Genomic DNA, 57671 nt, shown 5'->3' with positions numbered 1-57671 from the left:
CGATTAGCGTACTCAGGCATGAAGAGGTACCGCTCGGGATCCACGCCCGAGCGCTTCAGAACCCGCAGGTAAGCCCGAACGGCACCTGGCATCGTGACCGCCACCCTCTTACCCGTCTTCCCGCCCGGCACCGTGATCTTCAAATGCGGGTTCTCGCAATTGCCCACGACCTCGATGTGCTTCTGCTTCAGATCTGCCCATTCGCTCGGTCGAAGGAACGAATTCACCATGAAGACGATGTGGTCGCGAAGCTCCTGCATCCGACGAAGCTGCTCGTGATCAGCCGCCCGGGCGAAGTGTCTTTCGAAGGACCAGCAAACGAGATTCAGCTTACGATACTCGTCCGCCGTGAAAGCTGGTCGAGCACGATCCTTGATCGAAATGGTAGGGAGGCGGGGAATCCGATCGAGGCGTCCGCAATCGACTGCCGAGTTGAGTAATCCCGACAGCGTCGAAAGATGGTTCTTCTTCGTCGTCGGCCTGAACGCCCCCGCTTTGCTGTTGGCTTCGGCAAAATCGAGATAGTCACGGATCATCTTCGATGTGATCGTTCGGATATCCCGCCTCTTGAAGAAGGACTGGAGACCGTTCGGGGCTCTCAAGATTTTCCGGTGATCGTGGAAGCGACGCAGTTTCCGCTCATCGTTGCCTGCTGAAGTAAGAAGGCCGTCTAACCAAGCATCAGCGACCACATCGAACCGATACGCTCTATCGCTGAGCTTCCCCTCGGGCAGAACGCCGCCCCGCCTCGCCACCAGCATGTCGCCATAGAAATCCTGCGCCTGCTGCTTGGCTCGGTTTAGATCGGACGTTCCGGTGCTCTTCGTGTGCACCCTCCGACTGCCCACCGGCATCGTAACCCTGGCGTACCAATTGGGGCTGCCACGTCCGGGCCGCTTCGGCTGCTTATAGAGAATCAGCCCATCGCCCAAGCGTATCGGCTCTGTTTTCAGTGACTGGATATTCCCATCCTGCATGCCCAAAAGGTGGTGATTGAGCAGTCGTTCCACAAGTGTTACGGAACTGCTCTTATACCGGTTACTTAGGCTTCCACGGGTAACTCGAAGTATAGAAGCTCCCGTGGACTACCGCGTCGGAACGGGAAACCTTCGGGAAAGGCTATTATGGAATCGTCCGTCTTGCGGGAATCATTCTTATAGACAACTTTATAATGTCCGGAATTGGCCCGGTTCCGGGTGCTGTCTTATGTAAGTCTGGCATCCCTTGCCCGAGCCGACCTGAACGCCGAAAGGTGTAATTCCCGAGGGGCGGCAGGTTGAAGGATCGGAAACCGGACCTTATAGCCCCAGGCGATCGCCGCATCCGGAGACGTGGGTGAGTGGCTGAAACCAGCGGTTTGCTAAACCGCCGTACGGGGGATTCCCGTACCGAGGGTTCGAATCCCTCCGTCTCCGCCAGCTTTCTCGTTCGCCTTTCCGAAGCGCAGGGGATTGTCCTGATTTGCGGCGGTCCAGCGCGACCCTATGCCCCCACCACGGAGGGGACCATGGACGCCTCTGAAGAATATGCAGCTTGGCTGGAGCGGCTCGAAGAGTTGCGGGCGCGATTGGCTGAGAATGCTGACGATCTGAGCAGGGATCAGTTCGAGGAACTTCGCGAAGAATTCGTACTGGTTCAGCGCCTCATCGATCAGCTCTCGCTGGGTAACGATGGCTCAATGGTGGATGGAGTGCCGACAGCGCCTGAACCCGTAAACGGCTCGACGCCCATATCTCCAGACGGCGGACCGGTACCTTCCAATGGTTGATTGAGCTATTGATCGAACTCAGTCGCGGCTTCAGGTCAGCTTCCGCCCCAAATGTCTTCGGGAACGAAGATGTTGCCGTCCGAATAAATCCGCTCCGCCAGCGGATCGTCGGCGAGGCCGTATGGGCCATCGAGATCTACGAAGTCGCATAGCTGACCGAGAATGAAGCCGGGCGCCATCGCGAGCGTCGACCCGCCCATATTGCCCACCATCACCTGCTTGCCGAACATACGGGCGGCGCGCGCCATTTTGAGCGCTTCAGTCAGTCCTCCACACTTGTCGAGCTTGATATTGATGACGTCGAAATAGGAAGCCCGCTCGCGGAGTTCGGTGAGGTCGAGAATGCTTTCGTCCGCCGCCACAGGAACGCCGGGTTTCCACCCCTCAAGGTCAGCTTCGGCGCCACGCTTAAGAGGCTGCTCGATTAAGGAGACGGAGTAGTCGTTGGCCGCGCGGGCGAGATCCTCAAGACTTTCGCGTACGAAGCCCTGATTGGCGTCGACTCCGATCCACGCGTCCGGGCGGGTTTCGCGCACGACCCTGATACGCTCGCGATCTGCGGCGGCGTCGCCGTCGAGCTTGAGCTTGATCGCCTTGGCGAATGACAGGCGGTGGATTTTCGCCGCTAGGACTGACGGGTCATCTGCCGGAAGCGTGAACACCGTCGTGAGCGGCTTCGGCTTGGAGATGGACGCGAGCTGCCAAACCGGGATCCTGGCGAGCTTGGCCTCGAGGTCCCAGAGGGCGCAGTCGAGGGCGTTTCGAGCGCCGCAGGGCGGAAGGAGCACCTGCAGGTCTTCGCGGGACAGGCCGATCTCGACCGTAGCGCGGACCTTCTCGAGCGCGGCGACCATATTGTCCTGGTCGTCGCCAAGATAATAGACGCCCGCTGCCTCACCGCGGCCGACGCTATCGCCATCGGAGATGGTCGCGACCACGGACGGCATCGCGTTGAAAAGATATCCAGCGATTCGAAACGGTTCAGCGAAGCGGATCGCGGCCTTTTCGACGTTGAGCGTGCGAGTGGTGGTCGTTGCCATGACCTTGGCATAGCAACACGAAACAAAGTTTCAAATACTGAAACACACTATTGTTCGGGTGCGTGGTCGTCCGTGAGGCGCCAGCTCTTCCCGGCTGCCCCGGCGAGATGCTGAATGCCCTGGCCGGCGCAAACTGCGAGCACTTTGCAAGGTTCGTTGCTCGTTCGCACGTACCCGTGCGCCATGCCGCTATCGAAATAGATAGAGTCGCCCGGTCCTAGGGGGAGCGGCGCGTAGAGGTCAGAGTGCAACTCCATCGCTCCGCTCAAGATGTAGAGATATTCCTCGCCCGAATGACGGACCAGGCCGCCCAGCTCCTCGACGCTGCGGGCCTGCACGTCAATAATGATCGGAATCATCATTTTTCCGAGGAGATCGGCGGCCGGATAATGGTGGACGTGACGCTCCGATTCGGCGTCCAATTCCTCTCCGGCACGAGTGACGCTTCGACGCCCCACGGCGACAGGGGCAGGCGGCTCATCCGCATCTGTGACGATGTCTTTGAGGTCCACGTTGAGCGCCTGCGCAAGCCGGATAAGCTTGTCGTAGGTCAATCCCATCTTGCCGTTTTCGAGCTTCGACAGCGTCGAATAAGGCAAGCCCGCGCGAGCGGATAAGGCGCGAAGGCTTAGCCCCTGCGCAATCCGCGCCTGTCGTATCGCGCGGCTTGGCGCCGGCACGTCGTCATTGTTCCCAATCAGGCGATCGACCTCGCCGTTTTCCTTGCTGGATCCTACCATGGTCGCCCCACTTAGAAACCTGTTGCCATTCCTGAAACAGATCGGCAATGATGTTTGCACGACACTGCTTGGGGAGGCTAGTCCTATGATGAAACGCTCAGTCGCTGTTTGGCTGGCCAGTGCGTGCGCAACAGCCATGGCTTCGGGGGCGTCGGCGCAGAATGCACCGGCAGCGTCACCGCAGGATCAGCAGGCGCCGGCGCCGGCGCAATTAGGCAATCCGAACGATATCGTGATCACTGCGGAGAAGCGTCCGCAGCTTCTCATCGACGTTCCGCAGTCGGTTTCGGTAGTTTCAGGCAAAACGCTTGAGTCGCAGCATGCGACCAACTTCCAGGACTATCTAAAACTTATTCCAGGCCTCCAACTGAACCAGGCGACAACTGGTGAAGGGCGACTGATCGTTCGCGGCATCAATACTGGCGGCGTTGCGTCGGTGGTCAGCGTATATGTCGATGAAAGCCCATTCGGGTCGAGCACCGCACTTGTTAACGGCGGCGTCCTCGCAGGCGATTTTGATACATTCGATCTAAACCGCATCGAGGTTCTACGCGGGCCGCAGGGCACACTTTACGGCGCAAGTTCTCTCGGTGGTGTGTTGCGCTTCGTCACCAACGCACCATCGACTGACAGTGTGATCGTGCGTGGCCGCGTTGGGCTCGAGACAGTCGCTGGTGGTGACCTCGGCTATAACGCCAACTTGGCAGTGAACGTGCCCCTCGGCAAAAACGTAGCATTTCGAGGTTCGGGAAGTTTCCGCAAGGACGGCGGCTTCATCGATTCGATCGGCACCGTAGGCACAGATCTCTTCGGCCTCGGCTTTGGCCCTGGCCCGTCCGACATCGCTAAGAACATCAATAGCGACAAGGTCTACAGTGGTCGCGCGTCGCTCCTCTTTCAGCCAAGCAAGGCGGTCTCCATTCGGCTGTCCGCAATTGCTCAGAATATCGATGCGAATGCACCGACGCTCGTTGAGGCGGATCCGGTCACGCTCAAGCCTTTACACGGCATGTCGCAATCGCAGTTCGTGCCAACCTTTTCGAACCTGCATTATCGCTTGTACAATGCGACAGGTTCTTTCGATCTCGGCTTCGGGACACTGACAAGTTCGACGAGCTTCAGCAAGCAGAACCAAAATCGCCGCGAAGACTTCACGAACTATTATAGCGCGCTTCTACAAATCGCATTCGGATTCCCGCCCAACAACTTCTTCCAGCCACAGGACACCAATCTAACCAAATTTACTCAGGAACTCAGGCTCGCGGGTCAGACGAAGATCGTCGACTGGCTCGTGGGCGCTTTCTATACTCATGAGAAAGGTCTGATCGCGCAGGAGTTGGTGGCGGTTGAGCCGGGTACGATGACCCCACTTGATGTTGACCCGGGCAGCTTGCAGCTATCTTCCAAATATAAGGAACTAGCAGGCTTCGCCGACGCGACATTCCACATCACGCCCCAATTCGACCTTCAGCTGGGCGGTCGTTACAGCGGGAATGATCAGTCGGCTCATCAATCCTCCCCTCCGGGCGGGCTACTGGTTGGAGAATCAGACACCAGAAACCATTCAAGCGAGCACGTGTTCACTTATTCGCTCGCGCCAAAGTATAAGATCAACTCCAACATCAGCGTGTACGCGAGGGTAGCCAAGGGTTTCCGTCCCGGCGGTCCGAACGTCATTGCGCCCGATGCGCCTGCAGATCTTCAGACATTCAATTCCGATACCGTGACCAGTTGGGAAGCGGGAGTGAAGGCTCAGACGGCCGATCATCGGTTTAGTGTCGATGCCGCGGCTTTCCATATCAAGTGGAAGGACATTCAGCTCTTCGCAACCGTCTTTGGGTCGGATGGGCTTCCGTATAACATCAACACGAATGGTTCGACGGCCAAGAGTGATGGGCTCGAACTCACGGCAACAGCGCGCCCTCTGTCTGGCCTCGATCTCTCCATCAACGGGGCCTACACCAACGCGCGCTTGACTGCCGACACTCCTGCAACCGTCGGCGGGTTCGCCGGAGAGCAATTGCCGTTTACCCCCAAGTTCAGCGTGGGCCTGAATGGCGATTACCATTGGCAGTTGAAAGCAAACGCGCGAGCTCATGTCGGCGCATCACTCCGGCATTTGTCGAGCCAGACTGCAGATTATGACGCAGACTTCGTGGCTGCCTACGGGCATCAGCGCCACGTTGACCCTTACAGTGTCCTAGATCTCTTCGCCGGCGTCTCGTTTGGTCGTTTCGATGTCGAAGCCTACGTGAAGAATCTCAACAATAGCCATGGTGTGGTGTCGGTGGCAGGACCCGGGCAAGCGCCGCTTGAGCTCTATCCAGGCGGTGCCGTCGGCACGGGCATCATCCGTCCACGGGCTTTCGGCGTCACACTCGGCGTGAACTACTAGGGTCGGAGAGGAAAGATGCGACCGATGAAGTGGATTCTCGCGGCGCTTGCTGCAGCGGCCATCCCAGCCTCCGCCCAATCGCCTGCGCAACTGCAGCCGACCAAGTCCAATACGGCGGTACTTCCAGCGCCGCAAACGCCGGCGACTTCCGCAACCGGAACGACGGCTCGTGAGCTCACCAAGGCCGACGTGGACGCGTGGCTCGACGGCTTCATGCCGTATGCGCTCAAGGCGGGTGGCATCCCCGGCGCGGTCGTGGTCGTCGTCAAGGACGGTCAGCCGCTGACGGAGCGCGGCTTCGGTTATTCGAACGTGAAGGACCAGAAGCCGGTCGATCCCGCCACGACCATGTTCCGTCCCGGCTCTGTGTCTAAGCTGTTCACCTGGACGGCTGTCATGCAGCAGGTCCAGGCTGGCAAGCTCGACCTCGACAAGGACGTCAACACCTACCTCGACTTCAAAATTCCGGAGAAGTTCGGAAAGCCGATCACGCTTCGCAACCTGATGACGCACACTGCAGGCTTCGAGGAAACGGCGAAGTTCCTGATCGATTACGACAAGAAGCCCGTGTCGCTCGGCGACGCGCTCAAGCGCTGGGTCCCTGGCCGCATTTATCCGCCGGGAACGATGCCCGCTTATTCCAACTACGGTGCATCGCTGGCCGGCTATATCGTCGAGCGCGTCTCGGGCGAGCCGTTCAACCAATATGTCCAGCGGCACATTTTCGATCCGCTCGGAATGGCGCATTCGACCTTCGAGCAGCCGCTTCCAGCGAACTTCAAGCCGTTCATGTCGAACAGCTACGAATATGGGTCGGACAAACCCCAGCCATATGAGATCATCCCGCTGGCTCCGGCCGGCGCGCTGGCGGCGTCCGGTTCGGACATGGGCAAGTTCATGATTGCCCATCTCAACAACGGCGGACCTTTGCTCAATCCCGCGACGGCGCAGCTGATGCACGCGCCGGCGAACCACTTCTACACTTCGCTGCCGTCGATGGCGCTCGGCTTCTATCATGAGGACCGGAACGGCCTGAACATCGTCGGTCATGGCGGCGACACGATCTTCATGCATTCCGACCTGCACCTGTTCCTCGACAAGAATGTCGGGCTGTACGTATCGATGAACAGCGCGGGCAAGAATACGGCCGTGCATCCGCTTCGCGAGCAGCTGTTCGAGGATTTCACCGACCGTTACTTCCCGGCCCCCGAGAAGAAGCTGCCGACCACCAGCACCGCCAAGGCGCATGGTCAGGCCTTGTCCGGGCACTACGTCAGCAGCCGTGCAGGTGGCTTCAACTTCTTCCGCATGCTGGCGCTGCTCGGCGAGAGCAAGGTGTCGGTCGATCAGGATGGCATCCTGACCGTCTCCACGGTTACGGACCCGTCGGGCGCACCGCGCAAGTGGCGGGAAGTCGCGCCTTGGGTGTGGCAGGAGGTCAACGGCAGCGACAAGCTCGAAGCCGTCGTCGACAGCAATGGTCGCGTGAAGATGTTCTCGATCACGCCTTATGCGGCGATCATCGAGTTCCTTCCGGCGCCGGGCTCGCTCAACGCGGGCTGGATCTTGCCGGCCGCTGGGCTCGCGCTTTTCATCATGCTGGTCGCCGCCTTTGCATGGCCGATCTCTGCGCTTGTTCGGAGGAAGTACAAGGCTGCGGCGACCCTGAGCGGCCGACCGTTGCTGCTGCATCGGGCCACGCGCATTACGGCCTGGCTCTATCTCGCGGTGGTCATGGGCTGGGTGATCATCCTGTCGGTCATCGAGAAGGACCTGACGTTCCTGAACGGCGGAGCCGACATCTGGATGCGCTTGCTCCAGCTTGTCCTGATCCTTGCGATCATCGGCTCGTTCATCGCCGCGTGGAACGCCTGGATCGTGGCTCGCTCGCCAGGCAAGCATAAGGTCGCGACAATCTGGGCAATCCTTGTGGCTGTGGCAGCTCTGTTCCTTGCGTGGGTCTGCCTCGACGCAGGACTGCTCACCGCTTCGCTGAACTACTGACGACGTGACCCGGGCCGGCACGATCAGGAGAGGGGACGTGCCGGCCCGGACTTTGTTCGGGCATCCCCCCGGCCTGACGGTTCTGTTCACGACCCAGATGTGGGCGGAGTTCTCGTTCTTCGGACTGCAGGCCCTGCTCGTCTATTACATGACGAAGCATCTCGGCTTTTCGCAGGCCAAGTCGTCGCTGATCTACGGCGCTTATGGTGCGGCCGCGTTCTTCAGCCCCTTTTTCGGAGGGTTGATTGCCGACCGATGGCTGGGCCGTACGGTGAGTGTGATCATCGGTGGTGCGATGATGATGCTCGGCCATTTCGCCATGGCCTTCGAAGCATTGCTGTTTCCGGCGCTGGTGCTGGTCGCGCTGGGCAACGGCCTCTTCATCCCGCCACTCGCGATTCAGGTCGGTAGCCTTTACGCCGACGACGACCCGCGAAAGGCCTATGCCTACAGTGCCTACTACATGGGCATCAATTTGGGCGGCCTCCTTGCACCCTTGGTGTGCGGAACGCTGGGCGAGATCTACGGCTGGCACTGGGGCTTCACTGCCGCCGGCATTGGGATGGCTATCGGGCTGGTCATCTATTGCAGCTTCCTGAGGTTGCTCCCTCCCGAACCGAACCGCGCCGAGCTCGCCACTGAAGCGCGATCGACGCCGGTGATCCGGGAGCATGTCGTGACGCTGCTACTGATGATCGCGATGGTTGTGCTGTTCCGCGTCGGCTACGAGCAGAGCGGCAACGTGATTGCGCTCTGGGTGTCGGATTTCACCGACCGATCCCTGAACCTGTTCGGCCGGCAGGTCTCAATCCCCGCGACCTGGTTCCAGTCGATCAATCCGCTTCTGATCATTATCGGAACGCCGTTGCTCATCCGCTTCTGGCGGCGGCGCAAGGCGAAGGAAACAACCGCGCATCTGCTTCGGCGAATGGCGATCGGCTGCCTGATCGCCACAGCTGCAATGCTGGTGATGGTCTCGGCGGCAACAGCTAGTGGCGTTGAAGGCGCTCGCGTCAGCTCGCTCTGGGTATTCGTCTATTTCGTGCTCCTCACCTTGGGCGAGCTGTTCGTGATCCCGGTCGGCCTGACACTCGTCGAGTCATTGGCGCCGTTGCGCTTCGCCTCGATGGCGATGGGCGGATGGTACATCGCCAAATTTCTCGGCAGCCTCCTCGCCGGGATCATGGGCGCATATTGGCTGAAGATTCCGCCTGCCGCTTTCTTCGCGCTGGGCGCGGCGACGACACTTCTCGCAAGCTTCAGCTTGCTTGCAATGTCGCGGTGGACGGCCCGAACCGACCCCGCGGATCTTCAGCGCGCGTAGGGCACGAAGTCGCCAAGCACGCAGGCGTTGCCTTGGATGCGTGTGATCGGGTCGAACGACCGCACGAGATCGCCGCGACAATAAGATGATCCGATTGGCTGAACGACCAAGGTCGCGTCTGGGCGGATGCTGCAGTCGTTGAGGTGATTGGCCCAGGTCGTCCGGCCTCTACCATATAGCAGGACGCGCGGATCGCTTGGGGATACTCGAAGCGACTCAGACGGCACGATCAGCACGCATCGCTGCGGCGTTCCCGCAGTGCCGGAAGGTGTCGCTGATTGGCCTTGCGGAGCGGGTCCGGACGAGACCGCGCAAGCGCACAGCGTTGATCCAATAATGAGAGGCGTAATGCGCATGCCGCAACTTACGCCCAAATCTCACCCAATTAAACGCAACCTTGCGACGAACGCCCTGCGTTGGTGTAAGCGGCCGCGGACTCGGAGTGTGGGAGATTGAATGGCTCGGCCGGATCAACCCGTTCGCAGGGTAACGATCGTGGGTGGTGGCACCGCTGGATGGATGACAGCAGCCGTCCTCTCGCAGTGGCTCACGAAGGTCGAGATCAAGCTGATCGAGTCCGACGAGATCGGAACGATCGGCGTCGGCGAAGCGACGATCCCGCACATCCGCAACTACATGACGCTCGCGGGCATCGATCCGCTCAAGATGATCTCGGAAAGCAAGGCGAGCTTCAAGCTCGGCATCCAGTTCGTCGACTGGGGTGCTCCAGGTGAGATGTACATCCACGGCTTCGGCAAGATCGGCCGAGACATGCTCTGGCTGCACCCGCATCAGCTTTGGCTCGCGGCTCGGGCACGTGCAGCCGAGAAGGTGAAGCCGTTCGATGCGTATGCGATCAACTGCGTCGCCAGCCTCAAGAACCGGTTCGCGTTCCCGGATACGCGGACGCCCAATTCACCGCTGCGCGACATCGACTACGCTTACCATTTCGACGCGTCGCTGTTCGCGCGCTTCCTGCGGAGCGAGAGCGAGGCTCGAGGCGTACAGCGCGTCGAGGGTCGGATCGTCGAAGTCATTCAGGATCCGGAGAATGGCTTCGTCGAAAGGGTGAAGCTCACCGACGGGCGCGAGGTCGGCGGCGACCTGTTCGTGGATTGCTCCGGCATGCGCGCGTTGCTGATCGGCGATGCACTCGGAGTCGGCTACGAAAGCTGGAAGCAGTGGCTGCTTTGCGACCGTGCACAAGCCGTGCCTTGCGCTAGCGTCTCCCCGGTCACTCCCTACACGCGTTCGACGGCGCGGAAGGCCGGATGGCAATGGCGCATCCCGCTGCAGCACCGGATCGGCAACGGCTACGTCTATTCCTCGGACCTGGTGAGCGACGAGGAAGTTGCGGAATCGCTTCTCGCTAACCTCGACGGTGAAGCCATGGCGGATCCGCGCCCGGTTCGTTTCGCGCCGGGCCGGCGGCTCAAGGCGTGGGACAAGAATGTCGTTTCGCTCGGTCTCGCCTCCGGGTTTCTCGAGCCGCTGGAATCGACCAGCATTCACCTGATCCAGACGGGCATCCTGCGGCTGCTCGGCATCTTCCCGTCGCTCGGTTTTTCGGAAGCCGACATCAACGAGTACAACCGCCAATCGCGCTTCGAATATGAAGATGTGCGCGACTTCATCATCGCGCACTATAAGGTGACGCGGCGCACGGAAGATCCCTTCTGGGACTATGTGCGCGAGATGGATGTGCCTGACTCACTGAACGAACGTTTCGAGCTCTTCCGCTCGTCAGGCCGCTTCTTCAAGCGAGGCGCTGCCGAGCTCTTTGCGGAGGAAAGCTGGGTCCAGTGCCTGATCGGCCAAGGCTTCGACATGCATGCCGATCCCGTCACGGAATTTGTCGATGACGACACGCTCTTCGGTTTTCTGGACGACCTGCAGGAGACGATCGAGCAAGTCGCCGACAGCCTTCCCGATCACGGCGATTTCCTGAGGCGTTTGCCGCCGAACACGCCACCGCAACAGACGACCGCACCGGACGTCAATTTCAAGATCAGTTACGAACGGCCGCGTTGACTGAGGTTCGTGGCGTGAAAGTCACAATGGCCGGAAATGTGAGGGTCTTCACCCACACCTGTAATTGACACATCCCGATTCCGCGCGCTCTTTCGCGCCGAAAGAGCCAAATGGCCGATCTGTATATGTAACCGGTTACACGGGCATTCGCCTAGGGAGAGGGGTTAAGTGAGCACCATCATTCGCAAGCGTCAGCTTGCATCTGGCATTTCCGCTTTTGCGATCGCGGCCACGATCGGTCTCGCGACGCCTGCCTACGCACAGTCGGAGTTCGGCTCGATCGAAGGACATGTCGACGGCGCCAAGGCCGGCACGCAGGTTGTCGCGGTCGACACGCATACAGGCCAGCGCTTCACGGGTACGGTTGATGTCAAAGGCAATTACGTCATCCTCGGACTTCGGCCGTCGGATTATACGGTATCGATCGAGGGTAAGGCAGCGCAGAACACGACGCTGAACCTCGGTCAAACCGTCGCGGTCGACTTCGCTGAGGCCGCTGCCCCCGCTGCCCCCGGTGGCCGCTCCATTGTCGTCACCGGCCGCCGCACGGCTCAACCGGTGCAGGCTCAGACCGTCGCGACCAACATCACGCCCGCTCAGATTGAGAACCTGCCGCAGAACCAGCGCAACTTCCTGAGCTTCGCAGCCCTTGCGCCGGGCGTTCAACTAACAAACCCGAGCGGTGCCGTGCAGCTTCAGGCCGGCGCCCTCAGTCCCGCGAACTCGAACATTCTGCTCGACGGGATGACGTTCAAGAACCCGATCAATCACGGCGGTATGTTCGGTCAGAACTTCGGCTCTTTCGGCAATCCGTTCCCCCAGATCGCGATTCAGGAATATCAGCTCTCTACGCAGAACTTCGGTGCTGAAATCGGCCAGTCCGCGGCTGCCGTGTTGACTGCCATCACCAAGACCGGCGGCGATCACTTCCACGGTGACCTGTTCTTCGATTGGCAGCCGAAAGCATTCATCGGAAAGCGCGCCTACTCGAGCGGTGCGAAGCAGGATTATAACCGCAAGCAATTCGGCGGCGACATTGGCGGTCCGATCATCCCGGGTAAGCTCAGCTTCTACGCAGCCTTCGAAGGTACAGATCAGACGCTGCCACCGCTCAATCTGAGCATTACGGTTCCCGTGCCGGGCAATATTGCCTCTGAAATCAGCGGATCTGCTCCGCAAGACTTCAAGCAGCGCCTATACTTCGGAAAGCTGACATGGTTCGCCACCCCGAACGACACGGTGAACCTGATTGGCTACAAGCGTAAGCAGAGCAACGTCAGCGATTACGGTGGCAATGCGGCGCAAAGTCACGGTCACTATCTGACGACCGAGCAGACGCGCGGTCAGCTGCAGTGGCGGCACAGTTCCGGCAACTTCCTCAACCTGCTGAACATTGCTTACGACAAGGCAAACCAAGGCACGCCCAACATCACTCAGGGGCCCGAGTACCTTCTCGTGGGCTTCAATAATGACGGCACCGTCAATACCGGTAACGTGGTCGCACAACTCGGGGCGAACAGCTTCCAGCAGAATGACATCGAGAAGTCCTGGGTGGTCAAGGACGATGCAACGCTGCGCCACGGCGAGCATACGTTCAAGGCCGGCGGCCAGATCACTTTTTACAAGCTGTCGCGCGAGGAAAATTCGAGCTTCAACGGAACGTACTTCGTCGCGAATCCGTGCGACCCTCTCAACCCCGTCACCGGTGGCGTGTGTCCGAGCAACTTCGACATCACAACGGCCACGCCGGCTGCCGGTCGCATCAATGTTGCGCCCTCGCCCCTCGTTGCGGGCAAGGACACGCAGATCGGACTCTACATTCAGGACGAATGGAAGCCCGATGAGCATTGGACCGTCAATGCCGGCCTGCGCTGGGATTTCGAAAGCAATCCCAACAACAAAAATTATGTAACTCCGGCGGCAATCGCGGCGGCGCTGCGCTCGTATCCGGGCTGGGCTGCCCGCGGCATCAATCCTGAGGATTACATCTCCGACGGCAACAACCGTAAGCCGTTCTGGGGCGAATTCCAGCCGCGGCTTGGCGCGTCATATGACGTGCATGGTGACCGCGATATCGTGCTCTTCGCGGGCGCGGGTCGCTACTATGACCGGCCGCTGTTCATCCAGGGCGTTCTCGAGACGCTGCAGAACAGCAACGCAGTGCTAACAACCGGGGCACCATTCGCGGCCGCCTGCGCAAGCGGAACGCCGCCGACATATTGTAGCGATCCGGCGGCTCTGCGCACTTATCTGGCAAGCCTGGGCTACACGGGCGGCGCGGTTTGGGTGCTCCCGAACAAGGTGAAGATGCCCTATTCGGATCAGTTCGATCTGGGCATCCGCAAGCGGTTCGGGGATATCCAGTCGTCGCTTACTTACAGCCACGTGGAATCGCGCAATATCTCACTGTACACGCGCGCCAACTTCTACGCGAACGGCTACTATACCGTCTTCCCTAACTGCATGAATGGTGGCGACACGTGGATCATCGATAACACGCCTGACAGCGTTGCAGGATGTCCGGGCGCCACCAACGGCCAACTGACTGGCTTCAACGGCAAGCTGAATCGCTTGCAGAACAACGGCCAGGCGAAGCTGGACGCTTTCTATCTACAGATTGAAAAGCCGTTCAACGATAGGAGCGTCTGGGGTTTCACTCAGTCCTTCACCCTGCAGTGGGCTCGTCAGAACATTGGCCAGGACTTCTTCGGCGACGAGATGTTCAATGGTCCTAACCTCGACACCTATGGATGGAACTATGTTCCGGCAGTCGAGAAGTGGCGGTCTGTCACTTCGGTCAACTGGCGCGCTCCTTGGGGCATCACTGCCTCCGGCATTCTGACGCTCTCTGGCGGTCCTGCTTTCGGCCATCTGATCGCGCCTTGCTGTACGCCTGTAACCGGCCCCTTCCCGGTGCCGGTCGGTGCCACGGGTTATGCGAACCTCGCGGGCGTCTACTTCCCGCACAAGACGTTCGGATTTAAGCGCCTCGACCTTCGTCTCGCCAAGACCTTTAAGCTGCCATACGGGACAGAGGTCACGGCAGACTTCCAGGTCTTCAATGCATTCGACTGGATCAACCACACCTACTCGGCGTGGGGCGCCGGCGGCGGCGATCACCCGACGTTCGTCGACAACCGCAGCCAGATCTCCAACGACCAGCGTCAGTTCCAGGCTGGTCTGTCGTTCAAGTTCTAAGAGAGTGTATTTCGAAGGAGGGAGACGGAAACGTCTCCCTCCTTTTTCTTGAGGCCACGAGTTGAAGCCTGAGCTGCGCCGTTTCGGAAACAGCCAAAGTCCCGTCGTGGTCATCGACGAATTCACTGGCTCGCCCGAAGCGGTCGTACGGCTTGCTGAACAGCTCGCACCGTTTCCGCGCTTGCAGAACAATTACTATCCGGGCCTTCGCAGGATCATTTCGCGCAACGACACCGACGCCGACTCATACGTTGAACGTACCTGCCAAGAAGCCGCGCAGTTCATCGCGGGGGCGTTCGAAACGAATGGCTTCGACCTCATCGAGGCGAGCTTCTCGATGGTGACGTTGCAGCCGCACGAACTCAGTCCCGCACAGCGGGCACCACATTTCGATTCAACCGACCAGAAGTATCTCGCGCTACTGCATTTCCTGCAGGTGCCTTCGGGAACCGGCACTGCATTCTATCGACAGCGATCGACAGGCATCGAACGAGTTACTGAAGAAAATCTGGCTCGCTTTGTGGCTACGGCCAAAGCGGACGCGGCGAAGCTTTCGAAGGACTCAGGATACTTGAGAGGATCCGACGATTTCTTCGAAGAGATCGGTGCGGTCGAAGCCATTCCCGACCAGCTCATCATCTATCAAGGAAGCCTCCTTCATTCGGGCATCATTCCGGAGGGCATGAGCTTTAGCGCCGACCCTCGCGAGGGACGGCTCACCGCGAACCTCTTCATTCGCGCCCACTGAAAGGTTCAAGCATGCGTAATGGCAAGTTGATGTTGTTGGTTTCCGCAGCGCTTTCCGCGAGCGCGGCGACTGCGCAGCCGCGCACGTACATCAACCCGATCGATATCGATTACCGTTACAATTGGGAGCAGACGAACGAGGGTATCAGCTACCGCACCGGAGCCGACCCAGCCGTGGTCCGCCACAAGGGCGCCTATTACCTTTTCGAAACCTTGGCGGACGGCTATTGGCGCTCGACCGACCTCATCCACTGGACCTTCATCACGCCGAGCATGTGGCCGAACGGCGGGATCGTCGCTCCTGCGGTCATTTCCGACGGCGACCGGCTCATCATCTGGCCGTCGACCTCGTTCACGCGCCCAAGCTCCATCCTGGTTTCGACTGCGCCCGAGACGGGCAAGCTCGATTATCTGGTGCGGTCGATGCCGCCGCTGCCGGATGCGGTCGACGACAAAGACCTCGCGAAGATGAAGCCGAGCGACATCCCGCCCGGCCCGTGGGATCCGGGCCTTTTCAAGGACGATGACGGGCGCTGGTACCTCTATTGGGGGAGCTCCAACGTTTTCCCGATCTATGCGATCGAGATCGCGTTCAAGGATGGCAAGCTCATCTACAAGGGGCACGCCACCAAGCTCTTCACCCTCCATCCGGAGCAGCATGGCTGGGAGCGCTTCGGTCAGGACCACAGCGGCCTTCTGGCGAACGGACAGCCGACCAAGCCCTACCAGGAAGGCGCCTGGATGACCAAGCATGGCGGCCGCTACTACCTTCAGTACGGAGCGCCGGGCACCGAATTCAACGCATACGCGAACGGCACTTACGTTTCCGACAAGCCGCTCGGCCCGTTCAAGTACGCTGAGTACAATCCGATCGCCTATAAGCCTGGCGGCTTCGTTCATGGTGCTGGCCATGGCTCCACGTTTGAGGACAATTACGGGAACTTCTGGAACACGGGCACGCCGTGGATCGGTTACAATTGGACTTTCGAGCGTCGCATCAACCTGTTCCCGGCCAAGTTTGAGCCAGACGGGCAGTTCTGGTCGTCATCGCGCTTCGGCGACTTTCCTTATTATGTTCCCACCAAGAAGGTGAGCGATCCGAACAGCCTGTTCACGGGATGGATGCTGTTGTCGTACCGGAAGCCCGCGGTCGCTTCTTCCACCATCGGCGAGTTCACCGCTTCCAAGGTCACCGACGAAAATCCGCAGACATTCTGGGTGGCAGCGAAGAATGCGCCGGGGCAGACGCTGACCCTTGATCTCGGTGCGCCGAAGACGGTGCGCGCGGTGCAAGTCAATTTCGCCGACTACAAGTCCGGCCGCTTCGCAGACGCGCCGGACATCTACACCGAGTTCGAACTGCAGCAGTCGCTCGACGGTCGGAACTGGAAACCGCTCGCGCGCACCGAGCGCCCGCGCCGTGACCGGCCCAATGCCTATTTGGAATTGCCGCAGCCGGTGCGCACACGCTTCATCCGCTATGTACATGGGCATGTCGGCGCCGCGAACCTGGCGATCAGCGACATTCGCGTTTTCGGCAATGCAGATGGGTCTGCGCCTTCCCCACCATCGGACGTCGCTGCAAATCGCCATCAGGACCAGCGCGATGCTACGATTCGCTGGACGAAGGTGCCGGGCGCAGTGGGCTATAACATTCGCTTCGGTATCCGGCCTGATCGGCTGACGCTGACGCATCAGCTTTGGGCAGACGAGCTCGGCAATGGAGCTACGTTGAGCAAGGAGCTGCGCTCCTTGAACGCCGGCGTGCCTTATTACGCTGCGATCGAATCGTTCAACGAGAGCGGCGTTTCGAAGCTCAGCCGCGTCGTTCAGATCCGCTGATCAGCCGAGCCAGCCTCCGGTGAATCCGGCGCGTTTCAGGCCGCGCCGGATCGCCGGAACGTTGCGCATGCGGCGCCAAAGGAAGTCGTTGCGGTAGTTTGCCGCCTGCAGCAGGATTGGCCCCTGGTCGATGCCGAGATTATCGCGCGCGACCCAACCATTCTTCGCATCGATCGAACCACTTTCACTCTTCACGTTGGTGTAGGTGAAGCTCGGATTGAAGCTATCGCGGAAGCCATGGGCGTCGAACACCCCCGGCTGCTTCATCAGCGTCTCGGCGCAGGGGATGACGATTTCCGGTGCAAAGGGCAGTGACCCGAGCGCCGCTACTGGTGCGATTGTGCCGTCGTCCAGGCCGTCAGGCTCACCAACCGGCCCGCGTGCGGCATAGCCATGGAAGTCGCGGACCCCGCCCTTGTAAGGCAGCCGGAAGTCGCCGGGCCCGTCGCAAGCCGCCAGTCCCCACAACCGGTCGGAATAACCCAGCCAACGTCCGGGATTGAGGGTGCAATAGGCGCGCTGGGCGTAAGTCTCGCGGCGGCTATTTTCGAAATAATCGAAGCCGACTTGGCGCATCACCGCATCTCGAATGCCGCGGAAGTCGATGAAAATATGGCTGTACTGACCGGGGAACTGCGGGGCGAAAGCAATGCGGTGCGTCGGACCCACCCCACGCCAGAAGGTTTCGTAAGTCCCTGTCCACTGTTCCCAAAGATTTGGCGGCGCGGGATGCGTCGTGGACCCAAGCGCAAGCACGTTGACGAACATGCCCTCGTTGAAGCCGACCCAGTTCGCGTCGATCAGACCCTTCTCGGGATGCCAGCCCATGGAAATTGCCGCCCGTCCGTCGGAGCGGAAAAAATTCCAGTCCGCTCGATCGAAGAGCGCTTGCGCCAGGCGGCGGATCTCGGCCTCACGCGGGTCTGCGCGGTCGTAATATTGACCCGCGAACAGCACGCCCATCAGCAGGATGGTTGTGTCGACGCTCGACAGTTCGACATCCCGATACCGCGCCCCGGTCTCCATATCGATAAAGTGATAGTAGAAACCCTTGTGGCCGATCATGCCCGTGGCTTGCGGACCCTGCGGCGCGTTCCAGAAGAAGCGCAATGTGGTCAGCGTCAGGTCACGCGCTTCGGAGCGCTCGCACCAGCCGCGCTCCGCACCAATCGCATAGGCGGGAAGCGCGAATCCGACGGACGCGATGCTCGAGAACGATGGCGTCGGCCAGCGGTCGGGAACGAGCCCGTTCTTGCGGTTCACGGTGTCCCAGAACCAGCGGAAAGTGCGCTTCTCGATCTCTTCATAGAAAGCGGGAAGGGTGTGGCCCGCCGGCGCCAAGGCGGCAGCGGGCGAAGTCGACAGAGAAGCGCTCGCAAGCAGCAGCGAGCCCTGCAGGAATTGACGGCGTTCGATGATCATTAGGCTACAGTTTTGGTTCCGTTGTGGTTCGGACGACCAGCTCCGGTGCGTGGAGCTCGTCACCGCTCGAATTAGGCTCGGCGATGCCGGAGAGGAGCCGATCCAAGGCGCGCTGCCCAAGCTCGGCAATGCGGACCCGCACAGTGGTGAGGCCAATGTGCCTCGCCAGCGGAATGTCGTCGAAACCGGCCACTGCAACGTCCTGGGGAACGTGTAGGCCCGCTTCGCGGAGGGCCTGAATCGCGCCGATCGCCATATTGTCGTTTCCGCCAAAGACCGCATCGAACCGCCGACCCGAACGAAGCAAGTCGGCGATCGCCAACGCGCCTGACTCTTCTTCGAAATCGCCCTCCACGATTTCGCAGGCCACGCCGTGCGCTTCCGCCGCATCTTTGAACGCGTCGCGCCTTTCCTGTGCGTCGATGTTCTGCGCCGGGCCCGCAATGTGGAGGAGATTCTTGCGGCCGATCGCGACGAAATGATCCACCACCGCCTTCGCGCCCGCTCGATTGTCCAAATGGATCGAGGGCCGCCCGCTGGCATCGCGCGTATTGATCAGCATCGATGGAAGTGTCGGGGGAATTGCCACGGACAGTTCGTCGGCGCTGAGATGCGGCGCCATGACGACGAGCCCGTCCACGCGGCCGCGCATCGCCTGCAATGCGAGGGCGGCCTGCTGTCCACTGCCGTGGATGTTGGACAGCAGCAGCAAATAACCGCGGCTGCTGGCCTCCCGGTCCATGCCGCGCACGATCTCGGAGAAGAATTCGCCGTGCAGGTCCGGAAGCACGACGCCGATCGCGTTGGTCCGGGCCAGGCTCAGGCTGCGAGCGCCGGCGTGAGGGATATAACCTAGCTCACGCACGGCCTCGGACACGCGGTTGCGCGTGTCCTCGCTCACATTCTCGAATCGGTTCAGCGCACGCGACACGGTGGCCACGGAAACCTGTGCGAGGCGGGCGACGTCACGGATGGTAGCTTCGGCCATCAGCCTCCTTATCAACGGGAACAGCCGTAAGCGATTGCAAATGCCGTTGCGCAAGTCATGTAACCGGTTACACAGAGCGTCAAGCACAGCCGAAAAAATGTGCTACAGCGACAGGCGCTGCTCGGTTGAAGTTGAGTTTTGGAGGGGATGAGGATGTTGGATACGCGCATCTCGCGGCGGGCAGCGCTGATGGGAGCGGGCGCAATAGCGGCATGGCTTGCGAGCCCTGCACGGGCGCTCCTTCAGGTTGCGGGACGGCTCGATGTTCCCGCCTTTGTCGACCAACTCATCGCGCGCATGACGCTCGAAGAGAAAGCGGGCCAGCTCCAGCTGATGGCTTCTGCCTGGGGCGGAGGAGCCGCGCTGGCGCTCAATCCTCCGCAGGGCGATTCCAATTTCCCGAAGCAGGTTGAAGAGGCGCGCCAAGGTCAGCTGACCGGCGTGTTCAACGGCAACGGCGCACGCATGGCGCGCATCCTCCAAGGTGCGGCCGTCAAGGAATCGCGCCTCAAGATCCCGCTGATTTTCGGCGCCGACATCATCCACGGCCATCGCACCATCTTCCCCGTGCCGCTTGCGGAGGTGGCGAGCTTCGAGCCCGATCTGGCTCGCCGCACCGCCGAGGCGGCTGCATTCGAAGCGGCGGGCTCGGGAATCGACTGGACCTTCTCGCCAATGGTCGACGTGGCGCGCGACCAGCGCTGGGGCCGCGGCGTCGAAGGCGGCGGCGAGGACCCGTATCTCGGCGGCATCTTCGCTGTAGCTCGCGTCCACGGTTTTCAGGGAGCTGACCTGAAATCCAACGAACGCATGCTTGCCTGCATCAAGCATTTCGCAGCCTACGGCGGTGCGGAATCGGGCCTCGACTACAACGCGGTCGACATGTCCGAAGGCAGGCTGCGGGAAGTTTATCTGCCACCGTACAAGTCGGGGTTCGAAGCCGGGGCGCTTTCGGCGATGGCTTCGTTCAACGAAATCAACGGCGTGCCTTCGACGGGCAACCGCTGGCTGATCACCGAGCTGCTGCGCGGCGAATGGGGTTTCCAGGGCTTCGTCGTTTCCGACTACACCGGCGATGAGGAAATGATCGCTGCCGGCTTCGCCAAGGATGGGCGGGACGCCGCAAGGCTTGCGATCCTCGCCGGCGTCGACATGAGCATGCAGAGCGGACTTTACCGCAAATATCTGCCGGATCTCGTGCGCAGCGGAGCCGTGCCGCAGGCTGTGGTCGACCAATCGGTTCGCCGTGTGCTTGCTGCAAAGGCGATGCTGGGCCTGTTCGACGACCCCTTCCGGCGCATCGACGAGAAGCGTGAGACTGCCCGTTCGATGCTGCCAAGAACGCGTGCGCTGGCACGTGAGGCGGGCCGCAAATCGATCGTCCTTCTCAAGAACGAAGGCGACCTTTTGCCACTGCCGCGTTCGGGCAAGAAGATCGCGCTGATCGGCCCATTTGCGAGCGGCCAGCACGATCTCGTCGGGCCATGGGTGGTCTATGGTGACGACGCGAAGGCGGTTGATCTCGCGACCGGCGTTCGCGGTGCAATCGCCGATAAGAATTCACTGATCATCGCGCAGGGCTCGGGCGTCGAAGAACCGCTCGCGGGCGGCATCGAACAAGCGATCGCTGCTGCTCGCCAGGCGGACGTTGTCGTGCTCGCCATCGGCGAGAGCGCGAACATGTCCGGCGAAGCTCAGTCACGCACTGACATCGTCGTGCCCGAGCCGCAGCAGCGCCTCGCCGAATCCGTCGCAGCAACAGGAAAGCCTATCGTCGTCGTGCTCAAGCATGGCCGCGCGCTCGCGCTCGAAGGCGCGGTCAAGAACGCGCAGGCCATTCTCGCAACTTGGTTCCTCGGGACCGAAACCGGCAACTCTATCGCCGACGTTCTGTTCGGCGCGTACAGTCCATCCGCGCGCCTGCCAGCAAGCTTCCCGATCCGTTCGGGGCAAGAGCCTTATTATTACGCCCACAAGTCGAGCGGACGCCCGAACACCACCGACATGCTGGAGCCGTACAAGGAGCATTTCCGCGGCATTCCAAATATGGCGCTGTACCCGTTCGGTCATGGCCTGACGTACGGCAAGATCGAGTACAGCGGCTTCAGAGTCAGCGCACCAACCATGCCGATGGGCGGCACGATCGAAATCTCCGCGACGATCACCAATCGCGGCCGTCGTGCAGCGGAAGAGGTGGTGCAGCTCTACGTTCACCAGAAGGTTGCAACCGTCACTTGGCCGGTGCGTGTCCTCAAGGCGTTCCGCAAGGTCGCACTTGCTCCGGGTCAGTCGGAAGTCGTCCGATTCACGCTGCGCGCTAGCGACCTGTCGTTCATCGGCCGCAATAACCGACCAGTGATCGAGCCCGGCACCTTCCAGGCCTGGATCGCGCCGTCAGCTGAGACTGACGGAGTCAACGGGACCTTCGACCTCACCGCCTAGCCTCCGACGTGCCCGCCCGAGCGGGTTCGCCACCATCGCGACACAGGACAAGGCGAGGAAGACCAGCGGGACCAGCGCAACCGTCGCGCGCATCCCCGCGAGCGTCTCGGCACTCTGCCGGACGTTGGCAACATAGCCGGCTGATGCGAAGCTCCACCCGAGGATGGCAGTCGCGACGCCGATCGCGATCCGCTGCAGCAGCGCCGCTACGCCGAATACCGTCCCCTCGACATGGAGCCCGGTCTCCCGCTCGCCATATTCGATCGTATTCGGAAGCATCGCCCAGAACACGAAATTGAGGCCGACGCTGACCACCTGCATGCCGACGAGGAACAGCTGCATCGTGTGCGGGCCGTCGAAATGGATGAAGTCGAAGGCGAGTAGACCGCACATGCCCAAACCGGCGGCGATAAGCCACAATGCTCGCAGCCCGACGAAGCGTCCCAGCAGCATCCACAATGGAATAGCGATTCCGCTGACCAATCCCATGGACGCCAGCGCAAGCTGGCCGGCCTCCGGGTCGTTGAGCAGATATTTGAAATAATAGAGGACCGATTTGTTGAGCACCGTGATGGCGACGATCATCGCCATCATCGCCGCAGTCAGCGCAACGAAGGCGCGATTGCGGATAAGGCTCAACAACGCCGCCCTCAGGCTTGCCGGCAATGGGCGATGGGGCGGCGCCGTTTCCCGATAGGTTGCACCAACTAGGATCAGGATGATCGCCGCAACGATCGCGAACAATATGGCCGCCCCGAAATACGCTTGCGCAGCGCTCGATCCAGTCAACCAACGGCCGACGGGAACTGTGCACAAGGCGACTGTCACCGCGGCCGCAGTCCCGAACAGCATCCTCATCCCGGCGACAAATGCCCTGTCGCCAAAGTCCGCGCTGATCCGTGCGGTCATCGCGAGGTAAGGCACGTTCACGCCGGCATAGGCGGTGCGAAAGAGGAGGTGCGCGACGAATATGCTGGCGATCGCCCAGCCTCCACTGACCATCGGCGGGAAATAGGTGAGCACAAACGTCAGCCCGAGCGGCACTGCTCCAGCGATTAAAAGCGGGCCATAGCGGAAGCTGTCGTGCTTCCGGTCGACCAGCGTGCCTGCAATAAAGTTGGCAATTCCATCCCAGATGGATGCGACCATGTAGGTGGTCGCCGCTACCTCAATCGGCAGGTCGAGCGCGTCCGTATAATAGAACAGCAGGAAGAGCATGATGCTCTGCCAGAAGAGGTTGAAGGCGAAGTCACCGAAGGCGAACAGCAGCAAGCGCGCCTTGGGCACATGCGCGGAATTGACGGCGATCGTTTCTGTCCCCACGCCCGCAGCATCGCCGCCATTGGGCTTCGACGCAATGAATCCTAGCTGATTGTAGGCAGCATCTGTTTTCCGGCTCCCCATCCTTTCAGCGCCTTGCCCTTCGCGCGCTGGAGCACCGTTTCGACGTCTTCGATGGAAAATGCGTCGGAGCGCTCGATTTCCGCGAGCTCGTCCCATGCGACTGGCGCCGCCACGGGCATTCCGGCGCGAGCACGGGCCGAATAGGGCTGGATCGCGGTCGCGGTGCGCTGATTGCGCAGGAAGTCGAGGAAGATACGTCCGCGGCGCTCCTTCTTAGGCAGGGCGAGGGTGAAACTGTCAGGAGCCGCCTCGGCGAGGGTGGCGGAGAACGTCTTCGCGAACTCCCGCACTGAACTCCATTTCGCGACGGGTTCGAGCGGAACCACGATGTGGATGCCCTTGCCGCCCGATAGGAGCGCGAAGCTTTGCAGCCCAAGCGCTTCGAAGGATCGGTGGACCTGAAACGCCGCTGACTTGACCGCTTCGAACTCAAGCTCGGGATCGGGGTCGAGGTCGATGACCAGCCGGTCGGGAGTCTCCACCGCTCCAGAGCGGCTGCCCCAGCCGTGGAATTCCACCGTTTGCACTTTGGCGCAGGCGACGATCTCCTCGGCCGAGCGGACGTACAGATAGTCCTCCGTGCGACCGTTCTTCTGCGCGACCGCCTCGAGGTGGACCAGCTTGTCGAATTCCTTGCCGGTAGGCGGATGCTCGCGGTTGCGCTGGAAGTAGCATTTGCCCTCGCGGCAGCGGAACAGGTTGAGGAGGCGTCCCTCGAGGAACGGCAGCATGATCGGCGCGACGATCTGATAGTAAAGCGTCGTCGCCCGGACGCTGATCTCGGGCTTCTCGTACGTCGGCTCCGGCGTCCACACCATCACGGCGAGAACGCCTTGGCGCCTGCGCTTGCTCCGCGTCCGGCTGCGGCTATTGATAACGCTAACAGGGCGAAAGGGGAGAGTATGCGTTCGCGGTTGACCGGCTTCATCGTCGCAATGCTTGCATGCCTGTTCGGCGCAGCGCCCGCGGGAGCGCGGGCCTATAAGAATTTCCGAGCGGCAATTTACGTCACCGTGCACGACACCAAGCGTCTTGCCGATCCCGCGACATTCGAACGCGATTTCGCTCGAGTGTCCTCCCAGCTCAAGTTCGATAAGGTTTATGTCGAGGCCTATCGCGATCGCCAGTTTGCGACCGATGCAGAACTCGAGGCGGTGAAGCGAAACTTCGCATCAAAGGGCATCCTCACCTCAGGCGGCGTGACGCTGGCCGCAGGCGGGTCCGGCGGACAATTCGGCACGTTCGACTACGAAAACCCTGCTGACCGTGCAGAATGCGAGCGCGCGATTCGCCTGATCGCGCGCCACTTCGACGAGGTGATCCTCGACGACTTCTTTTTCTATACCTCGAAAAGCGACGCCGACATTGCGGCCAAGGGTAGCCGCAGCTGGACGGAATACCGCATCGACAAGATGCGCGAGGCGAGCCGAAATCTCGTCCTTGGTCCTGCCAAGCAGGAGAACCCGCGCGTCCGCGTGATCATCAAATATCCGAACTGGTACGAGCATTTCCACGGCCTGGGTTACGACCTCGAGAGCCAGGCGCACATGTTCGACGCCATCTACACGGGCACCGAGACCCGCGATCCGATCATCACCGACCAGCTGCTGCAGCAGTACGAAAGCTACGAAATCTATCGTTATCTTTCGAACGTTCGTCCCGGCGCGAACTTGGGCGGATGGGTCGATACCTACAGCACGCGCTCGATCGACCGATATGCAGAGCAGCTTTGGGATACTCTGTTCGCCAAGGCGCCGGAGATCATGCTGTTCAACTGGAGCCCGATGGCGGAAGCAAAACCCGCGACGGCTGGTGAGCGCCCTTGGGCGAAGCAGGTCACGACTTTTCGTTGGCCGCAGGCTGGTGACGGCTGGGCGAGCGCCGCCAACCAGGCGCTACATTTGGCGGACAAGGCGCTTGACCGTCTCGGCAAGCCGATCGGCATAGCGAGCTATCGCCCACCGCATGCGACTGGCGAGGATTTCTTGCACAACTACATCGGCAATCTCGGCGTGCCGATCGAGCTCTCGCCGGAATACCCCGTCAGCGCGCGGACGATCCTGCTGACGCGGGCAGCCGCAACGGATCCGGACATCATCGCCAAGATCGACCGCAGCCTTCGCGGCGGAGCAAAGGTGATTGTCACTTCTGGATTCGTCGAGGCGACGCAAGGCAAGGGCTTCGAGCGGCTAGCCGAATGGCAGGTCACCGGTCACACCATCGCGATCAATCAATATTTCGATGGCTTCGGAGCGGGCAACGGAACCGAGCTGAAGCAGCCCGGTAAAATGCAGCCGGTTCTGTTTCCGGAAGTGCAGTTCTACACCAATGACAGCTGGGGGATCGTCCGCGGCGTGGCAGCTGCCAAGGGCTTCCCGCTGGTTCTTATGAACCACTATTCGAAGGGCACTTTGTACCTCTGGACGATGCCGGCGAATTTCGGCGACCTGTATGCGCTGCCGCAGCCGATGATCACTCGGATGAAGCAATATCTGTTCCCGGATTCGCCGGTTCAGATTGACGCACCGGATCACGTGGCCCTCTTCACGTACGACAACGGAGCCTATGTGGTTGAGAACTATCGTGACGTTGCGGCATCAATACGTGTCTCGGCGTCCGGCAAGACCACTCAAGTGGATCTTCCGCCACACAGCTTCCGAGTGTTCGCTGGAAGGTAAAAATGGCGGTGACCATCGCCGTTTAGATGCTGCTTAATCTCCGTCGTGCATGCTGGCAGGCAGTGGGACCAGATGTTGGCGGAGTGGACGCTGCCTTCATCATCAACCTGGTTGGCAGGTGCAGCGTGGGTAACGCGGCGCCGCGTGGCCATCCGTGTGAGGGGCGACCGGAGATGAAATTCGAAGGGCGGCTGCAAGGCCGCGAGATCATGCCGCGCAATGCGCGGATCGACGTTCGGTATGATGCGCTGCTGCGGTTCGAGGAAACTGAGATCGCAGCGATGATCCTCAACGTGTCGAGCAAGGGCTTTCGTGTGTGGACTGTTGAGGAGCTCGAACCCGACCTGGAAATCACGCTTGAAGTAGACAAGCTGAAGCCGGTGCGCGGCGTGATCCGCTGGTGCTGCGGCGAGGAATCCGGCGGCGTGTTCCTGGACGCAATCGCGCTTTAGATTACACCCGCAACGCGGCCGCAGCTTCGGCCTCGCGCTTCAGGTTGCGCGCCAGCTGCGACATCCCGTTGAGATATTGCGGAGGCACGTGCACGTCGCGGTAGTCGAGCGCGGCAGCGGCGCGCAACGTCCAGAACGGGTCGATCAGGTGCGGCCTCGCCAGCGCAACCAAGTCCGCGCGGCCCGCGGCCAGGATCGAATTGGCGTGGTCGGGCTCGTAGATGTTGCCGACCGCCATCGTCGCGAGGCGGCCTTCGTTGCGGATCTTGTCGCTGAACGGAGTCTGGAACATGCGGCCGTACACCGGCTGCGCATCTGACCAGGTCTGGCCCGCCGAGACGTCGATCAAATCCGCCCCGTCGCGCGCGAAAGCTTCGCCAATCTCCACGGCGTCGTCTGGCGTGATGCCATTTTCTCCGGCCCAATCGGTCGCTGAGATTCGCACCGACATCGGCCTGTCGCTCGGCCATGCCGCACGCATCGCCGCGAACACTTCGAGCGGATAGTGCAGCCGGTTCTCAAGCGAGCCGCCATATTCGTCCGAGCGCTTGTTCTGCAGCGGCGTGAGGAAGCTCGATAGCAAATAGCCGTGCGCGGCGTGCAGCTCGACCATGTCGAAGCCGGCCTCCAATCCCATGCGGACTGCAGCGACGAACTGATCGCGCACCATGTCCATGTCGGCACGCGTCATTGGCTTCGGCTTCTGGTTGACCGGCGACCAGGGAACGTCGCTCGCCGACATGACTGGCCAGTTGCCGCTGTCGAGCGGCACGTCATTGCCTTCCCAGCCGAGCTTGGTCGAACCTTTCGCCCCAGAGTGACCGAGTTGGAGGCAGATCTTCGCTTTCGAATTGGCGTGCACGAATTCGACAATGCGTCTCCACGCGGCGATATGTTCGTCGTTCCACATGCCGGTGCAACCAGGACTGATCCGCCCTTCCGGCGAGACGCAGGTCATCTCGGTGAAGACCAGCCCCGCGCCGCCCATTGCGCGCTCGCCATAGTGAACGAAATGGAAGTCGTTCGGCGTTCCGTCGACCGCGGAATACATTGCCATCGGCGACACGGTGATGCGGTTTTCAACTTGCATCTCACGCATTTTGAACGGCGCGAACATCGGCGGCGCCGTCTTGTTCGAGCGGCCTTCGGTCGCGCGTTTCCAGAACCAGCGTTCCACGCCCTCGAGCCACTCGCGGTCGCGCAGGCGCAGGTTCTCGTGGCTGATGCGCTGGCTCCGCGTCAGCAGTGAATAAGCGAATTGCAGGGGCTCGAAATGCAAATAGCGGTCCAACGTTTCGAACCATTCGGTCGAATTGCGCGCGCTGTTTTGCAGCTTCAGTACTTCTAGATTCCGTTCAGCGACATATTCGTCCATCGCCGCTTCGAGGCTGAGCCCGGGACGGTTAAGCACCTCCGCCAGTTTGATCGCATCTTCGAGCGCGAGCTTGGTGCCCGAGCCGATCGAGAAGTGTGCGGTGTGCGCGCCGTCGCCGAGCAGGATGACATTGCCGCTGTTCCACCGCTCGCACTTGATGCGGCGGAAGTTGAGCCAGGCCGCGCTGCCACGCAGGTGCGTCGCGTTCGACATCAGCGAATGGCCGTCGAGATATTTGGCGAACAGCTTTTCGCAGGCTGCGATGCTTTCGTCCTGCGACATGCGGTCGAATCCGAACCCGCGCCATGTTTCTTCCGAACATTCGACGATGAAGGTCGAACAGTCCGGCGCGAAGCGATAGGCGTGCGCCCAGATCCAGCCGTGCTCGGTCTCTTCGAACGCGAACGTGAAAGCGTCGAACACCTTCGACGTGCCGAGCCATACGAACTTGTTCTTCCGGACGTCGATGTCGACGCCAAACGCGTCCGCATAGGCATCGCGGAATTGGGAGTTGGCACCGTCGGATGCGATCACCAGATCGTAATCGCGCCACTTCGGGTCTGCGGGATCGCATTCGGCTTCGAAGTGCAGCACGACGCCAAGCTCGCGCGCCCGGTCCTGAAGAATTTCGAGCAGTCGCTTACGGCCAATGCCGATGAAGCCGTGACCCGATGAGGTAATCGTCTCGCCGCGAAGGTGGACGTCGATGTCGTCCCAATGCGCGAACTCGTCGGCGATGATGCTGGCCGAAGCGGGATCGTTTGCAGTGAGGTTCTCGACGGTCTGGTCCGAGAAGACCACGCCCCAACCGAACGTCACGCCCGGCGCATTGCGTTCGAACACTTCAATCTCGTGGCGCGGGTCCCGCAGCTTCATCGAGATCGCGAAATAGAGCCCCGCCGGCCCGGCCCCGATGCAGGCGATCTTCACGCCGTGTCGCTCCAATCTTCACTGATCTTCGCAGTGACGACGGCAGTTGCGCGTCCTTGAGTTCGCTGCGTGCAGGACCAGGTCGTGGTATTCGGGCAAGACAAACGGAGCCGCATCGCCCCAGCATGCCACAGCCGCCCGTATGTAGGACAGTGGAATGTCCGCTTTGGGTGGAAAGCAGACATTCTTCCTGCGAACTTAAGGCCAAAGCGCATATTGCGCGGGCTCTGAGCGGAGAATCTGCACAGCCCGTTTCCCCTTAACGCTCAGAAATGGGGACAGAGTTTCGAATGGTACGGTTACATCATCTCCACACGCCTGAACCGCATGTCCCAGGCTGGGTGTGAAGACAAAACCGCGACGACCAACACCGACCGACCAGAAGTTTGTGGACACGTCAGAGCAATCCTCCATTTTCAGCCGGTCTGCGCGCTTGAGGACTTGCTTCGCCAATGCAGCTGACAAGGGCAGCGTATTTGGCTCATCATCGAAGTTGACGGGACTGATCAGCTTAAGCGTTTCCTGATCAAGCGCCCGAGGAAGGAGCCAGCTGATGATCTCGACCTCGCTTCCAGTTTTGCGATCGAAGATGCGAGGATAGTTTGAGCTGTCTGGATGCGGTCCTCCGCAACTTTGTTCGCGATGTTCATTCGCGATGACAAAGCGGCGGCCGATCCGCGTCGGTTCAAGCAAGTGGTAGAACGTGCCCCCAGCATTTCCCGCTCCGAGCAGGCACTCTGTCCAGCCGCTTTCGCTGGGGCCCCGCAAATCGATATACGATGCCAAGCGCTTATTGAGTGCTATCGAGCCGGGATCGACACCCGGGAGGCGAAAAGTCCGATACTCGTAGTCGTCCCGATTATGAGGCGGTCTCGCGATCAAACGAGTGAGTTTGATCGAACCCACGTTAAAGGGCTCCTCGCTGACGGATAGAGGCTCAATGCGCTTACCCAGATATGCGATGCTGTTACATCCATCGTCATCTGCAGTGGCCTGGGGTAGCGACACGCGCCTCAGTTCAAGTGGTTGCTGAGAGCCGCCATCCACGCGCTGCCCGACAACCCGCCCGGAAGCTTCGAGCCTCAGGCGCCATCTCGGGTTCTTGGGGTTTCTCTCATCCTGTTCGGCAAGCTGGAGAGAACTTTCTGCCCAAAGCCAGATGCTCTTCTTATCTTGGACCCGATAATAGGACCCGATGTCACCGTCGAAGCACGCCATCACCTTCTGATCTCCGACCGTGCCCTCCCAAACCCCGGTCAGATCTCGTGACGCTTTAGGGGTGTAAACGGGCACAGCTGCCGGCTCGACCGTGGCCGCGATGCCGGGCACACAAGGCTGGCAAATCACACTGACCGCTAACGCAGCGACGATAGTCTTGAGCATACAAGTCCCCCGGCGCGGACGACATCGCAGGGTGAGTTAATGTCCGCAATGGGTCGTAAGCGGTCGTTCCAAAAGCTCAGCAAGAACCGGCTACCCGGGTAAATTCCCGATAGTGATCGGTAGCAAGGAGGGATGAAGCACGCTCACTCAAAGAGGAGCCGCTCATGCCCGTGAATCATATCCTTGGTCCGGAGCCAAAAGGTCGCCGGATCCCCGCAAAATGATCGCGTGGTTTACTCATCTCCTTTCGATCACGACCATTTGGCTTCTCGGGATCATCTTGTTCGGCGGGATGCTCGTTTCGGCCCTGGTAGGGTCGGGTTTGCGAAGACGGCACGATCGATCTCAGTCGACGGATGAGGAAGACAAGGGCAGCGACAAGGAGGGCTTGGTCGTATCGTCGGTGATGGGCCTCCTTGCCTTATTGGTGGGCTTCACCTTTTCGCTTGCGCTCGATCGCTTTGATGCGCGACGCGCGGCTGTATTGGATGAGGCCAATACCATCGGCACGGCCTATCTACAGACGCAATTGCTTGACCAGCCTTACCGCGACAAGCTGAGCGAGCTTCTCGACGATTATGCCTCCAACCGGCTAGTGCTTTCCAAGACGAGGCCCGGGAGAGAAACGGACACAGCACTCGCGACGAACGACCGGCTGGTAGCCGCAATCTGGCAGGCGATGGTTGCAGCGTTCCCGTCCGTTAAGGGTTACGACTTTTCGAGCACGTATGTCTCGTCGATCAATTCTATGATCGACATGGATGCGTCTCGGCGCGCGGCGCGACGGGCAACCATCCCCCGCGAAGTCTTCCTCCTGCTGATCGTCTACCAACTCGTCGCCGCAGGCGTGGTAGGCTACGTGCTCACTGGAGACCGCGGGCGCCAGGCGGCGGCATTCCTGTTCCTGCTGTTCGGCTTGTCGTTGCTGGTCGTGATCGACCTCGATCGACCAACGACGGGATGGATCAGGGTTTCGCAGCAGCCGATGATCGACGTGGTCGAGTTCATGCGCGCGAACCCGCCAGAAAGTTTCGATCCCCCTCCAACCGTTCACTGACCGGGTGGCTGATCACCAACGGAAGACCGCGCGAGTTCGGAAAGCACTCATCTGCGGCAGTCTCGAAGCGTTCGGTCGTGACGATGCATCTCGTACAAGTTGGTGGATCCTAGCTCAGGCGGCCCTCCAGCGATCTCACACTGCTGATCGCCTGGCCACTACAACGCGCTCTGAGAAACAGCAGTGGTTTTACCTGATGGCGATGCGCTCAGGGCCCCCGCATTTGCGAGCGGTCTAAGGCAACTGAAGGAAGCATCTTATGGGTACGAAGTGTGAGCTCTCCCGTCGCTACAAGTTTCTGACAGCTGCGGGCATTGCCCTCGCGCTTCCAACCCTGAGCGGATGCAACCGGGCGAGCTCGGAGCCGGGATCGGGTTCGGCCTCGGATTCGAATACGGGCGCAGCGGCCGCCGGCGCCGACGATCCAGCGACCATCGCGAAGGATGCCTATGTCTACGGCTATTCGCTCATCACGACCGACGTGACGCGCCAGCAGATGAGCAATGTGCCGAAGCAAGAGGGGCTCAAGAGTCCTATCGGAATGTTCACCAATGTTCCGCGCTATCCGCCTGCCAATTATCGCGGCGTTTCCGCGCCGAACGCCGACACGCTATATTCGCTCGCCTGGGTCGATCTGAAGGAACCTGTGGTCTTTTCCCATCCGGACATGGGCAATCGATTCTACCTGTTCGAGATGGTCGATCTGTGGATGGGAATCACCGAGACGCCCGGTTCGCGAACCGTGGGTGGAAAAGCAGCGAAATATCTCCTCACCGGCCCGGGTTGGAACGGTCAGGTCCCAGCGGGCATGACCCAGATCAAATTTCCGACCCGATATATGGTCATCCTTGGGCGTACCTACGCCGACGGCCAGGAAGCCGACTACAAGGCGGTCAACGCGCTCCAGGCGCAATACTCGCTCACGCCGCTTTCGTCGTACGGGAAGCCGTTCACCTATCAGGCGCCTCCCGTCGATCCGAACCCCGGCTTCTCGATGACCGACAAACCGCAAAAGGCGATCCTCGACATGGGCACCGCAGGTTACTTCAACCTGCTGGCCAAGCTGATGTGCAAGGATGCGCCGCCCGCACCGGAAGACGCTCCGATTCTGAAGCGCATGGCGACGATCGGCGTCGAGCCCTGCAAGCCATTCGACGAGTCCAAGCTCGATGCATCAATCCAGGCTGAGCTTCCCAAGAAGGCGCTGGCCGACATCGAGGCCCACAAGAACGACATGGGCAAGATCGAGAACGGCTGGATCATTTCGAAGGGTCTGGGCCGTTACGGCACCGATTATATGAAGCGGGCGGTTGTCGCGGCGTTTGGCTGGCCAGCGAACCTTCAAGACGATGCCGTTTATCCTTATACGGAAGTCGACAGCAACGGGCAGCAGCTGACCGGCGCGAACAAATACACGATCACCTTCCCGAAGGGACAGACGCCGCCGGTCAGCGGATTCTGGTCGATCACCATGTATATGGTCGATGGCGGTTGGTGGTTCGTGCCGAACCCGCTCAACAAGTTCACGGTAAGCCCGCGGAACAATCTGAAGCCGAATCCAGATGGTTCGATCACTTTGTACCTCCAGGCGGACTCGCCGGGTAAGGACAAGGAGTCCAATTGGCTGCCCGCGCCTAAGGGCCAGTTCATTCCAATGATGAGGATGTACGGGCCGAAGCCGAATAATCCGTCGATACTCGACGGCACCTGGTCGCCGCCACCGGTGGTCAAATCGTAAAGTGTTGCAGCCGTTGGTGCCGCCGAATCTGCCGGACGCCGAACGGCTTGCGCACATCTTTTCCACGGCGACCGCGCCGACGTTTTTCCTCGGGGCGGTCGCCGCATTCGCATCACTGATGACGTCGCGAATGAACGTGGCGATGGATCGTGTCCGCATGCTGAATTCCATCAAGGATGAGGACGAGGAGCGCGCTCATTTGAAAGCGGACGTTACCCGGCTCCTTCGGCGCGCTCGCCTGCTGAGGAGCGGGATTATCGCCGCCCTGGGCGCGGGTGTTTGCGCGACAGTCCTTCTTGCCGATTTGTTCATCAGTGAATTCCTGGGCTTGAAGCATGCGTATGGCGCAGCCCTGCTGTTTCTGATCGCCACCGTTTTCCTCGGGGTGGCTCTGATCAGGTTCGCTCAGGAAGTGATGATCAGCTTGGACGATCCGGACAGATTTTGACCGCTTAAGTCATCGCTGTCCGATGGCGCGCAGCAAGTCTACGAACCATTGCACCGACGTGTCGAATGGCTTGCCGCCGGCGATGCGGTCGAACTCGATCACGCGGAGCTCGTCACCGCGTTCCTCGTCCTGACCAACCACGCCGGATTCGCCGCGTAGTGCGGCGTCCACAGCGTAGGTCGTGCATTCGCGGATCAGCGCGAGATCGGCGTCATTCGCGGGCGCTGAGCGTGCAAAGTAACCGCTCTTTTGAACCAGCACCTTTTCCGCCCCCAGCTCGGCTGCGAATTGCTTGCCGAACCATTGGCCGGGGTTGATCTTATCGAGCCGAACATGACCGAAAGGATCGCGCGGGATGTCTTCGCCCGCCGCTTCCATCGCGGCGACGATCTCGCGCACGCCGGCACCCTCGGAAATGAAGAGGTTCACGCCGCCCTGCTCATCCATGATCTTGCGCAGGCGTCTGGCCTCGTCGCCAATGTCGAACGGCCGCTCCGGTACGAACACACCGTGCACATCCCAGCGCGCGGCCGAATTTTCCAACCACTCGGCAAAGGAAGCGTCGTGGACCCATTGATGATGAGCGAGAGCGGTCGCGGCGGTGAGCCACCCGCAATTGCGGCCCATCACCTCGTGGACGACCAGCATCCGCGGGTTTGACGAGCATTCGGCGATAATGTTGCGCGCATAAAGCGCGCCCTGCTCCGCGGCGCTCCATGCACCAAGGGTCTGACGGATGGGCACCACGTCATTGTCGATGGTCTTCGGCAGACCGACGACGGTTAACTCGTAACCGTGACTGCTGAGGTACGCTGCCAGATCGGCGGCAGTGGTGTTCGTATCGTCGCCGCCGATCGTGTGCAGGACATCGACGCCGTCGAGCCTTAGCTGCTCGGCGGCCACGTGAAGCGGATCCTGACCGGGCTCGACGAGGCCGCGTTTGACGCAGTCCTCGACATTGGTGAGCCGCACGCGACTGTTGCCGATCGGACTTCCGCCGAACGCGTGCAGGCGGCCGGCACTGGCTCGAACCTTGTCAGTCACTTCCACGGACTTGCCGGTCAGCAGACCGGCGTATCCGTTGAGGTATGCGATGATCCGGATGTCCGGTGCGACTTCGGTATAATGCTCAATCAGCCCGCCGACGGCGGCGGATAGGCAGGGCGCGAGACCGCCCGCGGTAAGCATTGCAACTTTAGTGACTGACACGCGCTCACTGTGCCAACTCGCCGGGGTCTCGACCAGACTTATTGCAATAGGTCTTGTGAGCCCTTTAGGCGCTTGTCATTCTTCCGCGTCGCTGTATTAGTCGAGCGATACAGCTTGAGGGGTCCTCCATGCGCGCGATTGCACTTTCACTGGCCTTGCTTTCCACGTCGGCACTTGCCGCCCCTCCAGCACCGAAGGCGCCGGCAATCGTCGCCGACGCGAAAGCGCCGAAGGGTAAACTTCCGGATGTCGCAGCGCCGACGGCTTACCGGCTGGATTTCACGATCGATCCCGCAGCCGCTCGGTTCAGTGGGCATGACGAGATCGACGTCACGCTGAAGCAGCCGACGAAGTCGCTTTACCTTCATGGCAAGGCACTAAACGTCGCCAAGGCGGTCGCAATTGTCGGCGGAAAGGCGATCGCTGGGAAGTGGACTCAGGTCGATAAGACGGGCACGGCGCGCCTCGATTTCGCCGAGGAAATTCCGGCGGGAGGCGCTACGCTGAAATTCGATTACAGCGCGCCGTTCGGCGACAGCGCGTCCGGCATGTTCCACGTCAAGGTCGACGGCAAATGGTACGCCTGGACGCAATTCGAGAGCATCGACGCGCGCGCCGCCTTCCCGGGCTTCGATGAGCCGGGCTTCAAGACGCCTTTCACGGTTTCAGTGACGACAAAGCCCGGCCTTCTCGTCGTCGGCAACGCGCCGGTGATCTCGGTGACGAAGGCCGCCAACGGATTGGTGAAGCATCAGCTTGCGCCGACGAAGCCGCTGCCAACTTACCTCGTCGCGGTCGATACGGGACCGTTCAAGCGTGAGGCCGGCAAGATCCCCGTCAATCAATATCGCAACTGGGCGATGGATTATGGCGCGGTCGCGACCCAGGCTCAGAAGGACAAGATGGCCTATGTGATGGCGGAAACGCCGCGCATCGTCAGCTTGCTCGAAGCCTATTTCGGCCAGGAATTCCCGTTCCCGAAGCTCGATCAGATCGGAACGCCGATCATGCCGGGCGCGATGGAGAATGCGGGCGCCGACACCTACGGCGATTCCATCATCTACCTCGCGCCGGGCGCGACAACGCGTGACAAGCAAGTCTTCGGAATGGTCGTCTCGCACGAGTTGGCGCACCAATGGTTTGGCGACCTGGTCACTCCGGCGTGGTGGAACGACATCTGGCTCAACGAGAGCTTCGCCAACTGGATGGGCTATCGCATCGGCAACGAGTGGCGTCCTGAGTTGAATATCGGTGTGGGCGCGCTCAACGAGGGCTTCGGCGCAATGAACACGGATGCGCTGCTTGCCGGCCGTCCAATACACCAGGCTATCGCAACCAACGGCGAGATCGATTCCGCGTTCGACAACATCACCTACGGCAAGGGTGGGCAGGTCGTTGCGATGATCGCCGCCTATCTTGGCGACGAGAAGTTCAAGGAAGGCGTGCGCCTCCACCTGAATCGACATCGCTACGGCAATGCGACGTCGGAGCAATTCTTCGAAGCGATCGCGGATGCGGCGAAAGATCCGCAGGTGCTCGCGGCGTTCAAGAGCTTCGTCGACCAGGCAGGTGTGCCCGTCGTGGACCTGCGTCGGAGCGGCGGCAGCCTGACTGCCACGCAGTCGCGCTTCGCTTTTCTCGGCACCAACGCGCCGGCGCAGATGTGGACCATTCCTCTGTGCGTTCGCGTCGGCGCCGCGAAGCAGTGCCAGCTGCTCAGCCAGAAGACGGCAAGCATCGCCGTCCCGGCCTCCGGCACGATCATGCCGAACGTCGGCGGCACGGGCTATTACCGGTTCAACCTGGAGCCCGCCGACTGGCAGTCGCTGATCGCGTCGTCCGCGCAGCTTTCGCCCGGCGAAGCGCTGGCGACGACGGACAGCCTCTGGGCCGCGTTTCGGGCAGGCAAGGCGCCAGCATCCTGGCTGGTCAACGAAGCGCGCGTTATGTCCGCGAACCCCAGTTCAGAAGTGAGTGTCGATCCCGGCATGCGTCTGCGCGGCATGCGCATTCGCGGCTTCATAGGTACGGAAGCTGAGCCTGCCTATCGGGCGCTGATCAACTCGATCTATGCGCCGCGCCTTGCGGCCATCGGCTTCGATCCGAAATTCGGCGCGCATTCCGCCGATGCTCCCGACAAGCAGCAGCTGAGGCAGCAGCTCGTCGAACTGCTCGCGCTTGAGGGAAGGGATGCCAAGCTGCGATCGACCCTCAAAGCGGCAGCGGAAAAGTATTTGGCGGGCGATAAGCAAGCCGTCGATCCGGGATTCCGCGCGACGGCTCTTGACGTTTACGCGTCGGACGGCGGTCTTCCGATTGCGAAGAAGCTGGTTGAGACCGCGCTGTCGAGCGAAGACCCGACTGTGCGCGACGCGGCGCTTAGCGCGGCTGCGTCGAGCGGTCATGCTGACGTTGCCAGTTATCTCCTAGCGCTCAAGGACAAGCGTCTGCGCAGCTTCGATCGGCTCGGACTGATCTTCAACATCGCCGGGACGCCGGAAACCCGCGACCTCGGAGGCGACTGGATCCTCAGCAATTACGACAAGCTGGCGGCCAGCGGGAACGGGATCTTCATCACGAGCCGCCTTCCGCAGGCGCTCGGCACGCAATGCGGCGTCGAGCAGTCGGCGCGCATCGAAAAGGTGCTTGGGCCTTCGGTCCGCAAGGCTGAAACAGGGCTTCTCTCTTTCCAGCGGACGGTCGAGTCCGTCCGCAATTGCGGCATCCTGAAGCAGGCAAAGGCGGCGGAGGTCGCGGCGGCTCTCAACGGGAAGTGAGCGCCGCGATCAGTAAGATCGCGAATCCACGCCGCGAATGAAGGCCCCGACGAGAAGGTTGAATTCGTCGGGGCGCTCGAAGTTGGACAAGTGCCCAGCCTGGTTGATCGTCTCGTACTGCGCGCCGGGAATAAGCTTGGTCAGGCTCGCCGATAGGGACGGCGGCGTGACCCGGTCCTCGGCCCCGCAGAGAACGAGCGTCGGCACGCGGATCGCCGCTGCGCGCTTAGTTTGATCCGCCAGCCAAACCGCTTCCACACCGGTGCGGTAGGCGGCGGGATCGATGCGGGCCATCGTGTCCACAACTTCACTTCGCACTGCTGGATCGCCGGGCTGGGCGAGGAGGGCGTCGACGCGGTTCTCGGCCAACGCCCGCAAGTCGCTGCTGGCGGCGATGGAGCGATCGTAAATCGCCTGACCATCCGGGTGCACGGCGAATGTGTCGGCAAGGATCAGCGACGCGATGCGCTTGGGCCAGGCATGATGCATGGCGATCGCCACTACGCCGCCCAGCGACAGGCCGCAGACATGAGCTTGCTGAATTCCCAGCTCCGTCATCGCAGCGAGGATCGTCGTCGCATAATCGTCGCGCGTCATGCCAACAGGCGCCGGATCGCTTTCCCCGTATCCTGGATAGTCGAACGCGACCGCCCGGCGTTCTGCGCGGAAGTGGTCGAGTTGCGGCCGCCACACGGACTTGTCGGAACCGACCCCGTGGAGAAAGACGATCGGCGTAGCGTCGCCCACGCCGGCGTCGGCGACGCCGATTGTTACCCCCGTCGCGGTGGTGATCCGAGCCATTCCCCATCTTGGCAGCCGTAGGGCTGGCTTGCTAGCCCACGCGCATGCCCCGAATGATCGTCAACGGCGAACCGCTCGACTACAAGCTCGACCCCGAGACGCCCTTGCTCTGGGCATTGCGCGATGCGTCGAATCTTACCGGAACCAAATATGGCTGCGACAGCGGCGATTGCGGCGCCTGCAAAGTGATCGTCGACGGGCGCGCTGTCACGAGTTGCAACGTCCCGATCGGCTCGCTGGAAGGTGCTACGGTGACGACGATCGAGGGCTTGTCGCTGGACCGGTCGCATCCCGTGCAGCAGGCGTGGCTCGCCGAGCAAGTGACGATGTGCGGCTATTGCGAGCCGGGGTTCATCATGGCGATTGCCGCGATGCTCCAGGCCGGTCCCCCTAGCGCAGAGGCGATTGCGGCGCTTCCGAACATCTGCCGCTGCGGCGCCTATCCGCGTATACAGATGGCGATTGCGCGGGCTGCTCAGGCAATGCCGGCGGCGCCCAATCCCAACTTACAAAGATGAATATACGCTACCGAAACGGTTAAGCGATCGCTCATATGCAGGAGAGCATTTGCGTGGCACGAACAGGAAAGGTTTGTGTTCATGCGTAGACTCCTCCTCTCTTTACTTTTGGCAAGTGTCGCCGCGACTCCAGCGCTCGCCGGTCCGCGCGACGACGATAACGATCGTCGTGCCGCGAAGGCCGAGCGTCAGCAGGTCCGCGAAGAGCGCCAGCAATCGCGCGAAGACCGCGCACCGCGCGAGCGCCCGCAGCTCAGCGGACAAGGCCAGGGCAATGTCCAAGGTCAGCACAACTTCAGCGGTGGCGGGAACAACGGCGGCGCTCCGACGCAATATGTTCGTCGGCAGAACAGCCAGCTGAATGTGCAGCCAGGAGCGAATGAGGGGTCGAACGGCACGCGCAATTACCGCCGCGTTCGGAACGCTGAAGATGTTCAGACGACGCAACCCCGCGACGGGCGACGCCTAACGAGCCCGTTTCGTCGCGTGGTCGGCGCGCCCATTGTGAGCGACACACCGCGTCCGGGTACGCAGCCGCCGCCTCGCGGCGATAATCATCATCACAACGGCTCCAACTGGAACACCAATTGGCGCAATGATCATCGCTACGACTGGAACGATTGGCGTCGTCGCCATCGTTCGAATTTCCATCTCGGAGTGTATTTCGATCCGTTCGGCTGGGGCTATCAGCCCTATTCGATCGGGTGGCGCCTGTGGCCGAACTATTATTCGAGCAACTACTGGATCAACGATCCCTGGCAGTACCGGCTGCCTTACCCGGCTCCGGGAACGCAGTGGGTGCGCTACTACAACGACGCTCTGCTCGTCGACATGTACAGCGGCCAAGTGGTCGACGTGATCTATAACTTCTTCTGGTAGAGTACGTCTCACCGTTGATCGAAGGGGCGTTGCAGCCTAGCTGCGGCGCCTCTTCTCGCATTCGGCGCTAGCTGCCGAGGGGGCCTGGGAAAAATGAAGTTCGTCCGACCGCTTATCCTGTCCTGCTCGCTTCTGGCGATTGGAGCTCCGGCACTGGCGCAAACCCCAACTCAGCCGAGCGCTTCGAGGCAGGCTGCGGCGCACGATCGCTTGTTTCGCGTCTTTAAGGACAGCGACGAAGCGTATCTTCGCCGCAATCCGCTTCAGGCGCTTTACCGCGGTGACCTGCGCTATGCGGATCAACTCGGGGACCTCTTCAGCGATCGCCACTACCAGGACGAGAAGGCCGCGGCCGAGCGTGACCTGGCTGCCCTGAAAGCGATTCCGCGCGAGCAGCTGAGCGCGACGGATCAGATCGCGTACGACGTGTTCCTGTTTCAGAGGCAGGACGATCTGCGCATGCTGCAGCCGGACCTGCTGCCGCTGATCGAAGCGCGTCCGATGAATCATTTCTACGGCCTGCACACCGAATATCCGACCATTGCGAGCGGGCAGGGCGGATCGTCATTCACCCGGGTGGTCGACTATCAAAACAGCCTGAAGCGCAACGTCGATTTTGCCCGGAACATCGACGAAGCGATCCGCCAATGGCGCAAGGGAATGGCGGAAGGCATCGTCGATTCGAAGCTGACCGTCCGCAACATGATCGAGCAGCTGGATGCCCAGCTGAAGCTGAAGCCGGAAGAATCGCCTTACTGGGGCCCGATCAAGAACTTCCCCGCTGGGCTCAGCGAAGCCCAGCGCACGCAGCTGACCAGCGAGTTTCGCAATTCGATTTCGACCGTCATCTATCCGGCGCTGACGCGGCTGCGCGCTTTTCTGCAGAACGAGTATCTGCCGCATGCCCGCGAGGGCGTCGGCCTCATGTACATGAAGGGCGGCAACGAGCTTTACCGGGCCGAGATCGTATCGACGACGACACTCAACATGACGCCCGACGAGATCCATCAGCTCGGGCTGAAGGAAGTCGCGCGCATCACCGAAGGGTTCGAGAAGATCCGCCAGGAGGTCGGCTTTCAGGGCGATCTGCACCGGTTCTTCGACTACATGCGTACCGACAAGAAGTTTCAGCCCGCAAGCCGGGAGTCGCTCACCGAGGACTTCTACCGCATCAAGAAAGCTGTCGACGCGAAGGTGCCGGACTATTTCCTGAAGGTGCCGAAAACGGCGCTCGTCATCCGGCCCTATCCGCCGTTCCGAGAGAAGTTCGAAGCAGGCGGAAGCTACGACAGCGGCACGCCGGATGGATCGCGGCCGGGTACTTTCTATTTCAACGCATACGATCTGCCGTCGCGCAGCACGTGGGAGGAGACTACGCTCTTCCTGCATGAGGGCGAGCCTGGGCACCACTTCCAGATCAGCCTGGCGCAGGAAGACAGCAGGCTTCCCTCATTCATGCGGTTCGGCGGGAATACGGCGTACGTCGAGGGTTGGGCGCTCTACGCCGAGACGCTCGGCTACGACATGGGCTTCTACAAGGATCCCTACGCGCGCTTCGGCACGCTCAACGACGAGATGCTGCGGGCAATGCGGCTGGTCGTCGACACCGGCATCCACTCCAAGGGTTGGACCCGCGATCAGGCCATCGAATATATGCTTTCGCATTCGGGCATGGGCCGCACCGATGCGACCGCGGAGGTCGAGCGATACATCGCGATTCCGAGCCAGGCGACATCATACAAGATCGGCGCGCTGACCATCCAGCGCCTGCGAGACAAGGCGAAGGCGGAGCTCGGGCCAAAGTTCGACATCCGCGAATTCCACGCGCAGGTGCTCGACAGTGGCGCCCTACCGCTCGGCATTCTCGAGCAAAAGATCGACCGCTGGATCGCAGCCAAAAAGGCGAGCTAGGCCTTCTCGCCCAGCGGGACGAACGGCGCGAACTTGATCTCCCGCTTCACGAAATGCGTTTCATAACGACGTACGGCTGATGACGAGACGAGAAGCTCGTCGGCGCAGGCGTTGAAATCGTCCATGCTCGCGCAATCGATCAACGCGAGCAGGTCGTGGGGGCCGGCGATCTCGTAGAAGAACTGGACCTCGTCGGCGGCGAGCATGCGGCGTTCGAGCGCGTTCTTTCCTTCAAGGTCGGCGTGCTCGCTCAGCTGAATCAAGACGATGGCGCGCAACCGCTTCTGGGTTAGCTTCGGCGAGAGGAGTGCAATCGTCCGCGCAATCCATCCATCGCCGCGCAATCGGCGCAAGCGGCGAGCGATCGCGGAGGGTGATAGCGACACCTCCGTGGCCAGCGAATCGGCCGTGCGCGCGTCATCACGCTGCACGAGGTTCAACAGGGCGAGATCAAAACGGTCGAGCACGAGCACGACGTTGCCAAATTTTGGCGCGGGGCGCATCAACTTTGCACGCAAAGCGCGCGGATTGCTGTTAGTGTGTTGCTCAACTCATACAGTTGGAGCATCATTGTGCGTATGCAGATCGTAACGCTTGTCGCCGCTGCCCTTCCGGTCGCCGCCTTTGCGCAGGCCGTAGCTCCCGCAGCGCCAGTTGCTGCCACGGCCAAAGCGGATAACAAGTCGGTTCCGCTCGATGCCGGTGAAGGCAAAGCGGTCGCGCTGAAGCTTGCCAACGACTTGGAAAAGACGTTCGTGCTTCCCGACCAGGCGAAGGCCTATGCGGCGATGCTCCGCAAGAATGCGGCCGCAGGCCGGTATGACACGGGTACAAGAGGTGCGTTGGCCGATCGCCTGACGGATGACCTGATGGCGGTGCACAAGGATGGGCATTTGCACGTCGGCGTATCCGAGCCTGAACAAGGCGGCGGGGCCGGCGGACCGCCCAGCGACTTTCCGCCCTTGATCCAGTCGGCAAAATGGATCGCTCCCGGGATCGCCTACATCCGGCCGTCGGCCTTCTTCTCCACCGACGAGGAGATCCAGGCCTTCCGCACCTTTATGAGCGAGCACAAGACGGCGAAGACGATCATCTTCGACATGCGCAACCATCACGGCGGGCGGCTCGGCGAGATGGATGTCATCTTCCCCTACCTGTTCGCGACCAAGACACCTTTGGTGCGAATGCAGATGGCGCGGTCGGTCTTCGACGAGCACGGATCGCCGTTCGGAGACGCCCCGACGCTGGAGTTCGCGAAGGATCCGCAGAAGATCACGGCGACGCACTACGCATTGCCGGGCGAAGCAACGCCGCTCCGCAAGGCGAAAGTCTATCTGCTGATCTCCAACAAGACGGCATCGGCCGGCGAGCACTTCACGCTGGCGATGAAGTCCACCGGGCGTGCGACCCTGATCGGAGAGGCGACCGCAGGCGCGAACCACTTCGGAGGCGGAGCGCCGCTGAACGATCATTTCATGGTCTGGATGCCCGTCGGCCGGACCTTCGACATCAAGACCGGCAAGGACTGGGAAGGCGACGGCGTTGCTCCCGACATTCCCGTGGATCCGAAACAGGCTTTGGTAGTCGCGCTCGAGAAAGCCGGGCTCAGCAAGGAAGAGGCCGTGAAGCTAGATGGCACCGAGGTGCCGGCAGAGCCGGTCCACGCAGACAAGCTGCGAGCGAGATAGGTGTGCCAAATTTTGGCAGGGACGGTGCGTAGATTGCCTGTAATTTGAAACGTTCCGGTGCTACAATGGCACTAAGGAGGCGATGATGCGAAGGCGTAGTCTGCTAGTCATTGCGACGCTTGCTTGGGTGGCGCCCTTATCCGCGCACGGCCCGGTTGCAACGCAACATGCCAAGGGCGAATGCCCGAAGGCTAAGGCGAAAGCGGCGGCAGCGACGACGACGGCAAAGGCCGACGCGAATCGCAAGGCTGGCGGCCCATCGGGCTCCCGCGCCGGTACTGCTCCGGCAGACGTACCCGGTGAAGGATCGGTCTTCGCGATCGGCCGCGGTTCGTCCTTCCTGATGCCCTAGGCTGCGACGCTTTCCAGCGATTCGGCGATCAATCGGCGGCTGTTGTCGATTCCGTACAGTGCGATGAAGCTGCCCATGCGCGGACCCTGCGAGGATCCGAGCAGGGTTTCGTAGAGGGCTTGGAACCAGGTGCGGAGCGATTCGAACGGGTGGCGCTTGCCTACTTCAAAGACGGCATGCTGGATAACTTCGCTGTCGGCATCGGCCGAAAGCTTCTCCAGTTCTGAGTCGAGATCGCGCAGGGCTTCGGCCTCCACCTCAGTCGGCGCTCGGCGCTTCAGGCTCGGCACCACGAAATCCCGAGCGTAGTTCACGGCGAGGCCGATCAGCTCGTCGAGTTCTGGATTGGATTCAGGCGAGGTGCCCGGCGCATAACGCTGCACGAACTTCCATGCCGTGTCCTTGTCGGCCACGCCCGGCAGGCTGACGAGATTGAGCAGCAGCCCGTAGGTCAGCGGCAACGTGTCCGTCGACACCTTGCCCGCATGAATGTGATGCACCGGGTTGCCGAGCTTCTGCTCGACCGGCTGCGCCGGATAATTGCCACGGAACTGCAGATATTCGTCGACCGCGCGCGGGATGACGCCGATGTGCAGGCTCTTCGCCTTCCGCGGCTCGCGATAGATGTAGAAGGCGAGGCTCGGCTCGCTGCCATAGCGCAGCCACTCCTCGAGGCTGAGCCCGTTCCCCTTGGACTTGGAGATCTTCTCGCCCTTTTCGTCGAGGAACATCTCATAGTTGAAGCCCTCGGGTGGGCGGCCGCCGAGGATGCGCGCGATCTTGCCGGACTGCGTGACGCTGTCGATCAGATCCTTGCCGGCCATTTCATAGTCAACGCCGAGCGCTACCCAGCGGGCCGCCCAGTCCACTTTCCACTGCAGCTTCGCCGCGCCGCCTAGCGCTGACTGTTGAATCCGGCTGCCGTCCTCATCGTCGAACGCAATGAGGCCAGCCTCAGCATCAACGACTGTAACCGGCACTTGCAGGACGCGCCCGGTCGTTGGCGAAATCGGCAGGATGGGAGAATAGGTCTTGCGGCGGTCCTCGCGGAGTGTCGGAAGCATTACCCCCATTATCTCGTCGAATCCGCGCAGCACCTTGCGCAGCACGTCGTCGAACTGCCCGCTGGTGTAGCAGTCCGTCGCGGACATAAACTCATAGTCGAAGCCGAAGCGGTCGAGGAAAGTCCTTAGCATCGCATTGTTATGCGCCGCGAAGCTTTCGTGCGTGCCAAATGGGTCGGGGATCTTGGTGAGGGGCTTGCCGATGTGCTCGGCAAGCATCTCCTGGTTGGGCACATTGTCAGGGACCTTGCGCAGCCCATCCATATCATCGCTGAACGCGATCAGCCGGGTCGGATTGCTCGTCAGCTCTTCATAGGCCTGGCGCACGAAGGTGGTGCGCGCCACCTCGTTCCACGTGCCGATGTGCGGCAGGCCCGACGGACCGTAACCGGTCTCGAAGATCACCGGCTCGCCAGCAGGTTTGCCTTCCGGCCAGCGCTTCAGAAGCTTGCGCGCTTCCTCATAGGGCCAAGCCTTGGACTGCAGTGCGGCTGCGCGAATATCGGGCACGTCATTCATCGGCGCGCTCCTAGCGGAGGGGCGGCGGCACTGCTAGCCGAGAGGGGATGCGGCCGATATCCGAATATGAGCCGATGGACCGGCCGACCTTCGAGCGCGAGACCGTGGCGAAAGGTAAGCCGGCGGTCATCCGGGGTCTCGTCGCGGACTGGCCGCTGGTGCGGGCGGCGAAGGAAGGCGATGAGGCGATTGCCGAGGCGCTGAGCGGCGCGGCGTCGGATGAGCCGTTCGAGGCTTGGTTCGGCGACCCCAAGATCGAGGGCCGCTTCGGCTACAACGCTGACTTTTCCGGCTTCAACCATGACCGCAAGCTGGCGACCGTCGATCAGCTGCTCGACTTGCTGCTCCGCCAGAAGGGGCATGAGTGGCCATATTCGATGTACGCGGGAGGCATTCCGGTGCGGCGGCATCTGCCCGCATTGCTCGAGACCATCCCAGTGCCGATGCTCGACATGAGCAAGGCAACGCTCATCTCGCTGTGGCTGGGCAATCGGACGCGGACAGCGGCGCACTGGGACTTGCCGCAGAATCTCGCCTGCGTAGTCGGGGGGAGGCGGCGCTTCACGCTCTTCCCCACGGATCAGATCGCCAACCTTTATGTTGGGCCGCTCGACTTCACCCTTGCGGGGCAGCCGATCAGCCTGGTCGACGTCGATGCTCCGGACCTGCGGCAGCATCCTCGCTTCGCGCACGCGATGGAGGCGGGGCTTACGGCGGAGCTCGGACCTGGCGACGCTCTCTACATCCCGAGCCTGTGGTGGCACGCGGTGGCCTCGCTCGACGAGCTTGGGGCGATGATCAATTTCTGGTGGCGTGACGCCGAGCCGCCGCTGCTGACGCCGCTCAACGCGCTCTATCATTCGGCGATCACGATGAAGAACCTGCCGCCGAATGAGCTGGCGGCATGGCGCGTGCTGTTCGACCATTACATCTTCGGCGAGAATGGCGATCCGGTGGAGCACCTCCCGGAACAGGCGCGCGGCATTTTCGGCAGGCGCACTCCGGAGCTGGTGGAGCGTGTGAAAAAGCTGCTGATCCACGTGCTTAGCCGCTAATTCGCTGTTCCACTTCCGTTCTGGTTCGGCTTAAGGTCGATCGATGCTCCCGCTGCCAGCCCTCCACGCGACTCATGCCGGAATCTGGCTGGCCAGTGGCGATGGCGAAGTGCGGGAGGCGAGCCGCGGCGAAGCGATCGCCCGTGCAGCAGAGACGCCGCACATCATCCTCAACGCGCCCCTGGTCGGGCAAAGGCTGGGCTACCCCGAGCTGAGCGGCCTCGACCTGCTTGAGCTCTATGCCTTTATCTATCCGGCGCAATTCGCGGTGCCGACGGCGGCGGGGTTGAGCCGAGCGCTTGGTCTGGAGCCCCCAGCCAACGAATCCGACGCCGCCGGAGCGCTAAAGCAAATTGCCGAACGGCTTCTGGGCACGCTGGCCGAACCGGCCTGGCAAGAGCGGGAAGGCGCCTGGACGTCGAACGCCACGCTGCATCGTCTGGGATGGGGTTGGGCGCCGCTGATCGGTGCGCGGCTGGAGCGCCCCGAGCGCGGCGAACGCATGCTCTTTTCACGGCTCAAGCAATGGGAAGAAGGCGGCGATCGCGCGCCGCCGCGCGCCGTCAGCGTGAATGCCGGGGACGCACGGCAGAAGCTCGACCGGCTGACCGGACGTGCCGAGGCGCGTGAGGGTCAGCGCGCGATGACGGAAGCAGTCGCGTCCGTGTTCGCTCCCAAGCGCGCGAAGGACACGCCGAACCTGCTGCTGGCTGAGGCCGGCACCGGAATCGGCAAGACGCTGGCTTATCTCGCCCCGGCATCGCTGTGGGCGGAGCAGTCGGGCGGAACGGTTTGGGTTTCGACCTTCACCAAGGCCCTGCAGCGCCAGCTGGATGCCGAAGGGCGGAAGCTGTTCGCAGATGCCGAGGAACGGGCGCGGCGGATCGTCGTGCGCAAAGGTCGCGAGAATTACCTCTGCCTGCTCAACTTGGAGGACGCGCTTCAGGGCGCCTTCTCGGGCCGTGCAGCAGTGCTGGCCCAACTCGTCGGCCGCTGGGCTGCGTACAGCAAGGATGGCGACATGGTCGGCGGCGACCTGCCGGGCTGGTTGCCGAGCCTGTTCCGCCGTGCCGGCGCTACCGCGCTGACCGACCGCCGCGGCGAATGCGTCTACGCGGGCTGCCCACACTACCGCCGCTGCTTCATCGAGCGGGCCGAGCGGGCAAGCCGAGAGGCAGACCTCGTCATAGCCAATCATGCGTTGGTGATGGTCAATGCGGCGCGCGCTCGCGAGGACGCGCCGGGACGCATCCTGTTCGATGAGGGTCATCATCTATTCGATGCCTCCGATTCGACCTTCGCTGTGGCGTTCGGGGGGCAGGAAGCGATCGAGCTTCGGCGGTGGATCGTCGGGCCGGAAGGGCGCTCGCGCGGGCGCCGCCGAGGCTTGGCGGCACGGCTGATGGATGTCGCGTCCTATGACGAGGAAGGGGCGCTGGCGTTGGATGCGGCGGTGGAGGCGGCGAAGGCGCTGCCGTCCGACGGCTGGCTTCAGCGATTGGTCGAGGGCTCGCCCTTTGGGCCCATCGAGGCGCTGCTCGCCGAGGTGCGCGGCACCGTATACGCACGGGCTAAGGCGCAGGAGGCTGGCTACGGCTTGGAGACGGAACTGGCCGAGCCGGACGGTGCGCTGGTTTCCGGCGCGGCGGTTGCCACCGAGATTCTCGAGCAGCTTCAGAAGCCGCTCGCTGCCTTGTCGCGGCGGCTGGAAGCGGTGCTCGAGGATGCGCCTGATTGGCTCGATTCGCAGGCGCGTGCCCGCGTCGACGGCGCGATCAACGGCCTGTCCTGGCGCCGCGAACTTCTGTCAGCGTGGATTGCATTGCTCGCGCGGATTGGCGGGGAAGCCGATCCCGAGTTCGTCGACTGGCTCGCCGTCGACCGCATCGATGGGCGCGAGTTCGATGTTGCGATCCACCGCCGCTGGCTCGACCCGACCAAACCGCTCGCTAGGGCCGTGCTGGCGCCTGCGGATGGGGTGCTCGTGACCTCTGCCACGCTGCGCGGTGGAGAGGGCTGGCCTGCCGCGGAGGCCCGGACCGGAGCGCTGCATCTTCCCGGAGCGGCCAGCCATTTCGAAGCGGAGAGTCCATTCGACTACGCTGGCTGTTCGGAAGTGCTGATCGTCACCGACGTGAAGCCAGGGGATACGGCCTCGCTGGCCGGCGCCTACGCGCGGTTGATCGAGGCTGCGGGTGGCGGGACGCTCGGGCTGTTCACGGCGATCCAGCGGTTGAAGGCCGTGCATGCGCGAATTGCAGACCGCCTCGCGCGGGCGGGCCTGCCGCTGCTGGCCCAACATGTCGATCCAATAGACGCGGGTACGTTGGTCGATATCTTCCGCGACGATCCTCGTGCGTCGCTGTTGGGCACCGACGCGCTGCGGGACGGCGTCGATGTGCCGGGCGAATCATTGCGGCTGGTCGTGATGGAACGCGTGCCCTGGCCGCGCCCCACCGTGCTTCATGCCGCGCGCCGGATGGCGGGGGGCGGCAGCGCCTATGACGATCGCGTCGTGCGGGCGCGTCTGGCGCAGGCATTTGGGCGGCTGATCCGGCGGCAGGGCGATACTGGCGTTTTCGTGATATTGTCGGCCGCGATGCCCTCGCGCCTGCTTTCCGCATTCCCGCCTGGCGTTGCGATCAACCGGGTTCCGCTGGACGTGGCGATCGCGCGTGTGGAGCAACGGCTTGCAGCGGGGGCGCCTGCACCGGTCAACACTGAGCTGGTCACGTGAAGCGCCTCACGGTCCTGCGGCATGCCAAGTCGAGCTGGGATCAGCCGAACCTCGACGACTTCGATCGGCCGCTCAACGAGCGCGGCTGGAAGGCGGCTCGGCGGATCGGCCGCGAGCTGAAGCAACGGAAGACGAAGTTCGATTTCGCGCTCGCCAGTCCGGCTGCACGCGTGCGCGAGACGCTGGACGGCGTTGAGGAGGAATATGGCAATTTCGACTTCCCGGTGAAGTTCGAACCCGAGATTTATCTGGCGGACACCGCAACGCTGCTCGGGCTTGTCGAGGGGCTGCCGGAAGACTCCGACAGTGCTTTGCTAGTGGGTCACAATCCCGGCCTGGAACGATTGGTTGTCGAACTCACGGGAAAGGGCAAATTGCACGATCGCGTTGAGGAGAAATTTCCGACCGCCGCGCTCGCCCTTATCGAGTTGCCGGCCGACCGATGGAGCGATGTGACGGCTGGAAGCGGCAAGCTCGTCGAGCTCATCCTTCCGAGGGATCTGGATTAATCCTTCAGCGCGTCCGCAAGTCGATCGCGGAGTGCAATCAGCCGGAAGACATCGACGCCCACAGCCTCATCCTCCTCGACAGTTGCATTGTTGAATACCGCCTGGGGTTCAGGCCGAGCGACAACGGGCGCCGGCGCAATCGCGGGGTCACCGTGACCCCCGCGTTCGCGCAGCAGCTTCTGCACGCCGCGGACCGTGTAACCCTCTTCGTTGAGCAGACGGTTGATCCGCCGCACCAGGTCGACATCGCCCGGGCGATAGTAGCGCCGGTTGCCGGCGCGCTGCATCGGCTTCAGCTGCGGGAACTTGGTTTCCCAATAACGCAGGATGTGCTGGGCAACGCCCAGCTCCGCTGACAATTCGCCAATGGTCTTGAGGGCGTCCGGCGCTTTTTCGGCGGTCGCCACTCGCGCTCCTTACCCGACGATCCTGTCGCGCATGATCTGGCTGGCGCGGAAAGTCATGACGCGGCGTGGCGCGATCGGAACTTCGACGCCCGTCTTGGGATTGCGGCCAACGCGCTCGCCCTTGTCGCGCAGGATGAAGGTGCCGAAGCCGGAAATCTTCACGTTCACGCCCTCAGACAGCGAGTGGCACATGTGATGAAGAACGCGCTCGACGACGCCTGCCGATTCCGCGCGCGAAAGCCCCAGTTTGCGGTGGACGACATCGGCCAGATCGGCGCGCGTCAGAGTGCCGTTCGCTTCAGCTTCGTTGTTCAGCCGCGCAATTCCCAGATCGGCCATCATATTCTCCCGTCTCGTGCGACGAGGCCCCCCATCGTCGATTCACTATCGTAACAAAATCCGCCTTTGTCGACAATTCGACTCTCGCCGGATTGCCTAAGTTTTTCAATACCTGAGCGCCGCCGCACCCCATGTAAAGCCACCGCCCATCGCTTCAAGCACGACAATGTCCCCCTTTTGGATTCTTCCGTCCTTCACTGCCTTGTCGAAGGCAAGCGGGACGGATGCGGCGGAGGTATTTGCATGCTCATCAACAGTAACGATCACCTTCTCCGGTGGAAGTCCCAATTTCTTGGCCGTGGCGTCGAGGATGCGGGCGTTCGCCTGGTGCGGAACGACCCAATCGACATCCTCTGACGTGAGACCTGACGCCGCCAGCACCTCATTGAGGACGTCGGCGAGATTCACGACCGCATGACGGAAGACTTCACGGCCCTTCATGCGAAGCTTGCCGACGGTGCCGGTGGTGGACGGACCGCCATCGACGAACAGTAGGTCGTTGTGGCGCCCATCGGCATGGAGCTTTGTGGCGAGAATGCCCCCGTCGGTCTCTTCGGCGCTGAGCACGAGGGCGCCCGCGCCGTCGCCGAACAGGACGCAGGTCGTGCGATCTTCCCAGTCGAGCAAACGGCTGAACGTTTCCGCGCCGATCACCAGCGCCTTCTTGGCGTTTCCGGAACGCAGCATCGAGTCCGCGACGGACAGCGCGTAGAGGAAGCCGGTGCACACGGCGTGCACGTCGAAGGCAATGCAGTCGTTGATACCGAGCGCAGCCTGCACCTTGGTCGCAGAGGACGGAAAGGTCTGGTCTGGCGTTGCCGTTGCAAGGACGATTAGCTCGACATCAGCGGCATCGACACCGGCGTGCTCAAGGGCGCGACGCGCCGCGTCGGTGGCGAGGCTCGCTGTGGTTTCACCCTCGCTCGCGACATAGCGGCTGCGGATGCCGGTGCGTTCGACGATCCACTGGTCGGACGTGTCGACCCGCTCTGCCAGCTCGTCATTGGTGACTTTACGTTTCGGAAGCGCACTGCCGACACCCAACACAACGGAACGAAGATTCACTGAGCAGCCTCATTGGCGAATGCGTGGGCACGGAAATTGTCGAGATCGTCGCCGATCTTCCGGATGATGTCGTTGCGTACCATGCCGCAAGCGACGCCGATGGCATTGGCGACGCCCTTGGGATTGGCGCCGCCATGGCTCTTCACGACCAAACCGTTGAGGCCAAGGAAGACGGCACCGTTATGGTTGTTCGGGTCGAGATGGACCTTGAGCAGGTTGAGGGCGGGCTGGGAGAGCGCGAAGCCGGCCTTCGACCGAAGGGAGCTCTTAAAGGCGCGGCGAAGGAGGTCGGTGACGAAGCGGGCGGTGCCCTCAGCTGTCTTCAGCGCGATATTGCCCGAGAAGCCGTCGGTCACCACGACATCGACATTGCCCCGCGACAGCTGGTCGCCCTCGGTGAAGCCATCGAACTTGAAGGGCAGATAGTCGGCCTCGCGAAGCAGGCCGGCGGCCTCTTTCAGCTCGTCCGTGCCCTTCAACTCTTCGGTACCGATGTTGAGCAGCTTCACCCGCGGCTTCGGGATCGAGAGCACGGTGCGGGCATAGGCCGAGCCCATCACTGCGAACTGGACCAGGTTCTGTGCGTCGCACTCGGTGTTCGCGCCAAGATCCAGCATCACCAGATCCTGCTCGCCGAGCGAAGGCAGCAGCGCCGCGAGTGCAGGCCGGTCGATGCCGGGCATGGTGCGCAGCGCGAGCTTCGACATCGCCATCAGAGCGCCGGTGTTTCCGCCGGAGACGGCCGCGTCCGCCTTGCCCTCTTTGACGGCGTTGATCGCCATGCCCATCGACGTGGTGCGGGCGCGGCGGATCGCCTGGCTCGGCTTCTCGCTTGCATCGATCGCCTCGGGCGAGTGGATCAGCGTGACTGCCTTGGCGAGATTCGGGTGGTTATCGACATGCGCGCGAACCTGCTTCTCGTCACCATAGATGACGAAGTGCAGTGAGTGGTCGCGCTTGAGCGCCTTCGACGCACCGGCAATCATCGCCGTTGCGCCGCTGTCGCCGCCCATTGCGTCGATTGCGATTGTTGGCCCTGAATTCATCGGGCCTGTCCGGGCTTAGGCCTCGGTCGGAACGATTTCGCGGCCGTTATAGTGGCCGCAAGCCGAGCACAGGTTGTGCGGCAGCTTCAGTTCGCCGCAGTTCGGGCACTCCTGGAACGTGGTGGCCTTCAGCGCGTGATGGCTGCGGCGCATGTTCCGCTTGGACGGCGATGTTTTTCTCTTCGGGACAGCCATGCGGCACCTTTGAAAACAATAGGATCAATAAAAATTGCGACGATCTCCCACCTGATCTCGGCGGGCAGAAACCCGCGGCGGCGGTTGGATCGTCGCGAACCGCGGCTCCTATAGCGAAATGGCAGAGGAGCGCAAGGCATGTGGACCGACTGGCCCTCTCGACCTCCTCAGAAGGCCGTTGACGTAAGGCGCACGTCGGCCTTCTGCCAGGCGCGCTCATAGTCCTTGGTCGCGGTGGCGGCCTCCTGGTCTTTCTTCTGGGCAGCGAGCGCCTGGCTCAAACCGAAATAGGACCAGCCGTTGTTGGGATGGAGCTTCAGGTCCTCCCGATAAACCGCTTCCGCTTCGCTGGGCTTTCCTGCCGCGAGCAGTTCGGCTCCCAGCAAATGTCGCGTCGGGAAGATCATGTCCGCCGGTTCGTTGTAAGCAAGCTTGTCCTCGGTAGCGACCGCTTGCGTCAGAAGCTGGATGGCTTCGTCGCGATTGCCCTCGGCCGCCGCGACACGCGCCTGCGCTTTCAGCTGACCGATTTCGTATAGCGGCTTGGCGGCATTGTTTCCCTGCGTCGCTTCCGCGGGCACCGCCGCGATCAATGTCGCCGCCTTGGCCAGCTCCGCCTTGGCCGCGTCCACCTTTCCCGTCGCGGCGAGCGCAGTGGCGCGCGACTGGAGATAGCTGATCGTGGCGCCCGTGAGCTTGGGGTTCGGCGCCGGTTCCTTCAGCATGTCGTCCCACATGCCGAACTTGGTGTAGCCGTCGTAGATGAAGCTCGCGGTCCAGTCCAAGCCGGGCATACCGAACAGCAACTCGTCAGGAATGTGTTGCCGCGCATCGCGAAGGGCGGTGATCGTCTCTGACCGTCGCCCCTCCATTCCCGCAGCGCTGCCGAGGAACTGGAAATTGTGGATCATGTACATCGGATAATAATCGGGCGGCGCCGTCTCTTTGAGATAAGCGAGGTCAGCGGCCGCGCCCTTGCGATTGGCTTCGGCTGACTCTTCGTAGCGGCCGACGCGCTGCATGATGTGCGCTGGCATATGTTCGAGATGGCCGGCGGCGGGCATCATGCCGACCAGCACTTCGGCGGAAGGAATCGCCTGGCCGGGATTTGGCGAGGCTTCGACCGCATGGATGTAATAGTGATTGGCGCCCGGGTGCTTGGGATCGCGCTTCAGGACATATTGAAGCGCATCGAGGATCTGCTGCGTGCCCGGGTTCTGCGTCCCGTCGGCGTTCCACAGCTTCCACGGGTTCGTGTTCATTAGGCCTTCGGCGTACATCGTCTGCACGTCGAGATCGTTCGGATATTTGGCCGCGACGGCTTTCATCGCTTCGACATAGGCGAGGAGCAAAGGTTTGCTGTTCGTAGGATCCACCTGCTCCGTACCAGCGTAGCGCTTTGCCGCGGCCTCGATCAGCGCACGTTCGACCGGTGTGGCCCGCCGCTCGTTCGCCCGCGCTTTCTGGAGCGCCTGCGACCCGACGCGCGCCCGCGCCGAGCTCATCATCGGCATGTTGTAATTGGGCCCGAGCGTCAGTGCGACGCCCCAATAGCAGCTCGCGCATTTGGGATCGATCATCGCCGCCTTCGCAAAGGACCGCGTCGCCTCGTCATGGTTGAACGCCCAGATGAAGCGCATGCCCTGATCGAAATATTGCTGCGCGACAGGCGAGCGCGTCGTGATCTTCCGATGGAAGGTGCCAAGCCCGTCGAACAGCTGGGCGCCCTTAGCCCAGCCAGCGAGCGTTTCCGGCGTAGCTGGAGCATGGGCATCATGCGTCTGAGCCAGAGCGGACTGTGCTGAAAGAGATGCTGCGGCGAACAGATACGCGAGGACGATTCTGCGCATATCACACCCCCGTGCGAAAGCCGCGCAGACTACTCTCATCGCCGCGCGGCTCAAGTGACAGATGATTGGGCTCTGAGAGCAGCGTCCCCGACGAATGGATTGGTTTGGCGCTCATGGCCAAAGGTAGACATCGGACCATGCCCGGGCACGAACGCGGTGTCGTCGCCCATCGGCCACAGTCGCTCGGTGATCGATCGGATCAGTTGCTGCTGATCGCCCCGTTCGAAGTCCCAGCGGCCGACTGAGCCGCGGAATAGCACGTCGCCGACCAGCGCCAGCTTCGATTCCGCATTGTGGAAGACGATGTGGCCGGGCGTGTGTCCCGGGCAATGACGAACGCCGAAGATGAGATTGCCGACGGTCACCCGGTCGCCATCATTGAGCCAGCGCGTCGGCTCGAACGGATTGCCGTTGATGCCGTATTTCGCGCCGTCTTCGGCGAGGCGTTCGATCCAGAAGCGATCCTCTTCGTGAGGCCCTTCGATGGGAACGCCGAGCTCTTCCGCTAGGACGCCTGCGTTTCCGCAATGGTCGATATGGCCGTGCGTGAGCAGGATCTTCTCGATCGTGACGCCGGCTTGCTGGGCGGCCCCCTTCAGCCGCGGGAGGTCGCCGCCGGGATCGACGAAAGCGCCCCGCATCGTCGCGGTGCACCACAGCAGGGTACAATTCTGCTGAAGCGGCGTGACCGGGATGATCGCCGCTTTGAGGGGCTGATCGCTCATTGGTAGTCGGGCGTAAGCTGGTCGGCTGCGGGCGGCTCATTGCTCATCGATTTGGAGACCGCCTCGGCCTGCCGGAGCACGCGCAGGGTGTTGCCGCCTGCAAGCTTGGCAAGATCCGCATCGGACCAGCCGCGGCGGATGAGCTCAGCGAAGAGGTTGGGATAATCCTGCACGCCCGTGAGGCCGACCGGCGTGCTCGGGATTCCGTCGAGATCGCCGCCGAGGCCGACATGGTCATGGCCTGCGACCTTGACGACATGGTCGACGTGATCGGCGACTTGCGCGATCGTGGCCTTGGGTTCCGGATTCGCCTTGACCCACGAAGCGATCGCCGCCTCCAGCTCTGCAGTCGGATGGCCGGTGAGCATGCGCGCGACGCGCGCCTTTTTGGCGTCGCGCTCCGCCGACCATTTCCACACGGCTTCGTTCACATAATCGGGAGCGAAGTTGACCATTACGACGCCGCCATTCGCTGCCAGCCGCTGAAGCACTGCGTCACTTACGTTGCGCGGGTGTCCGTCAACCGCCTTGGCGCCTGAGTGAGAGAAGATGACCGGTGCCCTCGACACGTCGAGCGCCGACATCATCGTGCCTTCGCTGACGTGGCTGAGATCAACCAGCATGCCGATGCGGTTCATCTCGTGAACCACGCTCTTGCCATAGTCCGTGAGGCCGTTGTGCTGCGGAGCATCGGTGGCGGAATCGGCCCAGTCCGTCGTCTTGAAGTGGGTAAGCGTCATGTAGCGCGCGCCGAGGTCGTAATATTGGCGAAGTGCGGCGAAGCTGTGCGCCATCTGGTGCCCGCCTTCGACGCCGATCAGCGAGGCTACCTTGCCAGCCTTGTGGATGCGAACGACGTCGGCGGCTGTGTAGGCTTGCTCAAGATCGCGCGGATAAGCTGCGATGAACCGCTTCACGATGTCGATCTCTTCCAGCGTGTTGCGGATCGCGCGATCGCCCTGGACATCCGCGGGAATGAAGACCGACCAGAACTGGCCCCCCACTCGTCCCGCGCGCAGCCGGGCCATGTCGGTCATCAGCGGCTTCTTCCACGCGTCCGTGCCGCTCGTGAGGCCTTCGGTCTTGCCCTGATAATTTTCGCGCAACTGCTCGGCTAGGTCGTTGTGGCCGTCGATCAGCGGCGTCGCCTTGAGGATGCGGTCGATCCGGGCCTGCGTCTTCGCATCGATGGGTTGCGCCATGGCGCCAGATGGAATGAGCGCGGTTGCGGCGGCGAGCAAGAGCATGCGTCGGAGTGTCATGTTCCATGCTTAGGAACAGCCATTCGCGCGCGCAATCTGCGTGACAGCAGTGGGGGCTTGTCCTTTGGCGCTCAGCCGTTGATGAATGAGGGGTGATGGGGGATCTTCAAGAAACGATGCGGTTCGATCCCGATGAGGGCATCGCGAACCTGGATGAGCATCTCGACCGGCTGAAGGCGGCCGCGGATAACCAGGGCTTCAAGTTCGACCGCCACGCGGCGCGAAATGAACTGCAGGCCGCGACCTTCGGCAGGCGCGGTGTCGCGGTCGCGCGGCTGTTGTTGTCGCCGACCGGTGCGATGGCGATCGAGCTGAAGACCGAGAGCTAAGCCGCCAGCGGGAAACGCAGAAGTCGATCCGACACGGGCACGAGCGCCGCGGCGTTGGTGCCAATGCTGCGCAGGATTTCGGGATGGTGAGCGTCCAGACCGCCGGTCAGCGAACCGAAAGCCGGGAAGATCATCTTCGTCTGGGAGACCACGAAGCAGCGGCGTGAGACGTGGCGGCCCTTGAGGTTGAGCCTTAGCTTCGGGTGGAAGTGACCCGACATTTCCGGGCGCGGATCGTCGCGGACCGCTTCGTGGCGGAGCACGATGCCGGCAATCTCCACCTCATCCGCAAGGCGGCCGCCGCAATGGTCGGCGAACCCCGGGTCGTGGTTGCCGACGATCCACGTCCAGTCGAGGCGCGTGGTCAGCTCGGTCAGGAGCTCGCGCGCGTTAGGCGGCAGGCGGTCGCAGCCGAAGCGGTCGTGGAAGCTGTCGCCCAGGCAGAAGAGCCGCGTCGCGCCGGTCTCATCGACCGCTTTCGCGAGCGCCACCAGCGTAGCGTCCGAGTCATAGGGCGGCAGGAATTGCCCGAAGCGTGCGAACCAGCTGGCCTTTTCGAGGTGCAGGTCTGCGACCAGCAGCGCTTTCTGGGCAGGCCAGAAGAGCGCACCGTCAACCGTCGCGAAGAACGTTTCGCCTGCGAACGAAAGGGGAACCATGAGGCCGGTGTAACGCCGGCCCGATGGTCAATCTAGAGGCTTATTCGTAGTCGCCGCCCGACGGGGTCGGACGCGGCGGAGCAGCAGCCGTCAGGCGCAGCGCCTCGGCGGCTTCGCTCAGCGAGGACAGCTCTTCCGTCTCGTCCTCCTCGTCGACCCGAACCTTCTGCAGGTTGGTGACGATCGCCTCCTGAAGCTCCTTCGGCTTCACCGTCTCTTCAGCGATCTCGCGAAGCGCGACGACGGGGTTCTTGTCCCGGTCGCGATCGAGGGTGAGGTCGGCGCCGCCCGAAATCTGGCGCGCGCGCTGAGCCGAAATCAGGACGAGATCGAACCTGTTCGGAACCTTGTCTACGCAATCTTCTACCG

Annotated in this window: 48 protein-coding genes and 1 tRNA gene (2 of these 49 running past the window's edge); 25 read left to right on the top strand and 24 right to left on the bottom strand. The window is 61.8% G+C overall.

Annotated elements, in window-relative coordinates; genetic code table 11:
* Positions 1-977, bottom strand: partial view of a tyrosine-type recombinase/integrase gene (locus AC4GYV_RS12010; RefSeq protein ID WP_491100939.1) — the 5' portion only. Its footprint begins 328 nt before the window's first position; the window shows 977 of its 1305 coding nt (coding positions 1-977); its start codon is at positions 975-977; its stop codon lies beyond the left edge, outside the window.
* Positions 978-1325: 348 nt separating this feature from the next.
* On the opposite strand from AC4GYV_RS12010, the gene AC4GYV_RS12005 reads away from it, so the two are divergent.
* Positions 1326-1418, top strand: a tRNA-Ser gene (locus tag AC4GYV_RS12005).
* 89 nt (positions 1419-1507) lie between these two features.
* A complete protein-coding gene (locus AC4GYV_RS12000) occupies positions 1508-1768 on the top strand; it encodes a hypothetical protein (protein WP_491100938.1) in 261 nt (86 codons plus the stop codon).
* A 35-nt stretch (positions 1769-1803) separates the two neighbouring features.
* On the opposite strand, the gene AC4GYV_RS11995 is transcribed toward AC4GYV_RS12000, so the two are convergent.
* Together AC4GYV_RS11995 and AC4GYV_RS11990 are read right to left on the bottom strand one after the other, a co-directional pair.
* Positions 1804-2808 (bottom strand): dipeptide epimerase, encoded by a 1005-nt coding sequence (locus AC4GYV_RS11995; RefSeq protein WP_491100937.1) that lies wholly within the window; start codon positions 2806-2808, stop codon positions 1804-1806.
* Between the two features lie 47 nt (positions 2809-2855).
* Complete coding sequence (locus AC4GYV_RS11990) at positions 2856-3548, bottom strand: helix-turn-helix domain-containing protein (RefSeq protein WP_491100936.1); 693 nt, start codon at positions 3546-3548, stop codon at positions 2856-2858.
* A gap of 88 nt (positions 3549-3636) precedes the next feature.
* Here AC4GYV_RS11990 and AC4GYV_RS11985 point away from each other — a divergent pair, with 88 nt between their 5' ends.
* Genes AC4GYV_RS11985 through AC4GYV_RS11975 form a run of 3 tightly spaced genes read left to right on the top strand, consistent with a single transcriptional unit; the run spans position 3637 to position 9271 of the window.
* The gene (locus AC4GYV_RS11985) at positions 3637-5943 is read left to right on the top strand and encodes a TonB-dependent receptor (RefSeq protein WP_491100935.1); all 2307 of its coding nucleotides are present in this window, start codon (positions 3637-3639) and stop codon (positions 5941-5943) included.
* Between the two features lie 24 nt (positions 5944-5967).
* A complete protein-coding gene (locus AC4GYV_RS11980) occupies positions 5968-7947 on the top strand; it encodes a serine hydrolase domain-containing protein (protein WP_491100934.1) in 1980 nt (659 codons plus the stop codon).
* 37 nt (positions 7948-7984) lie between these two features.
* Positions 7985-9271 (top strand): peptide MFS transporter, encoded by a 1287-nt coding sequence (locus tag AC4GYV_RS11975; protein WP_491100933.1) that lies wholly within the window; start codon positions 7985-7987, stop codon positions 9269-9271.
* On the opposite strand, the gene AC4GYV_RS11970 is transcribed toward AC4GYV_RS11975, so the two are convergent.
* A complete protein-coding gene (locus tag AC4GYV_RS11970; RefSeq protein ID WP_491100932.1) occupies positions 9259-9627 on the bottom strand; it encodes a hypothetical protein in 369 nt (122 codons plus the stop codon). The two genes, AC4GYV_RS11975 and AC4GYV_RS11970, sit on opposite strands and share 13 nt — an antisense overlap.
* 100 nt (positions 9628-9727) lie before the next feature.
* Here AC4GYV_RS11970 and AC4GYV_RS11965 point away from each other — a divergent pair, with 100 nt between their 5' ends.
* From AC4GYV_RS11965 to AC4GYV_RS11950, 4 genes are all read left to right on the top strand, one after another.
* Positions 9728-11302, top strand: coding sequence for a tryptophan halogenase family protein (locus tag AC4GYV_RS11965; RefSeq protein ID WP_491100931.1), 1575 nt, complete (start codon positions 9728-9730; stop codon positions 11300-11302).
* A gap of 168 nt (positions 11303-11470) precedes the next feature.
* Positions 11471-14500 (top strand): TonB-dependent receptor, encoded by a 3030-nt coding sequence (locus tag AC4GYV_RS11960; protein ID WP_491100930.1) that lies wholly within the window; start codon positions 11471-11473, stop codon positions 14498-14500.
* 61 nt (positions 14501-14561) lie between these two features.
* A complete protein-coding gene (locus AC4GYV_RS11955; protein ID WP_491100929.1) occupies positions 14562-15248 on the top strand; it encodes a DUF6445 family protein in 687 nt (228 codons plus the stop codon).
* 11 nt (positions 15249-15259) lie between these two features.
* Complete coding sequence (locus AC4GYV_RS11950) at positions 15260-17089, top strand: family 43 glycosylhydrolase (protein WP_491100928.1); 1830 nt, start codon at positions 15260-15262, stop codon at positions 17087-17089.
* Here the strand turns inward: AC4GYV_RS11950 and AC4GYV_RS11945 are convergent, their stop codons facing one another.
* Both AC4GYV_RS11945 and AC4GYV_RS11940 read right to left on the bottom strand, forming a co-directional pair.
* Positions 17090-18511, bottom strand: a complete 1422-nt coding sequence (locus AC4GYV_RS11945) for a glucoamylase family protein (protein ID WP_491100927.1) — start codon at positions 18509-18511, stop codon at positions 17090-17092.
* Positions 18512-18515: 4 nt separating this feature from the next.
* Entirely contained in the window at positions 18516-19499 is a 984-nt protein-coding gene (locus AC4GYV_RS11940; RefSeq protein ID WP_491100926.1) for a LacI family DNA-binding transcriptional regulator, read from the bottom strand.
* A gap of 153 nt (positions 19500-19652) precedes the next feature.
* On the opposite strand from AC4GYV_RS11940, the gene AC4GYV_RS11935 reads away from it, so the two are divergent.
* Positions 19653-21941, top strand: coding sequence for a glycoside hydrolase family 3 N-terminal domain-containing protein (locus tag AC4GYV_RS11935; RefSeq protein WP_491100925.1), 2289 nt, complete (start codon positions 19653-19655; stop codon positions 21939-21941).
* Here AC4GYV_RS11935 and AC4GYV_RS11930 read toward each other — a convergent pair.
* The gene (locus AC4GYV_RS11930; protein WP_491100924.1) at positions 21894-23345 is read right to left on the bottom strand and encodes an MFS transporter; all 1452 of its coding nucleotides are present in this window, start codon (positions 23343-23345) and stop codon (positions 21894-21896) included. The genes AC4GYV_RS11935 and AC4GYV_RS11930 overlap by 48 nt on opposite strands.
* A complete protein-coding gene (gene ligD, locus AC4GYV_RS11925) occupies positions 23306-24163 on the bottom strand; it encodes a non-homologous end-joining DNA ligase (protein ID WP_491101599.1) in 858 nt (285 codons plus the stop codon). Before ligD ends, AC4GYV_RS11930 begins: the two co-directional genes overlap by 40 nt.
* An 84-nt stretch (positions 24164-24247) precedes the next feature.
* Between ligD and AC4GYV_RS11920 the strand changes: the two genes are divergently transcribed.
* Positions 24248-26023, top strand: coding sequence for a hypothetical protein (locus AC4GYV_RS11920; RefSeq protein ID WP_491100923.1), 1776 nt, complete (start codon positions 24248-24250; stop codon positions 26021-26023).
* A 173-nt stretch (positions 26024-26196) separates the two neighbouring features.
* On the top strand, positions 26197-26475 hold the full coding sequence (locus AC4GYV_RS11915) for a PilZ domain-containing protein (RefSeq protein ID WP_491100922.1): 279 nt from the start codon (positions 26197-26199) through the stop codon (positions 26473-26475).
* A gap of 1 nt (position 26476) precedes the next feature.
* Here the strand turns inward: AC4GYV_RS11915 and AC4GYV_RS11910 are convergent, their stop codons facing one another.
* Both AC4GYV_RS11910 and AC4GYV_RS11905 read right to left on the bottom strand, forming a co-directional pair.
* A complete protein-coding gene (locus AC4GYV_RS11910) occupies positions 26477-28780 on the bottom strand; it encodes a bifunctional salicylyl-CoA 5-hydroxylase/oxidoreductase (RefSeq protein ID WP_491100921.1) in 2304 nt (767 codons plus the stop codon).
* A 198-nt stretch (positions 28781-28978) separates the two neighbouring features.
* Positions 28979-30163, bottom strand: coding sequence for a hypothetical protein (locus tag AC4GYV_RS11905; protein ID WP_491100920.1), 1185 nt, complete (start codon positions 30161-30163; stop codon positions 28979-28981).
* Between the two features lie 220 nt (positions 30164-30383).
* Between AC4GYV_RS11905 and AC4GYV_RS11900 the strand changes: the two genes are divergently transcribed.
* From AC4GYV_RS11900 to AC4GYV_RS11890, 3 genes are all read left to right on the top strand, one after another.
* Entirely contained in the window at positions 30384-31220 is an 837-nt protein-coding gene (locus AC4GYV_RS11900; RefSeq protein WP_491100919.1) for a bestrophin-like domain, read from the top strand.
* Positions 31221-31479: 259 nt separating this feature from the next.
* Positions 31480-32958, top strand: a complete 1479-nt coding sequence (locus AC4GYV_RS11895; protein ID WP_491100918.1) for a DUF1254 domain-containing protein — start codon at positions 31480-31482, stop codon at positions 32956-32958.
* Between the two features lie 16 nt (positions 32959-32974).
* Positions 32975-33406 carry a DUF2721 domain-containing protein gene (locus AC4GYV_RS11890; RefSeq protein WP_491100917.1) on the top strand — a complete coding sequence of 144 codons (432 nt, stop codon included), beginning with the start codon at positions 32975-32977 and terminating at the stop codon, positions 33404-33406.
* A gap of 9 nt (positions 33407-33415) precedes the next feature.
* Here the strand turns inward: AC4GYV_RS11890 and AC4GYV_RS11885 are convergent, their stop codons facing one another.
* Positions 33416-34615, bottom strand: a complete 1200-nt coding sequence (locus AC4GYV_RS11885; protein WP_491100916.1) for a pyrophosphate--fructose-6-phosphate 1-phosphotransferase — start codon at positions 34613-34615, stop codon at positions 33416-33418.
* Between the two features lie 128 nt (positions 34616-34743).
* Here AC4GYV_RS11885 and AC4GYV_RS11880 point away from each other — a divergent pair, with 128 nt between their 5' ends.
* On the top strand, positions 34744-37392 hold the full coding sequence (locus AC4GYV_RS11880; RefSeq protein WP_491100915.1) for a M1 family metallopeptidase: 2649 nt from the start codon (positions 34744-34746) through the stop codon (positions 37390-37392).
* A gap of 9 nt (positions 37393-37401) precedes the next feature.
* Here AC4GYV_RS11880 and AC4GYV_RS11875 read toward each other — a convergent pair whose 3' ends face one another.
* On the bottom strand, positions 37402-38193 hold the full coding sequence (locus AC4GYV_RS11875) for an alpha/beta fold hydrolase (RefSeq protein WP_491100914.1): 792 nt from the start codon (positions 38191-38193) through the stop codon (positions 37402-37404).
* Positions 38194-38237: 44 nt separating this feature from the next.
* On the opposite strand from AC4GYV_RS11875, the gene AC4GYV_RS11870 reads away from it, so the two are divergent.
* From AC4GYV_RS11870 to AC4GYV_RS11860, 3 genes are all read left to right on the top strand, one after another.
* Entirely contained in the window at positions 38238-38711 is a 474-nt protein-coding gene (locus AC4GYV_RS11870; RefSeq protein ID WP_491100913.1) for a (2Fe-2S)-binding protein, read from the top strand.
* Between the two features lie 81 nt (positions 38712-38792).
* Positions 38793-39590, top strand: a complete 798-nt coding sequence (locus AC4GYV_RS11865; RefSeq protein ID WP_491100912.1) for an RcnB family protein — start codon at positions 38793-38795, stop codon at positions 39588-39590.
* Positions 39591-39683: 93 nt separating this feature from the next.
* Positions 39684-41501 carry a DUF885 domain-containing protein gene (locus AC4GYV_RS11860; protein ID WP_491100911.1) on the top strand — a complete coding sequence of 606 codons (1818 nt, stop codon included), beginning with the start codon at positions 39684-39686 and terminating at the stop codon, positions 41499-41501.
* Here the strand turns inward: AC4GYV_RS11860 and AC4GYV_RS11855 are convergent.
* Positions 41498-42004, bottom strand: a complete 507-nt coding sequence (locus AC4GYV_RS11855) for an Lrp/AsnC family transcriptional regulator (protein WP_491101598.1) — start codon at positions 42002-42004, stop codon at positions 41498-41500. The two genes, AC4GYV_RS11860 and AC4GYV_RS11855, sit on opposite strands and share 4 nt — an antisense overlap.
* A 75-nt stretch (positions 42005-42079) precedes the next feature.
* Here AC4GYV_RS11855 and AC4GYV_RS11850 point away from each other — a divergent pair, with 75 nt between their 5' ends.
* Both AC4GYV_RS11850 and AC4GYV_RS11845 read left to right on the top strand, forming a co-directional pair.
* Positions 42080-43189, top strand: coding sequence for a S41 family peptidase (locus tag AC4GYV_RS11850; RefSeq protein ID WP_491100910.1), 1110 nt, complete (start codon positions 42080-42082; stop codon positions 43187-43189).
* Between the two features lie 85 nt (positions 43190-43274).
* Positions 43275-43541 (top strand): hypothetical protein, encoded by a 267-nt coding sequence (locus AC4GYV_RS11845; RefSeq protein ID WP_491100909.1) that lies wholly within the window; start codon positions 43275-43277, stop codon positions 43539-43541.
* Here the strand turns inward: AC4GYV_RS11845 and AC4GYV_RS11840 are convergent.
* Positions 43538-45124 (bottom strand): lysine--tRNA ligase, encoded by a 1587-nt coding sequence (locus tag AC4GYV_RS11840; RefSeq protein WP_491100908.1) that lies wholly within the window; start codon positions 45122-45124, stop codon positions 43538-43540. The genes AC4GYV_RS11845 and AC4GYV_RS11840 overlap by 4 nt on opposite strands.
* A 47-nt stretch (positions 45125-45171) precedes the next feature.
* Between AC4GYV_RS11840 and AC4GYV_RS11835 the strand changes: the two genes are divergently transcribed.
* From AC4GYV_RS11835 to AC4GYV_RS11825, 3 genes are read left to right on the top strand one after another with little or no spacing between them, the layout of a single operon-like run.
* Entirely contained in the window at positions 45172-46179 is a 1008-nt protein-coding gene (locus AC4GYV_RS11835; RefSeq protein ID WP_491100907.1) for a cupin-like domain-containing protein, read from the top strand.
* A 43-nt stretch (positions 46180-46222) separates the two neighbouring features.
* Complete coding sequence (locus AC4GYV_RS11830) at positions 46223-48916, top strand: ATP-dependent DNA helicase (RefSeq protein WP_491100906.1); 2694 nt, start codon at positions 46223-46225, stop codon at positions 48914-48916.
* Positions 48913-49425 carry a SixA phosphatase family protein gene (locus tag AC4GYV_RS11825; protein WP_491100905.1) on the top strand — a complete coding sequence of 171 codons (513 nt, stop codon included), beginning with the start codon at positions 48913-48915 and terminating at the stop codon, positions 49423-49425. The genes AC4GYV_RS11830 and AC4GYV_RS11825 overlap by 4 nt, the downstream gene beginning before the upstream one ends.
* Here AC4GYV_RS11825 and AC4GYV_RS11820 read toward each other — a convergent pair.
* The 8 genes from AC4GYV_RS11820 to AC4GYV_RS11785 all read right to left on the bottom strand — a co-directional run bounded on the left by AC4GYV_RS11820 (position 49422) and on the right by AC4GYV_RS11785 (position 56314).
* Positions 49422-49832 carry a MerR family transcriptional regulator gene (locus AC4GYV_RS11820; protein WP_491100904.1) on the bottom strand — a complete coding sequence of 137 codons (411 nt, stop codon included), beginning with the start codon at positions 49830-49832 and terminating at the stop codon, positions 49422-49424. The two genes, AC4GYV_RS11825 and AC4GYV_RS11820, sit on opposite strands and share 4 nt — an antisense overlap.
* A gap of 9 nt (positions 49833-49841) precedes the next feature.
* Positions 49842-50171, bottom strand: a complete 330-nt coding sequence (locus AC4GYV_RS11815) for an integration host factor subunit alpha (protein ID WP_491100903.1) — start codon at positions 50169-50171, stop codon at positions 49842-49844.
* A 105-nt stretch (positions 50172-50276) separates the two neighbouring features.
* On the bottom strand, positions 50277-51236 hold the full coding sequence (locus AC4GYV_RS11810) for a beta-ketoacyl-ACP synthase III (RefSeq protein ID WP_491100902.1): 960 nt from the start codon (positions 51234-51236) through the stop codon (positions 50277-50279).
* Positions 51233-52282: a phosphate acyltransferase PlsX gene (gene plsX, locus AC4GYV_RS11805; RefSeq protein WP_491100901.1), complete on the bottom strand. Its 1050-nt coding sequence runs from the start codon at positions 52280-52282 to the stop codon at positions 51233-51235. Before plsX ends, AC4GYV_RS11810 begins: the two co-directional genes overlap by 4 nt.
* 15 nt (positions 52283-52297) lie before the next feature.
* Positions 52298-52477 carry a 50S ribosomal protein L32 gene (gene rpmF, locus AC4GYV_RS11800; RefSeq protein ID WP_491100900.1) on the bottom strand — a complete coding sequence of 60 codons (180 nt, stop codon included), beginning with the start codon at positions 52475-52477 and terminating at the stop codon, positions 52298-52300.
* 167 nt (positions 52478-52644) lie between these two features.
* Positions 52645-54327: a hypothetical protein gene (locus AC4GYV_RS11795; protein WP_491100899.1), complete on the bottom strand. Its 1683-nt coding sequence runs from the start codon at positions 54325-54327 to the stop codon at positions 52645-52647.
* Between the two features lie 50 nt (positions 54328-54377).
* Positions 54378-55052, bottom strand: coding sequence for an MBL fold metallo-hydrolase (locus AC4GYV_RS11790; protein ID WP_491100898.1), 675 nt, complete (start codon positions 55050-55052; stop codon positions 54378-54380).
* Positions 55049-56314, bottom strand: a complete 1266-nt coding sequence (locus AC4GYV_RS11785) for a dipeptidase (protein WP_491100897.1) — start codon at positions 56312-56314, stop codon at positions 55049-55051. The genes AC4GYV_RS11790 and AC4GYV_RS11785 overlap by 4 nt, the downstream gene beginning before the upstream one ends.
* 95 nt (positions 56315-56409) lie before the next feature.
* On the opposite strand from AC4GYV_RS11785, the gene AC4GYV_RS11780 reads away from it, so the two are divergent.
* Entirely contained in the window at positions 56410-56643 is a 234-nt protein-coding gene (locus tag AC4GYV_RS11780; protein ID WP_491100896.1) for an aminotransferase class IV, read from the top strand.
* Here the strand turns inward: AC4GYV_RS11780 and pdeM are convergent.
* The gene (gene pdeM, locus AC4GYV_RS11775) at positions 56640-57302 is read right to left on the bottom strand and encodes a ligase-associated DNA damage response endonuclease PdeM (RefSeq protein ID WP_491100895.1); all 663 of its coding nucleotides are present in this window, start codon (positions 57300-57302) and stop codon (positions 56640-56642) included. The genes AC4GYV_RS11780 and pdeM overlap by 4 nt on opposite strands.
* Before the next feature lie 40 nt (positions 57303-57342).
* Positions 57343-57671, bottom strand: partial view of a DNA-directed RNA polymerase subunit omega gene (rpoZ, locus tag AC4GYV_RS11770; protein ID WP_491100894.1) — the 3' portion only. Its footprint extends 13 nt past the window's final position; the window shows 329 of its 342 coding nt (coding positions 14-342); its start codon lies off the right edge, out of view — the gene reads right to left on this strand; it ends in the stop codon at positions 57343-57345.

The sequence above is a fragment of the Sphingomonas sp. SP4 genome (assembly GCF_058313375.1).
The sequence above is the reverse complement of the archived record's forward strand: the minus strand, read 5'-3'. Positions and strand labels throughout refer to the sequence as shown.

Coding starts and splice junctions, on each gene's coding strand:
- AC4GYV_RS12000 (WP_491100938.1), top strand. CDS start 1,508: ATGGACGCCTCTGAAGAATATGCAGCTTGGCTGGAGCGGCTCGAAGAG.
- AC4GYV_RS11995 (WP_491100937.1), bottom strand. CDS start 2,808: ATGGCAACGACCACCACTCGCACGCTCAACGTCGAAAAGGCCGCGATC.
- AC4GYV_RS11990 (WP_491100936.1), bottom strand. CDS start 3,548: ATGGTAGGATCCAGCAAGGAAAACGGCGAGGTCGATCGCCTGATTGGG.
- AC4GYV_RS11985 (WP_491100935.1), top strand. CDS start 3,637: ATGAAACGCTCAGTCGCTGTTTGGCTGGCCAGTGCGTGCGCAACAGCC.
- AC4GYV_RS11980 (WP_491100934.1), top strand. CDS start 5,968: ATGAAGTGGATTCTCGCGGCGCTTGCTGCAGCGGCCATCCCAGCCTCC.
- AC4GYV_RS11970 (WP_491100932.1), bottom strand. CDS start 9,627: ATGCGCATTACGCCTCTCATTATTGGATCAACGCTGTGCGCTTGCGCG.
- AC4GYV_RS11965 (WP_491100931.1), top strand. CDS start 9,728: ATGGCTCGGCCGGATCAACCCGTTCGCAGGGTAACGATCGTGGGTGGT.
- AC4GYV_RS11950 (WP_491100928.1), top strand. CDS start 15,260: ATGCGTAATGGCAAGTTGATGTTGTTGGTTTCCGCAGCGCTTTCCGCG.
- AC4GYV_RS11945 (WP_491100927.1), bottom strand. CDS start 18,511: ATGATCATCGAACGCCGTCAATTCCTGCAGGGCTCGCTGCTGCTTGCG.
- AC4GYV_RS11940 (WP_491100926.1), bottom strand. CDS start 19,499: ATGGCCGAAGCTACCATCCGTGACGTCGCCCGCCTCGCACAGGTTTCC.
- AC4GYV_RS11935 (WP_491100925.1), top strand. CDS start 19,653: ATGTTGGATACGCGCATCTCGCGGCGGGCAGCGCTGATGGGAGCGGGC.
- AC4GYV_RS11930 (WP_491100924.1), bottom strand. CDS start 23,345: ATGGGGAGCCGGAAAACAGATGCTGCCTACAATCAGCTAGGATTCATT.
- ligD (WP_491101599.1), bottom strand. CDS start 24,163: ATGGTGTGGACGCCGGAGCCGACGTACGAGAAGCCCGAGATCAGCGTC.
- AC4GYV_RS11920 (WP_491100923.1), top strand. CDS start 24,248: ATGCGTTCGCGGTTGACCGGCTTCATCGTCGCAATGCTTGCATGCCTG.
- AC4GYV_RS11915 (WP_491100922.1), top strand. CDS start 26,197: ATGAAATTCGAAGGGCGGCTGCAAGGCCGCGAGATCATGCCGCGCAAT.
- AC4GYV_RS11905 (WP_491100920.1), bottom strand. CDS start 30,163: ATGCTCAAGACTATCGTCGCTGCGTTAGCGGTCAGTGTGATTTGCCAG.
- AC4GYV_RS11900 (WP_491100919.1), top strand. CDS start 30,384: ATGATCGCGTGGTTTACTCATCTCCTTTCGATCACGACCATTTGGCTT.
- AC4GYV_RS11895 (WP_491100918.1), top strand. CDS start 31,480: ATGGGTACGAAGTGTGAGCTCTCCCGTCGCTACAAGTTTCTGACAGCT.
- AC4GYV_RS11880 (WP_491100915.1), top strand. CDS start 34,744: ATGCGCGCGATTGCACTTTCACTGGCCTTGCTTTCCACGTCGGCACTT.
- AC4GYV_RS11875 (WP_491100914.1), bottom strand. CDS start 38,193: ATGGCTCGGATCACCACCGCGACGGGGGTAACAATCGGCGTCGCCGAC.
- AC4GYV_RS11870 (WP_491100913.1), top strand. CDS start 38,238: ATGCCCCGAATGATCGTCAACGGCGAACCGCTCGACTACAAGCTCGAC.
- AC4GYV_RS11865 (WP_491100912.1), top strand. CDS start 38,793: ATGCGTAGACTCCTCCTCTCTTTACTTTTGGCAAGTGTCGCCGCGACT.
- AC4GYV_RS11860 (WP_491100911.1), top strand. CDS start 39,684: ATGAAGTTCGTCCGACCGCTTATCCTGTCCTGCTCGCTTCTGGCGATT.
- AC4GYV_RS11855 (WP_491101598.1), bottom strand. CDS start 42,004: ATGCGCCCCGCGCCAAAATTTGGCAACGTCGTGCTCGTGCTCGACCGT.
- AC4GYV_RS11850 (WP_491100910.1), top strand. CDS start 42,080: ATGCAGATCGTAACGCTTGTCGCCGCTGCCCTTCCGGTCGCCGCCTTT.
- AC4GYV_RS11845 (WP_491100909.1), top strand. CDS start 43,275: ATGCGAAGGCGTAGTCTGCTAGTCATTGCGACGCTTGCTTGGGTGGCG.
- AC4GYV_RS11840 (WP_491100908.1), bottom strand. CDS start 45,124: ATGAATGACGTGCCCGATATTCGCGCAGCCGCACTGCAGTCCAAGGCT.
- AC4GYV_RS11835 (WP_491100907.1), top strand. CDS start 45,172: ATGCGGCCGATATCCGAATATGAGCCGATGGACCGGCCGACCTTCGAG.
- AC4GYV_RS11830 (WP_491100906.1), top strand. CDS start 46,223: ATGCTCCCGCTGCCAGCCCTCCACGCGACTCATGCCGGAATCTGGCTG.
- AC4GYV_RS11815 (WP_491100903.1), bottom strand. CDS start 50,171: ATGGCCGATCTGGGAATTGCGCGGCTGAACAACGAAGCTGAAGCGAAC.
- plsX (WP_491100901.1), bottom strand. CDS start 52,282: ATGAATTCAGGGCCAACAATCGCAATCGACGCAATGGGCGGCGACAGC.
- rpmF (WP_491100900.1), bottom strand. CDS start 52,477: ATGGCTGTCCCGAAGAGAAAAACATCGCCGTCCAAGCGGAACATGCGC.
- AC4GYV_RS11795 (WP_491100899.1), bottom strand. CDS start 54,327: ATGCGCAGAATCGTCCTCGCGTATCTGTTCGCCGCAGCATCTCTTTCA.
- AC4GYV_RS11790 (WP_491100898.1), bottom strand. CDS start 55,052: ATGAGCGATCAGCCCCTCAAAGCGGCGATCATCCCGGTCACGCCGCTT.
- AC4GYV_RS11785 (WP_491100897.1), bottom strand. CDS start 56,314: ATGACACTCCGACGCATGCTCTTGCTCGCCGCCGCAACCGCGCTCATT.
- AC4GYV_RS11780 (WP_491100896.1), top strand. CDS start 56,410: ATGGGGGATCTTCAAGAAACGATGCGGTTCGATCCCGATGAGGGCATC.
- pdeM (WP_491100895.1), bottom strand. CDS start 57,302: ATGGTTCCCCTTTCGTTCGCAGGCGAAACGTTCTTCGCGACGGTTGAC.